The sequence below is a fragment of the Bradyrhizobium sp. GW821-FHT12B03 genome (assembly GCF_058807535.1).
Map to the genome: position 1 here is coordinate 1 of NZ_JBXAQU010000008.1, position 55,028 is coordinate 55,028.

The following is a 55,028-nucleotide window of genomic DNA, read 5'->3' on the forward strand; positions in this document are numbered from 1 at the left end:
TCAGTCCTGCCAATTAGACAGACTGAATCACTGATCCCTCTGCGTCGCAACCGCCGCCTTTTTCAACAGAATCGGCCCAAGCCGGACTCAGGGCGAGTGGTGCCAACGCGCTGCAATCAGGGGCGGAGCAGACCTCGGACGAAGAGCAGCGTGAGCGAGACAGTCGGAGGCGTTCTCGTCGCGTTCGGCTCTCGCGCTCGACGAGGTATCAGTTCAACTCAAGCTCACACCGCACTAGATCCCCAGCAGCTTCCTAGCGTTCGCCTTCAGCACCTTCGGCCGGATTTCGTCGCGAATGTCGATCTTGGCGAAATCCGCAAGCCAGCGGTCCGGCGTGATCACCGGCCAGTCCGAGCCGAACAGCATCTTGTCCTGCAGGATCGAGTTGATGTAGCGCACCAGGATCGGCGGGAAGTACTTTGGCGACCAGCCCGAGAGGTCGATATAGACGTTCGGCTTGTGGGTCGCGACCGACAGCGCCTCTTCCTGCCAGGGGAAGGAGGGATGGGCGAGGATGATCTTGAGGTCGGGGAAGTCCGCCGCGACGTCGTCCATGTACATCGGGTTGGAATATTTCAGCCGCATGCCCATGCCGCCGGGCATGCCCGAGCCGACGCCGGTCTGGCCGGTGTGGAACAGCGCGATCGCGCCGCCATTGTTGATCTCTTCGTAGAGCGGGTAGGCCATCCGGTCGTTGGCGTAGAAGCCCTGCATGGTCGGATGGAATTTGAAGCCGCGGACGCCGTATTCCTCGATCAGCTTGCGGGCCTCGCGGGCCCCCAGCTTGCCCTTGTGCGGGTCGATCGAGACGAAGGGGATGAGGACGTCGAGATGGTCGGAGGCGGCCTCGATCATCTCGTAATTGTTGTAGCGGCGGAAGCCGGTCTCGCGCTCGGCGTCAACAGGGAAGATCACGGCGGCGATGTTCTTGGAGCGATAATAGGCTGCGGTCTCCGGCACGGTCGGCGGATGCTTGTTCGGCGACTTGAAGTACTCCGCCATCTGCGCCTGGAAATCGTCATAGCCGTCGTCGGCGTGGCAGCCGCAGGGCTCCTCGGCATGGGTGTGGATGTCGATGGCGACGACATCGTCGATATTGGGCAGCTTCAGCTTCGGCATTGGTTTCCTCCCGACCGGTTGCCAAATTGATTATATGATATAACGAATTTGGCAAGGCATTGCATGGGCTTGGCCTGGGCTTACGGAACGACAGATCGGGCCGATCCGGCCGCTTCTACTGTGCATGGGGTTGTTTTCGCGAATTTGCCGGTTCGGAACCGGGCAGTTAACATTGACATGACCTCCCGCCATGCCTTAAGAACCGCCCCGTCCCGGGCGGTCGTCCGCCAGCGGGAAAAATCTCATTTTGCCACATTCGCGCGTGCCGAAACGGTAGTGCCGAACACGGCCTTTCGAACGTTCAGGATTCTGCCATGAAGGTCCGTAACTCGCTGAAATCGCTGCGCGGTCGCCATCGCGCCAACCGCCTGGTCCGCCGCAAGGGCCGGGTCTATGTGATCAACAAGGTGCAGCGTCGCTTCAAGGCTCGCCAGGGCTGATTTCTGCCCTGCCGGTCGCCTCGCGCGCACCCCGCAAGACCACGGTCTCACACGAGTTTGACGCCGCCTTTGCTTTGCAAGGGCGGCTTTGCGCGTTTACACTTCTGCCATGGCAGTGAGATTCCTGGCAGTGAGATTCCTTTTCGCGCGCACCCGCTTCATGGTTCTTGGTCTGGCCCTCGTTCTGGGAGCAGCCGGCCTCGCTCCGGCACTGGCGCAGCAGCTCGAGCCGCCGCCCGCACCCGGCAAGCAGAAGAAGCTGCCGGAAGCGCCGGCCAAGCTGCCCAAGGTCGATCGCAGCAAGAACCTCGACTTCCTGTTCGGCGCGCTGAAGGCGGCGCCCGACGAGGCCAGCGCCAAGCATGTCGAGGCGCGGATCTGGGCGATCTGGCTCCAGACCCCGAGCGACACCGCCTCGCTGCTGATGACGCGGGCCAAGACCGCGGTCGACGCGCAGAAGATCGACGTCGCGATCAAGCTGCTGGATTCGGTCATCAAGCTCCGGCCCGACTACATCGAGGCCTGGAACCGGCGCGCCACGCTCTACTACATGCAGAATGACTACGGCCGCTCGCTCGCCGACATTCGCGAAGTGCTGATCCGCGAACCCCGCCATTTCGGGGCGCTCGCGGGGCTCGGCATGATCATGCAGGAGGTCGGCGACGAGAAGCGCGCGCTCGACGCCTACCGCAAGGCGCTCGCCGTCAATCCGCATCTCGAGAAGATCCCCGATCAGGTCAAGGCGCTGACCGAGAAGGTCGAAGGCCGCGACATCTAGCCGACAGTTTGATCATTTCCCGAGCGATTGCGGCGCGGCCGGATTAACCACGATCATTCGCGCCATGTCGCAAGGGGTATCGTCAATGCGGCCGCAGGCCTACCTGCATGGCAGGAGCAAAGCCATGAAGCGTTTGATTTTTGCGGGTAGCTTGCTGCTCGCGTCGGGGACGATGAGTCTCGCCGACGGACTGTTCTGGGTGGTCGGCGATCGCGCCACCGGCAAATGCAATATCGTGACCAGCAATCCGGTCATCATCGGCGACATCTGGTTCGGCGATGGTCCCTACAAGTCCAGGGCCGACGCCAAGCTTGCCCGCTCGACCATCCGCGCCTGTCCCGCGGCCAATCCCGACGACGAAAAGGACGAGGACAAGACGGACTAGGTCCGGCTCGCACCTAGTGCAGCGCGCTGCCGCCGCGCTCGGCCAGGCCACGATCGGCGGCTGCGGCGTAAGCCTTGGCAAGCTCGGCCTCGAGATGCTCGTTGATCAGGAGCAGCGCCCGCACGGCACCGCGCAGGTCACCGTTGCAGCTCGCGACGATCTCGTCGATTGCAGTGTCGTTCGATCTGAATCTCATCGAAATTCTCCGGTTCAAACCAGGACAAATCCTGCCGGTCTGTCCCGCATCCGCTGAGGTTGCGAGGAGGATCGGCACCCACCCGCGCCTAAATGGCGGAACCGACCGTGGCGATTATAAGGAAGCCGCGATGACGACCGCATGAAGCTGGTCCGAAGCTTGTGTGCCATCAGGAAGGCCTTTGATTTTATTGAGTTTTTCAAGCCTGCAATTATGCACATATCCACAGCCCCTCATTTCTGGTGGAAGTGCTGAAGCGGCTGAGGCGAAACTGCCGCATGCAACGCCCGTAATTAGCAAGTGCCCTGGATCGTCCGGATTCTCTCCATGATCGTGCTGACAGTCGTGACGGCGCTGGTCCTGCTGGCGCTGGTCACGCAGGCCGGGATCGTCGCCGTGCAACGCGCCTTTCCTCCTCAGGGCCAGATGATCGAGGTCGATGGCGCGACGCTGCACGTCGTCGACATCGGTCCGCGCGCCGCCGGCCTGCCGATCGTGATGCTGCACGGCGCGAGCTCCAATCTCGAAGCGATGCGGCGCCCGCTCGGCGATCTCCTGGCAAAAGACCATCGCGTCATTCTGATCGACCGTCCCGGCCATGGCTGGAGCACGCGCGCACGGCGGCAGGATTCGACGCCGCAGATCCAGGCGCGGATGATCGACGAGGCGCTTGGTCAGCTCGGAATCGATCGTGCGGTCTTCGTCGTGCATTCCTGGAGCGGCGCGCTCGGCGCGCGCCTCGCACTCGATCATCCCGGCCGCGTTGCCGGCCTCGTGATGCTGGCGCCCGTTACCCACCCCTGGCGCGGCGGCGTTGGCCGCTACAACGAGATCATCGCAACGCCGGTGATCGGTCCGCTGCTCGCCTACACCATCACGCTGCCGCTGGGGTATGTCGTCGCCGAGTCCGGGGCGCGCAACGTGTTCCTGCCGCAAACCATGCCGGACGGATTCGTGCAGCACTCCGCGACGCCGCTGCTGCTGCGCCCGCGCGAATTCATCGCCAATGCCTATGATCTGGGGACGTTGAAGGAAGCCGTTGCCGCGCAGGTCGCGCGCTATGGTGAGATCAAGGCGCCGGTCACGATCATCGCCGGTGAGCCCGACAAGACGGTGAGGACCAACATCCACGCGCGCCCGTTCGCGGCGATGGTGCCGAACGCAAAGCTGATCGTGCTGCCAGATCTCGGCCACATGGTGCAGAACGCGGTGCCGGATCTGGTGAAGACGGAGATCGAGACGATGATCGGGAACATCGTCCCGGCGCAGGCGGCGGCCGATTAAAGCGTTTTCGCGCGAAGTGGATACCGGTTCGCGTGACGAAAACGTGTCAAAACAACAATCCGGAGCTTCGGTTCTGAATCAGAACCGAAGCTCCGGCGGCCGCTCCTCGGCGCGCTTACTGCTTGACCTTCCCGTCCTTGTCGAACTGCGAGATGAAGGTCCAGAGATTGTTGATCTCGGTCTCGTTCTTGATGCCGGCGAATGCCATCTTGGTGCCGGGGATCTTGGCCTTCGGATCCTTGATGTACTCCTTGAACGTCGCTTCGTCCCAGGTGATGCCGGAATTCTTGTTTGCGTCCGAATAGCTGTAGTCCGGAGCGCTGCCCGACTTGCGGCCGTTGAGGCCGTTGAGCTCGGGGCCGACCTTGTTCTTGGCGCCTTCGCCGATCGCGTGGCAGGCCAGGCATTTGTTGAACGACGTCTTGCCGGCCGCGGCATCCTGCGCCATCGCGGCGGGTGCAGTGGCAGTCACGGTGAGGGCAACCAGCGCGGCGAAAGTCAATTTTGTCATAGGATGCTCTTCGTCTCTTCCCGGGTCAGATTGAGGGTCGTGGTTTTGGCAGGTCCGATGCAAGTGGACAAGTCGCGAAACCTTGACAGGTTTTGTGGTAGCAGACTTGCCCCAGAGAGAACTTGCGCTGCAACAAAGCAATGCGACCTTCGGAGGACCCTACCCAAGAGCGGACAGACATGATTGATTTGCCGGAACAAATTCCAATGCCGGACGAAGGTTTCGTAACATGGCCATCATGATGCCTGCGAGCGACCAGGCGGTCCTTGCGCGCCGCGCGGAGATCATTGCTGCGTTGCGCGCAATCGTATCCGGCGAGGGGGTGATCGACAGCGCTGCCGAGATGCGGGCCTATGAATCCGACGGGCTGACCGCCTATCGACAACCCCCGATGGTCGTGGTGCTGCCCGATACGACCGAGCAGGTCTCGCTCGTCCTGAAATATTGTGCCGCACAGGGTATCAAGGTGGTGCCGCGCGGCTCGGGCACGTCGCTCTCGGGCGGCGCGCTGCCGCTGGAAGACGGCGTGCTGCTCGGGCTCGGCAAGTTCAAGCGCATCCGCGAGATCGATTTCGACAACCGCGTCGTCGTCACCGAGCCCGGCGTCACCAATCTGGCCATCAGCCAGGCGGTGGCGCATGCCGGCTTCTATTACGCGCCCGATCCGTCCTCGCAGATCGCCTGCTCGATCGGCGGCAATGTCGCGGAAAATTCCGGCGGCGTGCACTGCCTGAAATACGGCATGACCACCAACAACGTGCTGGGCTGCGAGATCGTGCTGATGAGCGGGGAGATTTTGCGCATCGGCGGCAAGGGGTGCGAAAATTCCGGCTATGACCTGATGGGCGTCATCACCGGCTCGGAGGGGCTGCTCGGCGTCATCACCGAGATCACGGTGCGCATCCTGCAAAAGCCGGAGACGGCGCGCGCGCTGATGGTCGGCTTTGCGCAAGTCGAGGCGGCCGGCGAATGCGTCGCGCGCATCATCGGCGCCGGCATCATTCCCGGCGGCATGGAGATGATGGACAAGCCGGCGATCCACGCCGCCGAGGCCTTCGTCCATGCCGGCTATCCGCTCGATGTCGAAGCGCTGCTCATCATCGAGCTAGACGGTCCCAAGATCGAGGTCGACGAGTTGATCACGCGCGTCGAGACCATCGCAAGAGGTTGCGGCTCGGTGACGCTGCAGATCTCCAATTCGGAAGCCGAGCGCAACCTGTTCTGGGCCGGCCGCAAGGCGGCGTTTCCGGCCGTGGGCCGTATCTCGCCGGACTATCTCTGCATGGACGGCACCATTCCGCGCGGCGCGCTGCCGAAGGCGCTGGCGCGCATTCGCGAGCTCGGCGAAAAATACCAGCTCGGCTGCGCCAACGTGTTCCATGCCGGCGACGGCAATCTGCACCCGCTGATCCTGTACGATGCCAACAAGCCCGGCGAGATCGAGCGGGCCGAGGCCTTCGGCGCCGACATCCTGCGCGCCTGCGTCGAGTTCGGCGGTGTGCTCACCGGCGAGCACGGCGTCGGCATCGAGAAGCGCGACCTGATGCCGGAGATGTTCACCGAGATCGACCTCAACCAGCAGCAGCGGCTGAAATGCGCCTTCGACTCGCAAGGGCTGCTCAACCCCGGAAAGGTGTTTCCGACCCTGCACCGCTGCGCCGAACTCGGCCGCATGCACGTGCACGCCGGCAAGCTGGCATTCCCGGATATTCCGCGGTTCTAGCCGATCGTGCAGAAGGAAGGCGCTTGCGATGCAGGCGCCTTCCTTCGTGTCTTACAGCAGTCCGTATTGCGCCCGTTCGCGCTTCGCCAGCAGCGGCAGAGCTTCGCCGGCGATGTAGGTCTTGAAATGTGCGCTCTCCTGATGCGCCTTGAACGCCGCCTCGTCGCGGAACAGCTCGTAGAACAGGAACTGCGCCGGATTGTCCTTGGCGCGCGAGATCAGGAACAGCTTGACGCCGTCCTCGCGCTGCGCCTCCGGCAGGAAGCGGTCGAGGATCGCGGCGACCTTGTCGGCCTCGCCCGGCTTGGCCTCCCATTGCGCGACGACGAGCAGGCCGCCGCCGTCGACGGCGTCGCTCAGGGATTTCTGCGTGGCATAGTGGTTCATGGTCCTTCCTCCTTGCTGCTGGGCTTGGGATGACGAATCCGTCCATGGCGAGAGATAGATCGCCAGGACGGCGCCGAAGGCCGAGATGACCGACCTGCGGCTGAACGCTTCGGCGGCGCGCGGCATTGGACGCGCCTGTATCGATCGCTGCATCTTTGTCTCCCTTGGCTGGTTTTCGTCGCGATCGGCGCAGACTTGTAGCGCTGGCCTGCCGGCTTTGGTTCGCCGTGGATCGAAGTGTCGATGTCGTGAACGCTTCGATCGTGACCGAAGCATCGATGCGGCCTCGTGCCGATCCGATCGCACCGGTAGTGCTCGCCTGCGTCACGCTGCATTTGATTTCGGCTGCGAATTTCGCTACCGCCTTGGCCCGTGGATACGCTCAAGGTCAGAGACGCCAGAGACGTCGAAGAGGTGGTGCGTGCGGCGATTGCCAATGAGCAGCCGCTCGAGATCATCGGTCATGGCAGCAAGCGCAGCATTGGCCACGCCATGGTGACCAACGCGGTGCTCGACGTCTCCGCGCTGAACGCCGTCACCTCCTACGAACCCAACGAGCTGATCGTGACGCTCGAGGCCGGCGCGCCGCTGGCCGACGTGCTGTCGCTGATCGATGCCAAGAACCAGCAATTCGCCTTCGAGCCTGTCAACACCGCGCCCCTGCTCGGCACGCCCCCATCGGGCACAATCGGCGGCATGATCGCGGCAGGCCTCGCCGGCCCGCGGCGGATCAAGGCGGGCGGAGCGCGCGACCACCTGCTCGGGGCGCATGCCGTTTCCGGCTTCGGCGACAGCTTCAAGACCGGCGGCAAGGTGGTGAAGAACGTCACCGGCTATGACCTCTGCAAGCTTCTCGCCGGTTCCTGGGGCACGCTGTCGGTCATGACCGAGGTCACGCTGAAGGTGATGCCCAAGCCCGAGGCCGAGCGGACGCTGCTGCTGCTCGGGCTCGACGATGCCACCGCCAACAAGGCGATGACCGCGGCGCTCGGCTCGCCCTTCGACGTCTCCGGCGCCGCGCACCTGCCGAAATCCACATTCCGGGCGAAGACCGACGGGCTCGGCGACATCGCAGGTCAGGGCGAAGCGCTGACCGTGCTGCGGCTCGAAGGCATTACCGCTTCAGCGGCCCACCGCGCCGGCTCGCTGCGCGAATTGCTGGCGCCGTTCGGAGCCGCGACGCTGGTCGAGGACGCCGCGTCCTCGGCACTGTGGGCCACCATCCGCGACGTCCTGCCGTTCGCGGCCAGCGGTGCGCTGGGCGCCTGGCCGGTGTGGCGGATCGTCTGCCCGCCGGCATCAGGCGCGGCGCTCGGGACCCAGCTGGCGCGCGAGACCGGCGGCGACGTGATCTATGATTGGGGCGGCGGATTGATCTGGGCCGCATTGCCGCCGAAGGGCGACGCGCATGAACCCGCCGTGCGCGCGCATGCGAGTGTGGTCGGCGGGCACGCCACGCTGATCCGGGCGGCCGAGGATGTCAGGCGCAACGTCGATGTGTTCCATCCGCAGGCGCCCGGCGTCGCCGCGTTGAGCGAGCGGGTGCGCGCCGGTTTCGATCCGAAGTCCATTCTCAACCGTGGACGGCTGACGCGGGGCGCTTGCTGAATGAAGACCGAATTCTCACTGGCGCAGCTCGCCGACCCCGACATCGCGGAAGCCGACAAGATCCTGCGCGCCTGCGTCCATTGCGGCTTCTGCACCGCAACCTGTCCGACCTATGTGCTGCTCGGTGACGAGCTCGATAGCCCGCGCGGGCGGATCTATCTGATCAAGGAGATGCTGGAGAAGGACCAGGCGCCGACGGCCGAGGTGGTCAAGCATGTCGACCGCTGCCTGTCGTGCCTGTCCTGCATGACGACCTGCCCCTCCGGCGTGAACTACATGCACCTCGTCGACCAGGCCCGGGTCAGGATCGAGCAGCGCTATCAGCGGCCGCTCACGGAGCGATTGCTGCGTCAGGTGCTGGCCTTCGTGCTGCCGGACCCGCGGCGCTTCCGCGCCAGCATGTGGCTGGCGCGGCTGGCCCGTCCGCTGGCCGTATTCCTGCCGACGCCGCGGCCCTCGGCCACGCCCGGGCTGATCCAGCGCATCAAGGCGATGCTGGCGCTGGCCCCGAACCGGCTGCCGTCGCCCGGCCCCCTCCCGGGCAGCGTATTCGCAGCGCTCGGCAAGAAGCGCGGCCGGGTCGCGCTGCTCCAGGGCTGCGCCCAGCAGGTGCTGGCGCCGCGCATCAACCAGGCCGCCATCAGTCTTCTCACCCGCCACGGCATCGAGGTCGTCCTGGTCAGGGACGAGCAATGCTGCGGCGCGCTGACCCATCACCTCGGCAACGACCATGATGCGCTGGCGCGGGCTCGTGCCAACGTCGCGGCATGGCGCGCGGAAGCGGCCGGCGAGGGGCTCGACGCCATCCTGGTGACGGCGTCCGGCTGCGGCACGGTGATCAAGGACTATGGCTATCTGCTGCGCGAGGACACAGCGTTCGCGGCCGATGCGGCGAAGGTGTCCGCGCTTGCCAAGGACATCACCGAATACGTTGCCGGCCTCGGTCTTCCGACCACTGCGGTAGGCGACAACATCGTCGTTGCCTATCACTCCGCGTGTTCGTTGCAGCACGGACAGAAAATCACGGGCCTTCCGAAAGAATTGCTTTCCAAGAATGGATTCGTGGTGAAAGATGTACCCGAGAGCCATTTGTGTTGCGGTTCGGCGGGGACCTACAACATTCTCCAGCCCGAGCTTGCGGGCAGGTTGCGTGATCGCAAGGTCGCCAACATCGCGAGCGTCAAGCCGGACATGATTGCCGCGGGCAATATCGGCTGCATGGTGCAGATTGCCAGTGGCACGTCAGTTCCGGTCGTACACACGATTGAGCTTCTCGATTGGGCTACGGGCGGGTCGCGGCCGGCATTGAACGCGTCGAGCTGAACTTTCCTCCCGAGGTGACGGCTGAAGACGCCCGATCGACCATTGTTCGGCGGCAACAGGAGGACCACGATGGCGAAAGCGAAGAAGAAGAAAAGCAAGAAGGCCAAAAAGGCCAAGAAGGCTGTAGCGGCGAAGAAGACCGCGAAGAAGGCAGCCAAGAAGTCCGCGAAGAAATCTGCCAAGAAGGCTGCGAAGAAGGCCGCGAAGAAGGCCGCGCCGAAGAAGGCTGTGAAGAAGTCGGCCAAGAAAGCCGCGAAGAAGGCTGCACCGAAGAAGGCCGCCAAGAAGGCTGCGAAGAAAGCGGCACCGAAGAAGGCGAAGGCAGCTCCCGCGCCGAAGCCGTCAGCGCCTGTGGCAGCTCCGGCTCCCGAGCCTGCCGCCGAGACAAGCTGGGCGATGCCTTCGTCTTCTGCGGAACCGACGCCGGCCGAGGGGCAAGGTTAAGCCCCAAGTCAGGCCGAGGGCCGGCTCCAATCTAATGGCCACGATCGATAGCAGGAGGGCTGCGGCGGCGACGCTGCGGCCCTTTTGCATCGCGCCTCCCGCTCCCGGATGCGGTCATCCATGTGCGTCCGCCTTGATTCGTGGCGCGCGGAGCACGGTCCCGCGGGTCACCGTGCTAACCCGGCCCTTCAGTGCACTTTTGCGTGCAAATAATGTGATCGAGAAGCAACACAGGCTGACAACCTTTCGTGGAATCGCTGGAATGCCTAAAAAGTCGGCAGATGCCCGCGTTTTTTGCTTCACGGTTCACGTCCCCCGATCCAGATTGCCGCAGTCATGAATTTTTGATGTCAGGTCGCACACCCCGGGGGGCTTCCGGGAAACTGACTGGGTAAGAACTGGTGATGGGGATCGAAATGAAAAAAGTGGCTTTGTTGGCAACGGCGCTGGCAATGGTGACGACGGGCTCGGCTTTCGCAGCGGACATGCCGCTCAAGGCCAAGAAGGCCCCGCCGGTTGCTGCCTTCGATCCCTGGGATATCGCCTTCGGCGGCGCGATCATGAGCGACTACATTTTCCGCGGCGTGACCCAGTCGAACCACAAGCCGTCGGTCGCGGCCTATTTCGAGCCGCGCTACAACGTCACCAAGGACCTCCAGCTCTACGTCGGCGTGTCCGCCGAGAGCATTTCCTTCGCCAACCGGGCTGCGGCTGAAGTCGACATCTACGGCGGTATCCGCCCGACCTTCGGCGCCTTCGCCTTCGACATCGGCGTCTGGGGTTACCTGTATCCGGGCGGAAGCTGCTACTACGGCGGCGGCGCTACTGTGGATACCGCCGGTGTCCCGCTCAGCGCGGATTGCCAGGCCAACACCCTGGCGAATCTCAACGTCATGAAGAAGGATGTCAGCTTCTTCGAAGTCTATGGCAAGGTAAACTACACCATCAACGACAACTGGTCGGTCGGCCTGAACGAGTACTACTCGCCGAACTTCCTCAACACCGGTGCGTGGGGCAACTACACCTCGATCACCGCGAAGTGGACCGCCCCCAGCACGACCTTCGGCGCCAGCGGCGTCGGCATGTACGTGTCGGGTGAATTCGGCCGTCAGTGGTTCGGCACCAGCGACTCGTTCTACGGCGTTGTCCAGCTTCCCGGCTTCCCGAACTACACGGGCGGCATCAAATATGCCGACTACAATACCTGGAACATCGGCGTCGGCTTCACCTACAAGGTGTTTACGCTGGATCTGCGCTACTCCGACACCAACCTCAGCAAGGGCGATTGCAACGCCTTTACCAGCGACTTCACCGCCAGCGGAACGACCAGCGTGACGGCGATCAACCCGGGTGGTGCCGGCTCGAACTGGTGCGGCGCGGCCGGTATCGCCAAGCTGTCGTTCGACCTGACGGCGATGACCAACCTGAAGTAAGTTTCTTCCCGAGACGACTCAAAGGGGCGGCAGAGCGATCTGCCGCCTCTTTTGCTTTTTGTGCGCGACAGGTGGGACTTGGCTGGAAGTCGTCAGGCTTGTTGACGATTCCTTCCCTCTTGCTGGCAGGGCTATCGCAAACACCGCGAGTCCGGCCTCTCAGGCATCGCAGGTCTCTCCGCAAACTCGTCATGCCGGGGCAAGCCCAGGCATGACGATGTCGGAGGACCTCTGAGCCCAGAGCCCGCCTCTCAGCGCGCCACGGTCGGCTCCACCCGGGCCGGCTCGCCGCCCTTGCCGAGGACGTGGATCTGGCCGTCCTTCACCATCGTGACCTTGCGGGTATGGAAGGCTTCGAGGGTCGAGCGGTGGCCGATCGAGACGATGGTGGCTTCAGGCAGCTTCTCCATCAGCAGCCGGTACAGCCGCGCCTCGGACGGTTCGTCCAGCGAGGCGGTGGCCTCGTCGAGGAACAGATAGTCCGGCGCATGCAGCAGCGCGCGGGCGAGCCCCAGGCGCTGCTGCTCGCCGAGCGACAGCATCCGGTTCCAGTGCCCGTCCTCGTCGAGCCGTTTTGCGAGGTCGGGCAGCCCGACCGCGATCAGCGCGTCCCTGACACGCGCGGCCTCGAATGTATCGGGCGCCGCCGGATAGACCACGGCGTCGCGCAGCACGCCGACCGGGAAATAGGGGCGTTGCGGCAGCATCATCAGCTTCGCCTCTTCCGGGACGAAGATGGTGCCGGTGCCGAACGGCCAGATACCGGCGATGGCCCGGAACAGCGTCGACTTGCCGGATCCGGACGGACCGGTCACCAGCACGCGCTCCGGCGTCTGGATGGCGAAGGCATCGGCGGCGACCAGCGGCGTGCCGTTGGGCAGATACACGCAGAGCTTATCGAGGGCGATATTGCGGCTACCGCCTGCCGACTTGAGTTCGATCGTCGCCTCATGCGCCGGCAGGTTTGCCGCCGTATCGACCGACATCTCGAAGCCATCGAGACGCGCGACGATCGAACGCCATTCCGCGATTGATCGATAGGCTGTGACGAAGAAAGACAGAGCATCCTGCACCTGGCCAAAGGCCGAGCCGGTCTGCATCATATCGCCGAGTTGGATTCGCTTGGCGAAGTAGGCGGGCGCCACCACGACATAGGGGAAGATCACTGCAGCCTGGCTGTAGCTTGCCGTGAAAGCGGTCAGGCGCTTGGTCCGGCTCATGATCGCGTACCAGTTGCCGATGACGTGACCGAAGCGCTGCAGGAGATGACCTCGCTCCGCGCTCTCTCCCTTCAAGAGTGCGATCTGCTCGGAGTTTTCGCGGACGCGGAGCAGGTTGAAGCGGAAGTCGGCCTCGAAGCGCTGCTTTTCGAAATAAAGATTGATGAGCGGAGCACCGATCCAGTGCGTGAGCCCCGTACCCAGGATCGCGTAGGCCAGCGCGCACCAGACCAGAAAACCCGGGATGACGATGTCAGTGCCGTAAATGTGCAGGGGCGCCTTGTCGGACAGACCCCAGAGGATGACGATGAAAGACGCCAGCGTCACGATCGACGACAGCAGGCCGAGGCCGAGGACGAGCGTTTGTTCGACGAAGTTCGTGACGTCCTCGGTGAGACGCTGGTCCGGGTTGTCAGCCGCATCGCCCTTGAGCTGCATGCGATAGTGCGTGGCGCCGTCCAGCCATTCGCCGAGATAGTGTTGCGTCAGCCATCGCCGCCAGCGGATCTGGAGCCACTGGTTCAGGTAGAGTTTGTAGACGGCGAGCGCGATGAAGACGGAAGCGAGACCGAGGAAGATCCAGATTTCCCTGACGAATCGATCCAGATCGTATTCCTGGATGGCAGTGAAAAATCGGTTCTGCCACTGACTGACGAGCACGTTGATCGCAACCAGGGCCAGCTCCATTGCGATCACGGCGGCGAGCAGGCCGCGGCCGGCCCATTTGTCCTCCGACCGGAAATACGGGACGGCGATTCGCCAGACGATCGCGAGCGTGGCGCTGATGTTCTTCACAGAGCTCTGTCTCCTGAGGGGATATGCACAAATGCCCGGCGCCAAATGGCTGTGGCAATGGCCGAAATGGGCGCGCTTAGACTAAAGTCGCAAGTTGCGCAATTTGCGTTGGCTTGGGCGGGCTTGCAACCCTAGCATGGGCATAACGGCGCGGGGTGGGGACCTCCAGGATTTCGCGAGCTTGTGAGCAGGCGGGAACCGCCGCTTTGGCGAGGAATTCGCGTTCAACTCGGGGGTTATCGTTTCCAGCGTCAAGCAGGTTCGGCCGTCCACGCAAGGCCGCCTGCCGCAACACATGCGTGGGGGAGGAAGACCATGTGGAATCAAGTCTATGATCCGCTGAACAGCCCGGTGCTGTCGACCATTGCGGCAGCAGTCCCCGTCATTACGCTGCTGGTCCTGATCGCGAGCGGCCGCGTCCAGGCTCATCTCGCGGCGATCATCGCCATGATCGTGGCCAATCTGGTCACGATCCTGATTTTCCACATGCCAACGAACATGTCGATCCGGGCCTCGATCCTCGGCATCGTGACCGGCTTCTTTCCCATCGGCTGGATCGTCCTCAACGTCATCTTCCTCTACCAGGTGACCGTCACCACCGGACGCTTCGAATTGCTCAAGCGTGCGGTCGGCGGCGTCACCGAAGACCGGCGGCTGCAATTGCTGCTGATCGCGTTCTCGTTCGGCGCCTTCTTCGAGGGCGCGTCCGGCTTCGGCACGCCGGTCGCGATCACCGGCGCCGTGCTGATCGGCCTCGGCTTCTCGCCGCTTGCCGCTTCCGGCCTGTCGCTGATCGCCAACACCGCGCCGGTCGCCTATGGCGCGCTGGGCACGCCGATCCAGGGCCTCGCCTCTGTGACCGGGCTCGATCCCTACATCCTCGGCGCGATGGTCGGACGGCAATTGCCGGTGTTCTCGCTGATCGTTCCGTTCTGGGTGGTGTGGGCGTTCGCGGGCTGGAAGGGCATGAAGGACGTCTGGCCGGCGATCCTCGTCACCGGCGTGTCGTTCGCGATCCCGCAATTCGTGATCTCGAACTACGTCAATCCCTGGATCGTCGACATCGGGGCGTCGCTGATCTCGATGGGCGCGCTGATCCTGTTCCTGAAGGTGTGGCAGCCCAGGCAGCTCTGGCTGTCGCCGGCGCTGCGCGGCCGCGACGAATCGGCCGCCACCATGGCCGCGGCGAAACCGCTGGACAAGACGCCGCTGACGCAGAGCGAACTCTTCAGCGCATTGCTGCCGTGGATCATCGTCTGCATCGTGATGCTGATCTGGGGCAATGGTGGCTTCAAGACCTGGGCGAACTCGATCTTCACCTGGAACTATCCCGTTCCCGAACTGCATCAGATGATCAACAAGATGCCGCCGGTCGCACCCGGGCCGACGAAAGAGAGCGCGGTGTTCGGCTTCACCTACCTGTCCTTCACCGGTACGGGCATGCTGATCGCGGCGATCATCTCCGGCTTCCTGATGGGCGTCGGTCCCGGCAAGCTCGTGACCGAGTATGGCCGCACCATCCGGCTGTGCGCGATCTCGCTGATCACGATCTCGGCGATGCTCGCGATCGGCACGCTGACGCGGCTCTCCGGCGTCGACGCGACGCTCGGCCTCGCCTTCGCCGCGACCGGCGTGCTCTATCCCTTCTTCGGCACGCTGCTCGGCTGGCTCGGCGTGGCGCTGACGGGATCGGACACCGCCTCCAACGTGCTGTTCGGCAATCTGCAGAAGATCACCTCCGAGCAGCTCGGCCTGTCGCCGATCCTGATGGGCGCGGCGAACTCCTCCGGCGGCGTGATGGGCAAGATGATCGACGCGCAATCGATCGTCGTCGCATCCACTGCCACCAATTGGTACGGCCATGAAGGCACCATCCTGCGCTTCGTGTTCTGGCACTCGATCGTGCTCGCCTGCCTCGTCGGCGTGCTCGTGACGTTGCAGGCCTATGTCTGGCCGTTCACGGCGATGGTGCTGAAGTAGCAGCCCGCTTCGACGCAAATCCCCGCGGGGTTCAGCCCCGCGGGGATTTTTGCGTTCGCGTTGAGCGAACCTTCTCAATCGCGCCGCCGTCTTATAGAAGGTGCGGCAAATCAGGTCGGTCGAGAGGTTTCATGGTTTCGCTCAGGCAGATGGTGTGTGCGACGGTTGCAGTGCTTGCGATGTCCAGCGTCGCGCGTGCGGAGGAGGGTTTTCCCTTCGGCACCGAGATGACTCTGGAGGCGCTGCCGCAGCAGGGCTCGAAGCGGATTCCGAACATCGAGATCGGCGACAATGGCGAGGTCGTGCTGGAGCTCTGGTGCAAGGGCGGCAAGGGCCAGTTTTCGGTTGCCGGCAACACCGTGATCTTCGTTCCCGGCCAGATTCAGGACAGGTCCTGCCCGCCGGCACGAGCGCAGGCGGATGACGAACTCGTCGCGGCGCTCGGCAGCGTCGAGACCTGGAAGCGCCAGGGCGACGTGCTGACGCTGTTCGGGCCGAAGCCACTGCGTTTTCGCGTGAACGGGAACTAGACTAGCCACCGCTGTCATTCCCCGCGAAGGCGGGGAATCCAGTACGCCGAGGCCTATCGATTCAACCACAGCCGTCTCGGAGTACTGGATCGCCCGCCTTCGCGGGCGATGACTGAGAGCGGGTGTCTTCGTCTACTTCCACACCGACTTGTCGGCGTCCCAGCGCTGGCCTTTCAGCTCCTTTACCAGGGCCTCGACCGAGCCGTTGTCGTCGGGCTGGTCGCCTTCCTCGTCGGCCGAAGCTTCGTCCGAGAGATTGAGCTTGGCGCCGCTGCCCTCGTCGGCGGTCGTGGTCGCGGGGCTGCCGATCCAGAGCATGAGCTTGTCGGTCGTGCCGGGCTTGTCGGGCGAGATGAGCCCTGCGACCTCGATCGTGTCGGTGAGATCGAGCGCCGGGAAATCCTGGTTCGGCCGCTTGAAGACCAGCTTGAGCTTGCCGGTGGCCGGGTTGAAGCCTTGCGAGACCGGCTTTGCCGCGAGCGTCCGGCTCAGCACGCCCGCCACCGCGGCCGCGAGCTTGTCGCGGCTGATCTTGTCGCCGTCGCGCCAGTCGGCCGCGGCGAAGCGGATGGTGCGGTCCATCTCGGTCATTCCAGCGGTCCAGCCCGCGGCGGTGACGCCGGGCATTGCCTTGAATTTTGCCAGCAGCGCACCCGCGCGCTCCGGGTCGACCGACATGTTGATGGTCTGCTCGCCCGCGCGCAGCGCGTCGCAGCCGACGCTGAGGCTCGCCAGCGTCACCTCGACCTCCTGGCCTTTCAGGCTCTTGAGGAACTCGGTCGCCGCATCCAGCTTGACCTTGACCGCGATCGCCTCCGGCGAGACGTCGGTGAAATCCTTCGGCTGCGGCGTGATGCCGTCGTCGGAGATCTGATTGTCGAGAAACTCCTTCTCGCTGAGATCGGAATTGTCGGGCGAGGCGACCTCGGTCACGGTCTGGCCGATTCCAATCTGGCCGCGGAATTCGAAGGTGTCTCCGGCCTGTTTGCGCAGCAGCTTGACGGTGACGGGCGCCTTCGCGCCGAGGCTCTGCGTCGTGCCGGTCAGCGTCTGGCCGGCGACCTGGAGATTGACGACGAAGCGGTCCTTGCGGTCGGAATTCTTCGCGACGGGATAGCAGACGTCGAGCACTGCCGCCGTGACCGTCTTGCCCTGGCGTGTTTCCTTCAGGATCACGTCGGCATTGCCGTCCATCAGCCCGTCGATCGAGGTGAAATAGCGCGTCTCCGCACCGCCGGGCGCCGTGGCCTTCGGCGACAGCTTCATCTGGGCGGATGCGACCTCGGGCGCAATTGCGAGCAGAGTCGCCACAAGGGCCGTGGAGCAAATCAGGAGCGCGCGCATCGACGAAATCCTCGAGCAAACGAGCATGATCCGGAAAAGTGTGAAGCGGTTTTCCGAAAAGATCATGCTCAAACAATAACCTAAAGCGCGATGACGACTCATTCCGAACTCATCGCGCTTTAGAATCGGCGCCACCGTAGTGGGTTTTGGCCGCGGGTTGAATCGGAAAGCAGCGGGGGCAGGGTCGGCAAAAAAGAAGGCCGCCCGGAGGCGGCCTTCGCAGCATTGTCATGGAACGGACGGATCAGAAGCCGCCCATGCCGCCGCCGGCCGGCATCGCGGGCGGAGCTTCCTTCTTCGGCGTCTCGGCGACCATCGCCTCGGTGGTCACCAGCAGGCCAGCCACGGAGGAGGCGTCCTGGAGCGCGGTGCGCACCACCTTGGCGGGATCGATGATGCCCTTCTCGATCATGTCGACATAGTCCTCGGTCTGGGCGTCGAAGCCGAAGGTCTCGGACTTGTTCTCCAGGATCCTGCCGACCACGATCGAGCCCTCGACGCCGGCATTCTCCGAGATCTGGCGGATCGGAGCTTCCAGCGCCTTCAGCACGATGTTGATGCCGGCCTGAACGTCGGCATTGGCGTTGGTGAGACGGCCCACGGCCTTCTTGGCGCGGAGCAGCGTGACGCCGCCGCCGGGGACGATGCCTTCCTGCACCGCGGCGCGGGTGGCGTTGAGCGCGTCCTCGACGCGGTCCTTCTTCTCCTTGACCTCGATCTCGGTGGCGCCGCCGACGCGGATCACCGCGACGCCGCCGGCGAGCTTGGCGAGGCGCTCCTGGAGCTTCTCACGGTCGTAGTCCGAGGTGGTTTCCTCGATCTGGGCCTTGATCTGGCCGACGCGGGCCTCGATCTCCGGCTTCTTGCCGGCGCCCTTGACGATCGTGGTGTTCTCCTTGTCGATCACGACCTTGCCGGCACGTCCGAGCATCTTCACCGTGACGTTCTCGAGCTTCATGCCGAGGTCTTCGGAGATGAGCTGGCCGCCGGTCAGGATCGCGAGGTCCTCCAGCATGGCCTTGCGGCGGTCGCCGAAGCCCGGCGCCTTGACGGCGGCGACCTTGAGGCCGCCACGCAGGCGGTTGACGACCAGGGTGGCCAGCGCCTCGCCCTCGACGTCCTCGGCGATGATGACGAGCGGCTTGCCCGACTGCACCACGGCTTCGAGCACCGGCAGCATGGCCTGGAGGCCCGAGAGCTTCTTCTCGTGCAGGAGGATGTAGGCGTCCTCGAGCTCGGCGGTCATCTTCTCGGCATTGGTGACGAAGTAGGGCGACAGATAGCCGCGGTCGAACTTCATGCCCTCGACGATGTCGACCTCGGTGTCGAGCGACTTGTTCTCCTCGACGGTGATGACGCCCTCGTTGCCGACCTTCTGCATCGCCTGCGCGATCATCTTGCCGATGGCGGCGTCGCCGTTGGCCGAGATGGTGCCGACCTGGGCGACCTCGGATGAGGCGGCGACCGGCTTGGCGCGCTTCTCGATGTCCTTGACGACGGCGGCAACCGCGATGTCGATGCCGCGCTTGAGGTCCATCGGGTTCATGCCGGCGGCAACCGCCTTGGCGCCTTCGCGCACGATGGCCTGGGCCAGCACGGTCGCGGTGGTGGTGCCGTCGCCGGCGAGGTCGTTGGTCTTGGAGGCGACCTCACGCAGCATCTGGGCGCCCATGTTCTCGAACTTGTCCTCGAGCTCGATCTCCTTGGCGACGGTGACGCCGTCCTTGGTGATGCGGGGCGCGCCGAAGCTCTTCTCGATGAGGACGTTGCGGCCCTTCGGGCCGAGCGTCACCTTGACGGCGTTGGCGAGAATGTCGACGCCGCGCAGCATGCGATCGCGCGCGTCTCCGGAGAATTTGACGTCTTTGGCAGCCATGGTCTGCAATCCCTCGTGTTTCGTGATGTGTCTTGTTTCGTGATGTGTCCGGAATGATGGATGCCCGGATCGCGCGATCCGGGCATGACATTCAGCGGCCGTTCAGGCGGATGGCCTTAGGCCAGAACGCCCATGATGTCCGACTCCTTCATGATCAGGAGATCTTCGTTGTCGATCTTGACCTCGGTGCCCGACCATTTGCCGAACAGCACGCGGTCGCCGACCTTGAGGTCGATCGGGATCAGCTTGCCGGCCTCGTCACGGCCGCCGGGACCGACGGCGACGACCTCGCCCTGGGACGGCTTTTCCTTGGCGGTGTCCGGAATGATGATGCCGCCCTTGGTCTTTTCCTCGGCGTCGATACGTTTGACCACGACACGGTCATGCAGCGGACGAAATTTGGATTTAGCCATGACGTTTCCCTTTGGAGGCTCGCTTCGGAAGTAGCGGAAAGTGGGTGGGGCGGCGCTACCGTCCATCCTCTTCCCGAGGATCGAACGGCGCGCTTAGCAATCGGGCTTTCCGAGTGCTAATAGTGCGCCCGGAAATATGGCTTGGCCGCGATCCTGTCAAGCAAAGGTGGTTAAGCGATTGGTGAGGCGGATATAGGATGGTGGCATTGGAAACGTGTTCGGGGTACCGGCGTACAAAAGGACGTCATTGCTCCGGCGGCGGTTTTGCGCTTGGCTGCAGGAGGGGTGCGGCCATGGTCTTGTTCGGGGGAATGCCATGATCAGTTCAGCTCGCGCGCGCACGGTTGCCAATCTGGCGGCCGCGTCTTCTCTGGCGCTGTTGCTGGGCGCCTGCGGCGGCGGTTTCAGCCTGCCGTCGTTCCAATCCTCCTCGCCGCCGCCCGAGGCCGAGCCCGGCACCGGTCCGGAAATGCCGGCGAGCATCCGCGCCGACGAGATCGTCGGCCGCTGGGGTCTCGCCTCGTTCCAGAACCCGGCCGACCGTGCCCGCACCGAGGCTGCTGCGCGGGCCCAGTGCAAAAATCCTTACGTGATCGGCGCCGGCACCTCCGGCGGCGTGGTCATGCATCTGGCCGACCAGGCAACGCCGCAGGAATTGCGGCTGAAGGGGTCGCCCAGCGGCAAGAACTATATCGGGCCGGCCGGTCCGACCCCCGGCGAGCAGGACCGCGAGATCGTGTCCTTCGACGGCCGCGTTCTGATCACGCGCTTCATCGACAAGGACGCCGCCACCCGCTACGGCAACATGGTCTACGTCCGCTGCGCGCCGCGGGCGTGATGTTTTGATTGTCGTTCCGGGGCGGTCCGCAGGACCGAACCCGGAACCTCGAAATTCCGGGTTCGATGCTGACGCATCGCCCCGGAATGACAGCGTGAGATGAATCCCCAAAAACAAAAACGCCGGCTCTCGCCGGCGTTCTGTGTTTCGGGATGTCGCGTCCGCTCAGTCGAACAGCGCGTCGATGTCGTCCTGCGAGGCGTGGCCGACGTCGCCGGCGAGCTTCGGGCCGTTGAGGAGCTTGTCGTCCTCGCTGCGGGTGTCGACATGCGCGGGCACGTGGGCCTTGATCGCGTCGACGCCGCCCCAGATCTCCATCATCGCATTGATGTGCTGCTCGATGAACTTCATCGTGCCCATCACCTTGCTGATGCGCTGGCCGGTCAGGTCCTGGAAGTTGCAGGCTTCGAAGATCGAGATGACGCGTTCCTGGATATCGTCGGCGAGCCGCTTCTGCTGGTCGGCCGATTGCACCTTGGACATCGCGCTGGCCGCCTGGTCGATCGACTCGGCGGCTTCGAGGATCTGCTGCGTCGCCTGCTCGGTGCCGCCGACGACCGCGCCCAGCTCGCCATTGACCTTGGCCATCTCGCCGCCGTCGAAGCTCTTGCCGTGCAGCGTCGCGATCTCGCGCTTGGTGCGGTCGATGGCGTCGTGGATGAGGTCGAGCTCGACCTTCAGCTTCTCGCACTGCTCGATCTGCGCCCGGTAGGTCTCGAGCATGGTGCGTGCTTCGGAGAGCTCCTGGGCCGTCGAGGCATCGATCGCCGCGAGTGCGGCGCTGCCGGACAGCGGGGCGGCAACGACACCCTTCGCCATCTGTGCGCGGATCGCGCGCAACTCCGCCATGATCTCGCTGTGCATCGGCGCAGCCTCCTCAATCATTTCGGGGCTGGGCATTTCGCCAACAATAGCCTCTTCGACACGAAAACGTTTGCGGTGAATAGCCATCAGGAACTCCCCCCACCTCACTCACGCGTCTTTGTAGGCCGAAGCGATTTAACACGAAGTTCACGGCAGGAACTGTTGTGCGGCCGCGCGCGACGCGGCGAAAACCGGCAGTTAACCATGCGCTTGCGGCGTTCATCGAAAATAAACGCTGATCGCCAAATTGCAGCTCGCTCGCGACGTGGTGAATCGAAACGCCCGATACGTTTACCAAACAAAACGGCTTTTGCTTTTTATTGACCACGTCGCGGATCGCCGATCAGTCAGGCGGCTTGTGCGACGCATGTGATCTAGACGAAACAGTACAGAGTACGTCGATGTTCAAGAAAATGTCTGTCGCGCTGCTCGGCGGCGCTTGCACCTTCATTGCCGGCACAGGCAGCGCCGGCGCCTTCGACAATACGGTGCCGAACGATCCGCCGGCGGTGGTCTATGCGCCGCAAGTGCCGCCAGCGCCGGTGCGCGTCGCCTCCAATGCGAACATGGGTGGCGGCTTCATCGAGTTCCTGTTCGGTGACGGACCCGGCCGCGGTCCGGCCTATGCGCCGCAGCAGCCGATCTATCAGCAGCAGCCGGGCTATTACGACCAGCGTCGCCTGCCGCCGATCGGCGAGCCGCAGATGCAGGGTGGATATCAGCAGGGCGCAGGTCTCCAGCAGGAGGCGGTCGACCCGCGGCAGCGCCAATTCGATCCGAAATTCGAGAAACAATCTGTTGACTATAGCGGCAAGGAAAGTGCCGGCACGATCGTGGTCGATACGCCGAACAAGTTCCTCTATCTCGTCGAGGGCAACGGCCGTGCGATGCGCTACGGCATCGGCGTCGGCCGTCCCGGTTTCACCTGGTCCGGCGTGAAGTCGATCACGGCCAAGCGCGAATGGCCGGACTGGACCCCGCCGGCGGAAATGATCGCGCGCCGTCCCGACTTGCCGAGGCACATGGAAGGCGGCCCGGAAAACCCGCTCGGTGCCCGCGCGATGTATCTCGGCTCGACGCTCTATCGCATCCACGGCTCCAACGAGCCCTGGACCATCGGCACCAACGTCTCGTCCGGCTGCATCCGCATGCGCAACGAGGACGTCATCGACCTCTACGGCCGCGTCAATGTCGGCACCAAAGTCGTGGTGATGTGAGGTTCCGGGTTTCGAAATGAAAACGGCCGCCCATGGGGCGGCCGTTTTTGTTTGCGCCGCTATCGAGCAGCCTCACGCGTAATCGCTGCCGCCGTCGTCTCCGCCGCCGAAATCGCTGTCGTCGGCAACGTCCACATTGCCGTTGTCGTGATCGTAGTCGTCGTTCTGATCGTCGTTGTTGCGATCGTCGTTCGACGCCTGGTCGAGGAAGCCCTGACGGGAATCGCGGCTGGAGCCGATGTCGTTGAGGCCGGCATCGCGCGCGAGCGATCCGCCGGACTGGTCGCTGCCGCCCCACGGGCTTCCACCAGCGCTGCGATCACCCAGCGCGTTGGTGTCGCCGAAAGCCTGCTGGTGCCCTCCGCCCATCATGCCGCGGATGCTGGAGAGCAGCAGCGAGCCGCCGACGACGCCGGCCGCGGCGGCCGCCGCCGTGCCGAGGAACGAGCCGCCGCCACCGCCGACCGGCGGGGCGCCATACCCCGGAGCTTGGCCCTGACCCGGACCTTGGCCGTAAGCCTGTCCGTACGGCGGCGCGCCGTAACCCGGCTGGGACTGCTGCATCGCCTGGCCGCTGTTCCAGACCGGCCGCGCGTCACGCGGCGGCACGTTCGGAACCGAGCCGCGCGACGAGCTTCCGCCGAACAGCGTGTCGCGCATGGTATCGAGGAAGCCGCCGGACTGCGCCTGCTCGGGCGCATGGGCCGCCTCCAGCTCCTGGATGCGGTTATGGGCGCGCTTGAGCGCTTCGTCCTGCAACAGCGTGGTCTGCACCAGCGCATAGACTGCGCCGGGCGCCTTGCGCAGCCCGTCGGAGATCGCGGCGATCGCGTCGGGATCGCGCGGTGCGTTTTCCAGTTTCGAAAGCCGGTCGAAAAGCTCGTCGACGAGTTGGCGTTCCTGCGGCGTCATGATCAATCTCCCTCGCGCAAACCAAGCGCGAGGCAGATGTAGGGTTCCATTGTGGCCTCAACAGTGCCGGCCGGATTAAATTTCGGTATGCGACAAGCTGCCTCGCGGCTTGCTTTCGCCGGTTTCACTCCAGCGTGACGCCGCTGTCCGCCAGCAGGCGTGCGAAGGCATCGCCCGCGAGATAGGCATGTTCGCGCTCGCGCACCTCCGTCATCGGATCAAGCCCGGCAAGGACGTCGTCGACGAAGCCGGGATGGCACATCACGAGGCCGCCATCCGGCAGGCCTTCCAGGAATTGCCGCATCAGCGCGCCGAAATCGGCCGCGCGCGTGAAGTCATAGGCGCCGGCGAAGCCGGGATTGAAGCCGAGGCCGGCGCTGCCGGCGCGGCGGCGGAATTGCGCGCTGAGGACGTCGAGCACCATGGCTTTGGGCGAGGCCAGCCGCTGCTTCAGCGGCAGGTCGCGGCCGCCCTGGCGCACCCAGGCCTTTGGCGCGCCATCGCCGACCGCGTCGACAAAGCCGTCGCGCACCTGCGGATAGAGCTGCACATGCTGATGACCGTCGACGAAGTCGGGCGCGCGTCCGAATGCTTCCATGAAGGCCGCCAGTTGCGCCTTCACCTCGTTACGAAAGAACTCGCGGTCGAGCCGCCGCAGCAATCCGGCGCGCAGCAGTTTTGGAAACGGCATGAACATGTCGCCGTCGAGCGGGCGGAAATGCATGGTGAGCGGCCGGAACGGCGCCGACAGCGTCACGTGCAATCCGATCGCGCAGCGCGGGCTTGCTTTCACCGACGCCTGCAGCGCCTCAGTCTCGCTGCGCTCGATCGCGGCTCCCACCATCATCACCGAGGTGGCGTTGAGGCGGCCGCGTTCGATCAGGTCGCGGATCGCGCGATTGACGCCCGGACTGATCCCGTAGTCGTCGGCGCAGAGCCAGATTCGCCGCAGGCTCGCGGCCGCGCTCATTCGGCCGCCGTCCTCTTCGAGGCATCGTCGGCCTTGCCGATCTCGAAGTGCTTTTCGCTGTGCTCGGCGACGAAGTAGATCGGGCGCGCCTTCAGCTCGGAGAGGATCTTGCCGATATATTCGCCGACGATGCCGATCATGATGAGCTGCACGCCGCCGATGGTCATCAGGCCGATCACGAGCGAGGGATAGCCGGGCACCTGCTTGCCCGTCGTCCAGACCTCCCACAGGATCGAGAGGCCGAACAGGAACGCGCCGCCGGCGAGAGTCACGCCGAGCAGGCTGGCAAAGCGCAGCGGCGCCACCGAGAACGAGGTCACCCCTTCGATCGAAAGGCCGAGCAGGCGCGCGGCGCTGAAGGTCGTCACGCCATGGGTGCGCGGCGCGGGCTCGTAGTCGACGCGGATCTGGCGGAAGCCGATCCAGCTCGCCAGCCCCTTGAAGAAGCGATTGCGCTCCGGCAACTGCCTGAGTGCAGCGACCGCGCGCGGCGACAGCAGGCGGAAATCGCCGGCATCTTCCGGAATCTTCTGGCGGGCGCCCCAATTGATCAGCGCGTAGAAGCCGTGCACGGCAACCCGGCGCAGGAAGGGCTCGTTGTCGCGATGCGCCTTGGCGGTATAGACGACGTCGTAGCCGTCCTCGATCCAGTGCCGCACCAATTGCTCGATGAGGACGGGCGGATGCTGGCCATCGCCGTCCATGAACATCACGGCGCCGAGCCGGGCATGGTCGAGGCCGGCCATCAGCGCCGCCTCCTTGCCGAAATTGCGCGACAGCGAGACCACCTGGACGTCGAGCGCGTCGGCCGGCAGCGACCGGGCGATCGAGAGCGTCGCATCCGCGCTGCCGTCGTCGACATAGACGACCTCGCAGGCGAGCCGATAGCGCTGCTGCAGGGTTTTTGCGAGATCGCAGATGCGCTGGTGCAGCGCGGCAAGGCCCGCCGCCTCGTTATAGACGGGGACGACAATCGACAGCCCCTTCGCGGCAGCACTCACCGCGTCGGTCGTCATGCCGGATACGTCAGAGCCCAGCGTCATCGATCAAGGTTCCAGAGGCGATCAGGTCTTCTTGCAAGGTCATCTCAACAGCATAAGGTAGCCGCCGTTTGCTGTCGCTACGCTGAACGGACCTGAGGCTCACCGCCGCAGGAACGCCTCGAGCCTGGCGAACAGCGGGTTCTCCCGGTCGAACACGTAGTCGAGCGAGACCACGGAGACGGTCTCGGCGCCATGCTCGCGCAGGAAGCTCGCCAGGGCATAGAGCTGCCCCGGCGGGCAGTGCAGGGTCAGCATGCCCGACGAGGTCGGACCGCCGAACGGGGCCTCGACGCCGTACCGGCTGTGGGCCTCGCCGAGCAGGGCGGCGTCGCACTGCCGGAAGCGGGTCCGGACCTCGCGGTACTTGTTGGCCCGTGCCCTTGCCGCGATGTGGTCGAGGATGATTCGCGCGGTCTCCAGCGCCTGCGGCGACCAGTCGGCCTCCCTGGAGGCGACCAGATTGGCCTGGCTGCGCAGGATCACGCCGTCATCGAGCACCCGCAAGCCGTTTGCGGCCAGCGTCGCACCGGTCGTGGTGATGTCCACGATCAGCTCGGCGCTACCGGCGGCAGGCGCGCCTTCGGTCGCGCCTGCGCTTTCGACGATGCGGTAATCGGTGATGCCGTGGCTCTGGAAGAACGCACGGGTGAGATTGACGAACTTGGTCGCGACCCGCATCCGCGTGTGATGCTGCTCGCGGAAGCCGGTGGTGACGTCGTCGAGATCGGCCATGGTGCGGACGTCGATCCACGCCTGCGGCACCGCGACGACGACGTCGGCATAGCCGAAGCCGAGGCCGTCGATCAGCGACACGCGCTTGTCGGCGTCCGCGATGTTCTCGCGCACCAGGTCCTCGCCGGTGACGCCGAGATGCGCGAAGCCGCGCGACAATTGCGAGGCGATCTCGCTCGCCGAGAGATAGGCGACCTCGACATTGTCGAGGCCTGCGATGGTGCCGCGGTAGTCGCGGGCGCCGCCGGCCTTCGAGAGCTTGAGGCCCGCGCGGGCGAAAAAGGCCTCGGTGTTTTCCTGCAGGCGGCCCTTGGAGGGAACGGCCAGAACGAATGGCGCGCTCATGGCTTAAGCTCCCACCTTGCGGCCGATCCGGGTCAGCGCGTCGACCCAGACCGAGAAACCGACCGCGGCGATCGGCTCGACCGAACCGAGCTGGGTCATCAGCCCGTCATAGCGTCCGCCGGCGACCAGCGGCTCGGCGCCGTTGCCGCGGTGATGCAGCTCGAATTCGAAGCCGGTGTAATAATCGAGCCCGCGTCCGAACGCGGTGGAAAAACGCGTCTGCTTCACATCGATGCCGCGCGCCGCCATGAAGCCGACCCGGCTCTCGAACTGGTCGATCGCAGCGGTGAGATCGAGCTTCGCATCGGCGGTCAGTGCGCGGAGCTCGGCGATGGCGTCGTCGGGATTGCCTGCGATCGACAGGAAGCGCTTCAGCACGGTGATCGCCTCGCGCGGCAGCGCGCCGCCCTTCAGCGTCGATTGCTCGAGGAAGCGGTCGGCGATCTCGGCCGTCGTGCGGCCGCCGACATTGGTGGTGCCGGCGATCGACATCAGATCGGTGACGAAGGCGAGGGCCGCCTTGCGGTCGGAGCCGGCAAGCGCAGCCAGCACGCCCTCATATTCGCTGCGGGTCGCGGTGGTCGCGGCCGCCAGCCGCTCCAGATCCTGCTCCAGGCTGATCTTGCGGTTGAAATCCTTGACCAGGCGGCGGCGCCAGACCGGATAGAGGTTGAGCGCGTCGAGCAGCGCGTTGAACAGCGCGACGTCACCGGTGCGGATCTCGACGTCGCGGACGCCGAAGGCGGCAGTCGCCTCCAGCGCCAGCGCCAGCATCTCGGCATCGGCTGCGGCGCGGTCCTGGCGGCCGAACGATTCGATACCGGCCTGGAGGAATTCGCTGGCCTGGCCGCTGCGGTAACGGAACACCGGGCCCAAATAGCTGAACCCGGCCGGTTGGCCGGCGCGGCCAGAGGCGAGGTAATCGCGCGCCACCGGAATGGTCAGGTCCGGCCGCAGGCAGAGCTCCTCGCCGGAGAGGTCCGTGGTCAGGTACAGGCTCTTGCGGATGTCCTCGCCGGAAAGATCCAGGAACGGCTCGGCCGGTTGCAGGATGGCCGGCTCGGCCCTGACATAGCCGGCCTGCGCGAACGACAAGAGCAGCGTGTCCGCCCAGGCGGCGGAGCCGGCAGCATTTGAGGTGGCAGTCGCGGTCATTACAGGGTCCATCGTCCCGGTGGAACCGGGCAGGGCAAGGGAGGCCAAGGGAGGCCAAGGGAGGCCAGGGGGAGGCAAGCCAGTTGGCGCAGCCCTTAGCATGGCCGGAAAGCGGTTTCGACCTCCAAAGGATCAATCGCTTAATGGGCGGCCAATGCGCAGGATCAGGCTGTCCGGCCGCCCCAATCGCCCAGCACCGCCTGCACCAGCGCCAGCGCGGCCACCGCGGCGGTGTCGGCCCGCATGATCCGGGGACCCAGGGCGAGCCGCAGGATGCTCGGCTGCCGCAGCAGCAGCGCCCGCTCCTCCTCGGCAAAGCCGCCCTCGGGGCCGATCAGCAGGTCGATACCTTGGCCTGCCTCGCTCGCGCCTTGCAGGCTCTGCACGGGATTTTCGACCTCCGCCGCCTCATCGCAGAAGATCAGCAGGCGGCCCGCGGCGCGCTGGCTGAGGAAACGCTCCAGCGGCACCGGCTCGGCCACGCTGGCGATGCTCAGGATGCCGCATTGCTCGGCGGCCTCGACCACGTTGGCGCGCATCCGCTCGGTGTTGACCCGGGAGGCCTGGGTGAAGCGGGTCAGGACCGGATGCAGGCTGGCGGCGCCCATCTCGACGGCCTTCTGGACCATGTAGTCGAGCCGGGCATGCTTGAGCGGGGCGAAGACGTAAGCAAGGTCGGCCAGCCGGTCCTGGGGCCGGATCGGCTGGAGGATGACCAGCCCGTCCGGCCGTTTGCGGCCTTCGATGGCGGCCTGCCACTCGCCGTCGCGGCCGTTGAACGCCAAAACCTCGGCCCCGGCGGCAAGCCGCAGCACATTGCCGAGATAATTGCTCTGGTCGCGGTCGAGCGGAACCCTGGCGTCCTGGGCGAGGGGGGCATCGACGAACAGGCGGGGGCCGCGAAAATCGTGGGAGGGCATCGTTCAGGTCCGATTTGCCGCCGTTATTAACCGAAAGCCGCCAATTCGGGGGTAAAAATTGCCAAACCGGTGCGTCGGCGCGCCGCGCTCTTGCCCTATTCGACGGGTTGTTAAGGGCCGGCGGGAATCGTAAAAACGCGAACACGCTGGTTGCGCTTCAATTGGGAAGACGCCGAACCCCGTAAGCTCCTGCCGGAGAGACTGCCTTGATGATCCGTCATTTGATGGTTCCGATCACCGCCGCCATGGTCACCATGGGGGCCGCGGGCGCCTATGCGCAAAGCGCCTTCCCGGCGCCACTGCCGAGCCAGGCCACGAGCAGCTCGGCATTTCCGCCCGTGAACGGCGCGGCGCCAACCGCCTCCGTCGGCACGGCGCCGCAATCCTCTTTCCCCGTGAACGGTGCTGCGCCGATCGGCGGCGCCGGCGCCTTCAGCGCGGCCCCGCCGACGCAAGCGCCGGGCGAGGACTGCATGAAGGCGTTCGTCCCGTTGCGCGAGGACGCCGAGAAGCGCGGCAAGCTGATCAAGGCCGCGAGCGATCGTCACGCGCCGCCGGACGAGGCCTGCAAGCTGATCCGCAACTTCAGCCAGGCTGAAGTCAAGATGATCAAGTACATCGAGTCCAATGCCGCCAAATGCGGAATCCCGCCGCAAATCGGCGCGCAGATGAAGGACGGTCACAAGAACACCGAGGCCATGCAGACGAAGGTCTGCAACGTCGCGCAGCAGATGCAGAACCAGCCGCGCGGTCCGGCCGGTCCGTCGCTGAGCGAGGTGTTGGGGTCGGGCTCGGCGCCTGAGGCCAATGCCGGCAAGAAGGGCGGCAGCACCTTCGATACGCTCAACGGCAACGTCCTCACCCGATGAGCGACACGAGCGCCCGCGTTGCCGACTCCACCGGCAACTGGGTCGATACGCTCGCGCCGTCATGGGCGCGGCCCTATTTGCGACTGTCCCGCTTCGATCGCCCGATCGGCTCCTGGCTTCTCCTGATGCCGTGCTGGTGGTCGGCGGCGCTTGCCGCCGGCATTGCGCATGACGCGAGCCGCCTCCCGTTCATCATCGTCCTGTTCTTCATCGGCGCCTTCGTGATGCGCGGGGCGGGCTGCACCTGGAACGATATCACCGATCGCGACCTCGACGACAAGGTCGAGCGCACCCGCTCGCGGCCGTTGCCGTCGGGGCAGGTGACCGCGAAGCAGGCGCTGGCCTTCATGGTCGCGCAGGCCGTGATCGGTCTTGCGGTGCTGTTGCAGTTCAATCGCTTCGCGGTCCTGACCGGCATCGCCTCGCTTCTGATCGTCGCGATCTACCCCTTCATGAAGCGCATCACCTGGTGGCCGCAGATCGTGCTCGGGCTCGCCTTTTCCTGGGGCGCGCTGATGGGCTTTGCCGTCACCTTCGGCCGCGTCGACGCCACCGCGCTCGTGCTTTACGGCGGATCGATCGCCTGGGTGATCGGCTATGACACCATCTACGCGCATCAGGATGCCGAGGACGACGCGCTGATCGGCATCAAGTCCACCGCGCGCCTGTTCGGCGCGCACACGCACCAGGCGCTGATCCTGTTCTATGGGCTCGCGGTGATGCTGATCGGCGTCGCGCTGGCGTCGAGCGACGTGCGCTGGCCGGCCTGGCTCGGGCTCGCGGCCTTTGCCCTGCATCTGGCGTGGCAGATCGTGCGGCTCAGGATCGAGGATCCCGAACTCTGCAAGCGCCTGTTCTATTCGAACAGGGATGCGGGGCTGCTATTGTTTGCGGGATTGCTGGCCGACGCGGTGATGCGGTCGGCGTAAATTCGTAGGGTGGGCAAAGGCGCCCTTGCGCCGTGCCCACCATCTTTCCAGGATTTCGAGAGAAGAGGTGGGCACGCTTTCGCTTTGCCCACCCTGCGGCAATGTGATTGCCGTTTAATTCCTCGCAATGATCTCGCGCTCTTCGCGATGCACCGGCAGCTCGCGCGTCATGGCGGTGCGACGGCGCATCAAGAATTTCGGACGGCGGGCGCGGATCGCGTTGGCGCGGCGGCGGCGCGGCGCGGGCTTGCGAGCGCCCTCGTCGAGCTGCGGAAGCGCGAAAATCTCGCTCCAGACCGCCCAGGCTTCGGTGAGCTCGTCGCCGTCGGCGCCGACCAGCAGCGGTACGGAGAGCGAGGGATCGCGATGCACGAGGACGAGGGCCGGCGCCGCGTCGTTGCCGCGCAGCGCGACGCCGGTGAAGTCGCTGACGCGGACGTTGATCGCCATCTGCATGCCGCGGACGGCACGACGCAGCACGACGCGTTCGCGATGAAGCTCAATCTGTCTGGTGTAGCCGTCGGCGCGCGGATCATGCGCATCGAAGCGGACCGGAAGGGAAAGAGGGTCGAGCCGCAGGGAGCGGCTCGACCCGGCGGGAGCGATCCCGCTTGTTGCTGTTTGACGCCTCACGGCTTAGTTCTCCCCGCCAGGATTATGTTCCCGGTCGATGCGAAGACCCTAGCGCAGCCATTTCCGAAACCGCTTAAAAAGGCTGGTTAACCCACCGTCACCGGCGGTCATGATTGACAAGAGCTTGGCGCGCATGATTGACGAGACGTTGCGCCGAAGTCGCGAATCTGAGCTTTTGGCGGACTGAAAATGCTTGAAGTCCGCGCAATCAGGGCACATCTGTGGGTTCCGGTCCCGAACCCCGCCCCAACAGGATTTCGTTTGTGAACCCTTCACCAAGCTCGACGCTTTCATCCAAGGCCAATCGCGACCTGTTCGATCAGTCCGCGCTGTCCGATCTCGCGCAGCGGCTGGTCGAGGCGGCCAGGCGCGCCGGCGCGGATGCGGCCGATGCGGTCGCGGTGCGCGGCGTCTCGCAAGGCGTCGAGGTCCGCGACGGCCGCGTCGAGGAATCCGAGCGCTCCGAGGGCGACGATGTCGGCCTGCGCGTGCTGGTCGGCCAGCGCCAGGCGGTGGTCTCGACCAACGACGTCAGCGGCGATGCCGTGACCAAGCTTGCCGAACGCGCGGTCGCGATGGCCAGGGTCGCGCCGGACGACAAATATGTCGGCCTCGCCGATCCCGCGCTGCTCGCGCGCGACTTTCCCGATCTCGATCTGCTCGATCCGAATATTCCTGCGACCTCAGAGCTCGAGCGCCGCGCGCTCGAAGCCGAAGCCGCGGCGCTCGCGGTGAAGGGCGTGACCAAGTCCGGCGGCGCCTCGGCCTCATCAGGCATGGGCGGCATGGTGCTCGTCACCTCCACCGGCTTCCACGGTTCTTACTTGCGTTCCAGCCAGGGCATCTCGGCCACCGCCATCTCAGGCGAAGGCACCGGCATGGAGCGCGACTACGATTTCACCTCCGCGCCGCATGGTGCGGATCTGTTGTCACCTGAAGTGGTCGGCCGTTCCGCTGGCGAGCGCACCGTGGCGCGCTACAATCCGCGCAAGGTCGAGACCTGCAAGGTGCCGGTCGTGTTCGATCCGCGCGTTGCCGGCTCGCTGGTCGGCCACGTCGTCGGCGCCATCAACGGCGCCTCGATCGCGCGCAAGACCAGCTTCCTGAAGGACAAGCTCGGCCAGCAGCTGTTTGCCAAGAACATCCGCATCATCGACGATCCCCTGCGCAAGCGCGGCCTGCGCTCGCAGACCTTCGATGCCGAAGGCGTCGCGGTGAAGAAGATCGCGCTGATCGACGAGGGCGTGTTGACGACCTGGCTGCTCGACTGCGCCACCGCGCGCGAGCTCGGCCTTGCCACCACCGGCCACGCCCATCGCGGCGTGTCGTCCTCGCCGTCGCCCGGCCCCTATAATCTGCATCTCGAGGCCGGCACGCCGACGCCGGCCGAGCTGATCGCCGACATCAAGCAGGGTTTTTACGTCACCGATTTGATCGGCTCCGGCGTCAACGGCGTCACCGGCGACTACAGCCGCGGCGCTTCCGGCTTCTGGATCGAGAACGGCGAGATCACCTATCCCGTCAGCGAGGTGACGATCGCAGGGCACCTGTTCGAGATCTTCAAGTCGATGCAGCCCGCCAACAATCTCGAGTTCCGCTACGGCATCAATGCGCCGACGGTACGCATCGAGGGTTTGACGCTTGGCGGACGCTGATCGAGCACATGCTGTTTGGCTCACCTCTCCCATAGGGAGAGGTCGCGCCGCAGGCGCGGGTGAGGGGACCGCTCTCTCGTGGGACCTGCGCCCCCTCCCCCGATTTGCTGTGCAAATCGACCTCTCCCCGATGGGGAGAGATGGTCCCCGCACGCGTCTCGGTTGACCTGGATGACGCCTGTTCTCGACGAAACCATCCTGACGCGCGACGCCGCGCTGCTGCGAGACGCGGTGCAGGACGCGGGCGCGCTGGCGCAGTCGATGTTCCGCACCGAGCTGAAGAAGTGGACCAAGGGCGCGTCCTCGCCGGTCTCGGAAGCCGACATCGCCGTCAACGATTTGCTCGAGGCGCGGCTGCGCGGTGCCACGCCCGACTATGGCTGGCTGTCGGAGGAGAGCGCCGATGATTCCACCCGGCTGTCGCGGCGGCTCACATGGGTGGTCGACCCGATCGACGGCACGCGCAACTATCTGGGCGGCCATGACGAATGGTGCGTCAGCGTCGCGCTGGTCGAGGACGCCACGCCCGTCCTCGCTGCGGTCTTCGCGCCTGTTAGCGACGAGTTCTTCTTTGCGGTCCGGGGGCAAGGCACGACGCTCAATGGTACGGCCGTGCGGGCGACCTCCGGCTCCGAGCTCGACTTCTCGCGCGTCGCCGGGCCAAAGCCCCTGGTCGAGCGCCTGAAGCCTTCGCTCGGCGACATCAAGCTGCATCCGCGAATCGGTTCGCTCGCGCTGCGGCTCTGCCGGGTCGCCCATGGCGCGCTGGATGCGGCTTTTGCGGGGGGCAACAGCCACGATTGGGACCTTGCGGCGGCCGATTTGATCGTGCAGGAAGCGGATGGTAGGATGAGCGACCTCTCCGGAGATCCCATCCTCTATAACCGCCGGGAAGTGGCGCACGGGGTGCTGGTGGCAGCGGGTCGCGATCGTCATGCGAGCATTGTCGCGCATTTTCGAGATCGTCCCTTGCCCTGAGCGCTTTCGCTGTGCTTGTCGAACACTGCTTTGCCGGGCAGCCCGTTAGGAAGAGAACCCATGCCAGATAGTGCCCCGCAACAACTGCTCCATCTCGTCATCGGAGGCGAACTGCTCGACCTCGAGCACAACACCTTCAAGAACCTCGACGACGTCGAGATCGTCGGCCTCTATCCGAACTACGCGTCCGCTCACGTCGCCTGGCGCGCCAAGGCGCAGAGCACGGTCGACAACGCGCAGATGCGCTACTTCATCGTCCATCTCCACCGGCTGCTCGACCCGAATCAAGAAACGAAGGCGCGTTGAAAAAACTGCTTCGCAATACGCTGCGAAGCAGCTGGTTTCAGCGTGCCGTCGGGGTCCTGGCGGCCGAATATCTGCGTCTGGTCTGGCGGACCAACACATTCACGTTCGATCCGCCCGATGTCTATGACATCGTCGAGCCGCAGATCCCGGCGATCTTCGCCTTCTGGCACGGCCAGCATTTTCTCACCCCGTTCATCAAGAACAAGGATTCCTACCGGGCCAAGGTCCTGATCTCGCGGCACCGCGACGGCGAGTTCAACGCCATCGCGGTGGAACGGCTCGGCATCGGCCTCATCCGCGGTTCCGGCGACCATGGCAGCGCCTTCCACCGTAAAGGCGGCGTCGGCGCCTTCAAGGAGATGGTGCGGACGCTGCAGGACGGTTGTAATGTCGCGCTGACCGCCGATGTCCCCAAGCGCGCGCGCGTGGCCGGGCTCGGCATCATCATGCTGGCACGGGAATCGGGGCGGCCGATCATGCCTTTCGCGATGGCGACCAGCCGCTTCATCCGGCTCAGGAACTGGGACCGCACCACCATCAATTTGCCATTCGGGCGGGGCGCATTGGTCGGCATCAAGGAAATCCACGTTCCGCCGGACGCCGACGCCGCCATGATGGAAGCGCTGCGGCAGGAGTTGGAGCAGACGTTGAACGAGGCGACAAGGCGCGCCTATGCGCAGCTCGGCCGCCCGGGGCCGGAAGATGCCTAACACGCTCCCGATGACGCTGCGGATGTATCAACGCCTGGCTTCCGGCCTGGTGCCGCTCGCGCCTGCGCTGATCAAGCGGCGGCTGAAGCAGGGCAAGGAAGATCCCGCGCGCGTCGGCGAGCGGCGCGGCCTGTCGCGGGACGTGCGGCCGCATGGTCCGCTGGTCTGGATCCACGGCGCCAGCGTCGGCGAGGTGCTGGCCGCCGCCGCGCTGATCGAGCGGCTGCGCGATCTGAACCTGCGCATCCTGCTCACGTCAGGCACCGTCACCTCGGCGGCCGTGGTCGCGAAACGCTTTCCGCCCGACGTCATCCATCAATACGTGCCGTATGATTCCCCGCGCTATGTCGCGCGCTTCCTCGACCACTGGAAGCCGTCGCTGGCGCTGTTCATCGAATCCGATCTGTGGCCGAACCTGATCCTGGCGGGCGCGGCGCGGCGGGTGCCGATGGTGCTGATCAACGGGCGGATGTCGCCGCGTTCCTTCCCGCGCTGGCAGCGTATGTACGGAACGATTTCGGCGCTGCTGTCGCGGTTCGACATTTGTCTGGCGCAGTCCAAAACCGATGCCGAACGCTTCTCCGCGCTCGGCGGCCGTGACGTCCTCACCACGGGCAATCTCAAGCTCGACGTGCCGGCGCCGCCGTCCGATCCCGCCAAGCTCGAACGGCTGATGGCGATGACGCGCGGCCGTCCGATCATCGTCGCGGCCTCGACCCATCCGGGCGAGGACGAGATGCTGGTGGCGGCGCATCGCAGCCTCGTCGGCTTCTTCCCGCAGCTTCTGACCGTGATCGTGCCGCGGCATCCGGACCGCGGCTCCCAGATATCAGGCCTGATCACCGCGTCGGGCCTGAAGCCGTCGCTGCGCTCGCGCGAGGAGCTGCCGACGGCCGCCACCGACATCTATGTCGCCGACACCATGGGCGAGCTCGGCCTGTTCTACCGCCTCTCGCCGATCGTGTTCATGGGCGGGTCGCTGATCCGCCATGGCGGCCAGAATCCGATCGAGGCGATCAAGCTCGGTGCGGCCATCGTTCATGGCCCGCACGTCTTCAATTTCGCCGACGTCTACGAAGCGCTCGATCAAAGCGGCGGGGCGCGCCAGGCCGACACGCAGGAGATCCTGGTCAAGCAGCTCGGCCAGCTCCTGGCCGATCCCGCCATGCGCGACAAGATGCAGCGCGCCGGCAGCGGCGTGGTCGAGCAGCTCGGCGGCGCGCTGGAGCGCACCATGACCGCGCTCGAGCCGTATCTGCTGCAATTGCGGATCGAGATGGGAGCCGCCAATGCGTGAGCCGGCCTTCTGGTACCGGCCGCGTTCCCCGAAATCCCTTGCCTTGAGCCCGTTGGGCGCGCTCTACGGCGCCATCACGGCGCGTCGCATGGCGCGCCCCGGCTTCGACGCCGGCATTCCCGTGATCTGCGTCGGCAACTACCATGTCGGCGGCGCCGGCAAGACGCCGACCGTGCTGGCGCTGACGAAGCTGCTGCGCGAGCTCGGCGAGACCCCGGTCGTGCTCAGCCGCGGCTATGGCGGACGCCTGAAGGGCCCGGTCATGGTCGACCGCGCGCGTCACATTGCAGCTGATGTCGGCGACGAGCCGCTGATGATGGCGCGCGACGTGCCCGTCGCGGTCGCGCGCGACCGCCTCGAAGGCGTCGCGCTCGCCAAATCGCAAGGCGCCACCGTGATCCTGATGGACGACGGCTTCCAGAATCCGCGTCTGTTGAAGGATGCCTCGCTGATCGTGATCGACGGCGAGCGCGGCCTCGGCAACGGCCGGGTGTTTCCCGCCGGCCCCCTGCGCGCGCCGCTGAAGCCGCAGCTCGCGCGCACCGACGCGCTGGTGCTGATCGGCGACGGCCACGCCGCGGACGGCGTCGTGGCGGAGATGACCAATCGCGACAAGCCGGTACTGCGTGCGCGGCTGAAGCCGGATGCAGGCTCGGTTGCGCAACTCCTTGGCAAGCAGGTCTTGGCCTTTGCCGGCATCGGCGATCCCGAGCGCTTCTTCCGGACATTGCGGATGAGCGGGATCGAGATTGCCGGGAGCCGCGCCTTTGCCGACCACTATCCGTATTCCGAGCGCGACATCGAGGACCTGTGGGCCGATGCCCGGCGCAGCGGGCTGACGCTGGTGACGACGGAGAAGGACCTTGCCCGAATCCATGGCGGCGATGGCATGTTGCCCCACGTGCAAGGAATCGTGCCGTTCGCGGTCCAGCTCGAATTCGACGATCCGGCAAAGCTCAAGCAGCTGATCAGCGATCATCTCTACAAGGCGCGCGAGCGGCGGTTCAGCAAGCGATAGTCTCGTAGGGGGCAAAGCGACTTGACCGCCGAAGCTCGGCGAGCGAAGGCGGAAGCGTGCCCACGTTCTTCGTTGCTATCATGACGAGATGGTGGGCACGGCGCGCGAAGAGCGCGCCTTTGCTCACCCTACGGCACTGCTAGCGCGGCTTGAGCATGGAATTGGCGATCGCCCGCGTCGGGCAGCCAAGACATTGCACGCATCGCCCGAACTAGAGAACCGAATTGTCCTCTGGCCCGCCTAGAGTTGCGGGAGCACGAAAGGGGCAGGCGATGAACAATGTTCGAGCAGGATTCCTCGACTCCATCGGCAATACGCCGTTGATCAGGCTGCAAAGGGCGTCGGAGGCCACGGGCTGCGAGATCTACGGCAAGGCTGAATTTCTCAATCCCGGCGGCTCGATCAAGGATCGCGCGGCGCTTGCCATGATCGACGATGCCGAGCGGCGCGGAAAACTGAAGCCGGGCGGGGTCATCGTCGAAGGCACCGCCGGCAATGTCGGCATCGGCATCGCGCTGGTGGCGAATGCGCGCGGTTATCGCAGCGTGATCGTGATGCCTGACACGCAAAGTCAGGAAAAGAAGGACATGTTGCGGCTCTGTGGCGCTGATTTGCGCCTGGTGCCCGCCGTGCCCTATTCCAATCCCGGTCATTAAGCGCGTTATTCCGGTCAGCTTGCCGAGGAGCTCGGCGCCTTCTGGGCCAATCAGTTCGACAATGTCGCCAATCGCGAGGGTCATTATCGCACCACCGGTCCGGAGATCTGGGCGCAGACGGAGGGACGGATCGACGGCTTTACCTGTGCCGTCGGCAGCGGGGGCACCCTGGGCGGGGTCGCGCGGGCTCTGAAAGAGCGAAATCCCGACATCAAGATCGCGCTCAGCGATCCCATGGGCGCCGCTCTCTACAATTGGTTCATCAAAGGCGAGCTGACGAGCGAAGGCGACTCCATCACGGAAGGCATCGGGCAGATCCGTGTGACCAAGAATCTGGAAGGCACGCCGATCGACATGGCCTATCAGATCACGGATCAGGAAGCCTTGCCCGTTCTGTTCGACCTGATCGCGCAGGAAGGGCTGGTGCTGGGCGGCTCGAGCGCCATCAATATCGTCGGCGCCATGCGGCTTGCGCGCGATCTTGGCCCTGGCAAAACCATTGTGACCATCCTCGCGGACGGCGGGCAGCGCTACCAGTCAAAATTGTTCAACCCGGAGTTCTTGCGTACGAAGAATCTGCCCGTACCACGCTGGTTGGAATAGCGAGCCGCCGCCTTGCCCAGCCTGTGCCGGTTCGCCATTCAGGCGACATTCATCGCAAGATGCCTATCGGTTCCGGACCGATCAGGAGAATGCGATGAAATTGCCGTCCGCGACTGTCGCCGCCAGCCTTGTGTGTCTGATTGTTGCGCCCGTATTTGCGCAAACGACGCCGCCGGCGGCTTCGACCGGCACGGTGCCGGTTCCCGCGACCAAGCGCGTGACGTGTCTTTCCACGACGGCAAGCCTGAAGGGGCAGGACAAGCGCGACCAGCTCCAGCTCTGCATGGCGCAGGCGCGGGTGGATTGCCTGAAGCAGGCGATCGATCAGAAGGTCGTCGGCGAGCCCCGCAAGAGCTTCATCAAGACCTGCGTGGGCGGCGATGGCACGGAGCAGCAATAGACGCGTGCCGGAGGCCTTACGGCTGCGGCTTCGGCGCGCCCGGAAAGTGCCGCTGCAGCACGGCGGCCGGCGTGGCGTAGGCTTCCTGCAAATCCACGCTCCAGTATTTCAATTCGTCGAGCGGGATCCGCGTGTCGGTGATCGCGCAGCGCACATAGGTCCCCGGCGAGATCACGCGGAAATCGCCGTCGAGATATTGCACCTGCGCTTCGCCATGGCCGGAAGAGCCGAACTTGTTCAGCACGGTCGAAAGTCTCCGTGGAAGGCCCATAAGGGCACGATGTGTTGGACGGGATGTAGCATAGATAGGGTGGCTTGTCCGCCCAGTAAACCCACCGGTTTGTGATGTTTTGCCGCCGTTTTCGCGTGATAGTGCTCCGATCAGGATCGCGGGTCCCGGCATGCGCGCGGCCCGGCACCTGATACGGCAGAGTCCGATGCGCCTTCGACTGACCGCCTTGTTCCTGATGCTGTTGATGTCGGCCGCTCATGCGGCAGCGGCACCCGCGCCGCAGCAGGTCGAGATTCCGCTCGCCTCCGGCGTCCTGCATGCGCAGCTCTACAAGCCCGAGGGCGAGGGGCCGTTCCCGACGGTGATCGCGCTGCATGGCTGCGGCGGCCTTGGCGGCCATGCTGATCCCGTATTGCCGCGCTATCGCGACTGGGCGGAGCGGTTTCTCAAGGCCGGTCACGCGGTGTTGCTGCCCGACAGCTACGGCTCGCGCGAGCTCGGACCGCAATGCCGGGTCAAGGAGAGCCACGTCAAGGCGCGGCGCGAGCGTGTCGCCGACGTCGCGGCCGCGCGCGCCTGGCTGATGAAGCAGGCCTGGGTCGCGCGCGACCGCGTCAGCCTGATCGGCTGGGCCAATGGCGCCAGCGCGCTGCTGTGGGCGGTGCGCCCGCAGAACGCAGCGCGCGACAAGGGTCCGGATTTCCGCGCCGCGATCGCGTTCTATCCGGACTGCCGGATTTCCGCCGGCCTCGGCTGGAGCACGCGGGTGCCGACGCTGGTCCTGATCGGCGCCGATGACGACGTGTCGTCGCCGCTGGCCTGCCGCCAGATGGTCGAGGGCGCACATGGCCGCAGCGCGCTCGCGCGTATTACCGTCTATCCCGGCGCCTATCACGATTTCGACCGCGCCAACACGCCGCTGCGCGCAGCGGCCGGCAGCAGCGACGCCGCCGCGCCCGAGCACGGCCATCTCGGCACGGATGCGGTCGCGCGCGCGGAGTCGCAGAAGGACGTCGCGGAGTGGCTGGCGCGATAACGCGGATGAGCGGGCTCGCCGCGCCGTAGCTCGATAGAGCGGAAGCGGGGCCGCCCGAGGAACAACATGAGGCGGACAGCCCCGCATCGACCACCGCCCTGCACGGAGCATGGCCGACCGTGAATCTACGGATCGCGCATGGCTGCGGTTTCAGCATGTGGCGGTGCCATCATTCGACCACGATGTCGGTTAAACGCATCTCACATGCGCAACCGCCTCATTCTCTTCTCCTCCGCACTGGTCGTCTTCACCGTCGCGATCTTCCTGTATGAGGCCCACGCCGGCGCGCCACAGCTGGCGCCGGAACATTGCGGCTTCTGGACCACGATCGACGCGGGATTGTCGTGTAGGTAGGCGGGCTGCATCCACATCGTCATTGCGAGCGCAGCGAAGCAATCCAGAGTCCCTCCGCGGAAAGATTCTGGATTGCTTCGCTGCGCTCGCAATGACGAGTTCGTGGAATCACCTTCCCTCGCGCCTCAGAACAAGCTGCCCTGATCCACCGGCTTGCCGACGCGCTTCGGCGCAGGCTTTGTCTCCTGCGCGGCCGGTTTCGCTTGCTGCGCACGCTTCGCCGCCGGTGCCGGGCGATCCGCATCCGCGGTCGCCGCAACACGTCCATCCGCGAACTCGATCTCGACGCGCGCGCCGGGCCCGATCGCGTCAGCCGCATGCACCGGATGGCCCGCTTCATCGCGCACCAGGGCAAAACCGCGCGCGAGCACGCCGCGATAGGACAGCGCCGAGAGCAGCTTGCCGCTGTTCTCGACGCGGGCATCGAGCCGCTGCAGCAGCGTTGCGAGCGCACGGCCTGCGCGTTCGCCAAGCCGCTGCGTGCGCTCGCGCTGACGGGCAATCGCGTTGCGCTGCGCCTGCGCGTTGGCGAGCTTCGAGGCGCGCAGGCGAACTTCCAGTCCGGCAAAGCGGTCGCGCCGCCGCCGCAGCAGCGAGCGCGCGGACAGGCCGAGCCGCTCGCCGCACACGGTGAGGCGATGATCGGCCTGCGAAATCTGGCCGTGCAGCACGCGCAGCGTCAGCTTCGAGCTTGCTGCCGTGAACCTGCGGAAATGCGCATGCGTGTTGGCCTTGAGACCGCGGGGCAGGGACGCGCCCGCCGAATCCAGCCGCTGCCGCGGGATCGCCAGGAGATCGCCGGCCGTCGGCAGCGCGCGTGCGGCGGCGCGCAGCTCGCTGCGGCGGCTCTCCTGGGCGCGCTGCCAATAGGCGTGGGTGCGGCGACCGAGGTCGGCGACCTCGACGAACAGATCGCTGCGCACCGGCACCGCCATTTCGGCCGCCGCGGTCGGCGTCGGCGCGCGCTTGTCGGCGACGAAGTCGATCAGCGTGATGTCGGTCTCGTGGCCCACCGCAGAGATCAGCGGGATCATGCTCTCGGCTGCTGCCCGGACCACGATCTCCTCGTTGAACGACCAGAGATCCTCCAGCGAGCCGCCGCCGCGCGCGACGATCAGCACGTCGGGCCGCGGAATCTTGCCGCCCGGGGCAATCGCATTGAAGCCGCGGATCGCAGCCGCGACCTGCTCGGCGGAGCCTTCGCCCTGCACCTTCACCGGCCACACCAGCACGTGGCGCGGAAAGCGGTCCTCGAGCCGGTGCAGGATGTCGCGGATGACGGCGCCGGTCGGCGAGGTCACGACGCCGATCACGTCCGGCAGCCACGGCAGCAGCTGCTTGCGCGCCTCGTCGAACAGGCCTTCGGCGGCGAGCTTCTTCTTGCGCTCCTCCATCAGCGCCATCAGCGCGCCGATGCCGGCCGGCTCCAGCGCCTCGATCACGATCTGGTACTTGGATGAGCCCGGATAGGTCGTGAGCTTGCCGGTGGCGATGACCTCCAGCCCCTCCTGGGGCTTGAAGCGCATCCGGCCATGCACGCCCTTCCAGATCACCGCCTCGATCTTGGCGCTCTCGTCCTTGAGCGCGAAATAGCAGTGGCCGGAGGAATGGGCGCCGCGAAAGCCGGAGATCTCGCCGCGGACCCGGACATGGCCAAAGGCATCCTCCACCGTCCGCTTCAGGGACTGCGAGAGCTCGGAAACGGTGAATTCGGGGGCGTTGAGCAGGGGTTCCGCAGACGGCATCGGCAAACGATTCGGCATGTTGGGGTCGGACCCGCTGTTTAAGGATTTTCGCAGCGCGGCGCCAATCCTGGGATTGATTAGAAGAGTACTCTGTATTATAGAGTTCTCTATATTTGATGTGTTTGAGGGAGACGATCCATGGCGATCCGGCTGCTGCGCGGCGTTTTGAACGGGCTGAAATGGGTCCTGTGTGCGGTCGGCGGCGTGACGCTGATCCTGGCCGCGATGATCGCGACGCCGCTGCAACGGCCGCCCGAGATGCGCTCCGTCTCGGACTCCGCCAAGGGCATCGACTGGTCGACACTGCCGCCGCTCGAGCGCTTTCAGGCCCGCGACGGCACCTGGATCGGCTATCGCCACTACGCGGCGAACGGCCCGGGGAGCGGGCGCGGCGCGATCTTCATCCATGGCTCCTCCGGCTCCAGCGGCACCGTCAACCACGCGCTGACCCATGCGATCGCCGCGCGCGGGGTGGAGACCTGGGCGCTGGACATCCGCGGCCATGGCGGCTCCGGCACCCGCGGCGACATCGGCTATGTCGGCCAGCTCGAGGACGACCTCGTCGATTTCGTCGCCGAGATCCGCAAGACCGCGCCGGACCTGCCGCTCACTTTAGTGGGCCATTCCGCCGGCGCCGGCTTCTCGCTGCGCGTTGCCGCGACACCGATCATGCAGGACATGTTCGTGCGCACCGTGCTGCTCGCGCCCTATCTCGGCTACGACGCGCCGACCAACCGCCCGAACTCCGGCGGCTGGGCCAACGCCGACATCCCGCGCCTCCTGGGGCTTGCCGCGCTGCGCAAGCTCGGCATCGACTGCTGCGCGCAGCTCCCGGTGCTGGCCCTGGCGGTGCGCCCGAACATGGAGAAGATCCTCGTCGCCACCTATTCCGATCGCCTGATGCGCAATTACGCGACGCGCGGCTATCGTCTCGATTTTCCCGCCACGACCCGCCCCATCACGATCTTCGGCGGCGCCGAGGACGAGATGATGATCTCCGACAAATACGCGGAGACCGTGCAGGCGATCAAACCGTCGGTCGACGTTAGGGTGATCGACGGCATCAACCACATGGGCATCGTCACGAGCCCGAAGGCGGTCAACGCGATCGCCGAGGACGTGGCGACGCGGGGCGCGGCGGGGAGCTGACGATGATTGCGCATTCGACAGTCGCGGGCATCATTCATGTGGCGTTGGCGACACTGTGCCTCGTTGTCGGCCTCGTCCAGTTCCTGCGCCCCAAGCGCGGCGCGGGCCATCGCGCGCGCGGCTATCTCTACGTCTACGCCATGCTGGCTGCCGATGCCGCGTCCCTGCTGGTCTATCGCTTCACCGGCCATTTCAACGCGTTCCATGTCGCAGCGATCATCAACTTCAGCCTGATCGTACTGGCGATCGTGCCGCTGCTGCGCACGCCGAAACCGCCGAACTGGCGCAGGACTCACTATTATTTCATCGCCTGGTCCTATGCGGCGCCGGTATCGGCTGGGCTCACGAACATCGCGGCGCGGCTATTGCCGGTCACCACGCGGGAGCAGGTTGGATTGATTGCCCTTGCCGCCTCACTCGTGACCATGGTGATCGCGTCCATCCTGATCCGGAAGCACCGGCCGTCAGCGGATGCGCCAACGCCGCCGACCGGGCTGGTCGAGCAGAGCGGAGCGCCATCGTGATCGACAGCAAGCAGGCTTCCGAAGCGCTGAGCGATATCGAGGACACGGTTCGCCGCGTGCGGCAGTCACAAATCTATCAGGTCTCCAGCATCGTTCTGCTGATGTGGGGCGTGCTGGCGTTCGTCGGCAACATCTCGGGCTGGCTCTGGCCGCGCTACGGCCTCTATCTCTGGTTCGCGGTATACGCGGTGTCGGCCGTGGGGCTGGTCATCATCGGCGCTTATCATCGTTCCAAGGACCGCATTCGCGTGTTCGACGGCCGTTATTTTTTGACGTTTGCGCTGATCGCCGCCTTCGGCATCTTCTGCTGCTATTTCGGTCACTTCACGCCGCGCCAGCAGACGGCGTTCTGGCCGATCTACATCATGCTGTTCTACATGATGGCGGGCGTCTGGTTCGGCCGCGCCTTCCTCGTCATCGGCGCCAGCATCGTCGCGCTGACGCTGATGGGCTACTACTTCATTCCCGGCATATCGCTCCTCTTGTGGATGGCCGCCGTCAACGGCGGCGGCCTGACTCTGGGCGGCCTCTGGATGCGGCGGACCTGATGGCCGAGCTCGACGACATCATCCACCAGCCGCTGCGGCTGAAGATCATGGCGGCGCTGAACGCGCTGCCTCAGCAGGTGGGCCTCGAATTCGCCCGGCTGAAGAAGCTCACCGGCGCCACCGACGGCAATCTCGGCGCGCATATCGAGACGCTGGCGAAGGCCGGCTACGTCCAGGTCGACAAAGCGTTCGTCGGCAAGAAGCCGCAGACCACGGTGACCGCCACCGCAACCGGCAGGGGCGCGTTCGCGCGGCATGTGGCGACGTTGCAGGAGATCATTGCGGGGAAGCAGGTTTAGACCCATCGGCAGGACTGGTACAGTTGGGTGGGTACTGTCGGCGCCCGGCTTTGGGCAATGCTGCGCCAGCGCCTTTTGCGGAGGATCATTTGACGCGCAATCGCTACGACGAGACATGGCATCGGTTGATCGAATGGACCAAAGGCCAAGCGCCTTCTGAACGGTTGGCGGCACAGATTCTGATCCATGAAGGCTTCTCCTCTTTGGACCCCAGTCATCCTCTAGGAGGCCCCGATGGGGGGAAGGACGCGATGGCAACCAAGAACGGCGTTCGCTTCGCGATGGCGGTTTACTTCCCGCGAGGCGCCCAGCGGTTCTCGGACATTCTGTCGAAGTTTGAGACTGATCTCGCAGGCGCGAGGCGAGCTGCGGCCGACGGAATCGCCTTTGTCACCAACCAGGAACTCACCCTTGGCGAGCGTGAAAAGCTAAGGGCAGCCGCAGGATCAACTCCCGTGGACCTCTTTCACTTGGAGCGAGTTACGACAATCCTTGATTCACCGGTCATGGGGAGCGTTCGCGAGCAATTTCTGGACATTGAGCCGGAGGGGGCGCGAATCCATCACCTCGGCGGTCTCGGAGGCTCGGCTCCGGGCGCCGGTGGAGGTGGTGGCGGCGCAATCGGCGGCAATGCGTCGGGGGGACATGGCGGTCCCGGCGGGGACATATTCGTTCTGGACGGCAGTCCGGGAGAAGCCCCCGGCGCCGGTGGAGGCGGAGCTGGTGTCATCGGCGAAGACGCAATCGGGGGCGAAGGCGGGGGCGGAGGCGAACACGTTAGCGCAACGTTTGGTCCCGAAGAACTCGCAGGGGTCCACCACCTTCAGTTTCACGTTGGAGAGGGAGGCAAAGGGGGGCCGGGCGAAGACACCATCGTCAACCTTTGCACAGAGGACGGCACCGTTCTTCGCCAAATTAAGGCCAAGGGCGGCAAGACAGGAGCGCCTCCCTACTGCCCCCCTCCTCGTCGCGTACCAACGCAGGCGGATTTGAACGCGGGCTTGAGAGTTACAACCATGCTGGCCGCTGAGTTTATTCGGATGCGGGACGGGCTATGGACAATTGTCGAAGGTGGTTGGGACTGGGTGCAGGTCACCACGGTCCCCTTTCGACAATCGCTCCCGCTCTATGTCGAAATCGACACGGGGACTATTTCACCGGCCGGGAGCAACCTCGAACTAACTCTGGTCATCTTGCGCCCGGATGGCTTCCTTTCGGGTCAACAGAGCCAAATCATCACGGTTGAAGGCGGTCCGATAAGGCGGTCGCGTTTCGTTGTGGGGTTGGAGCTAGTAGGCTCTCTAGGCGGAATTTGGCACGTCCAGGTAAGAGCAGGCGCGAAGGTGATCGCCGATTTCCCAATCGAGATACGCCTTCCTGCACCAAACCCCTGAGCTCGTAGGATGGGTTGAGCCCTTGCGAAACCCATCGCTTCTCTATCCCCGTTCTCCGTAATCGCGGCCGTCATCCGACTGGTCGCCGGCCCAATCGGCCGGGTAATTGCCGAGCTTCACGTGGCGATGAAAAGAGGAGGGCGCCCAGTCACGTACTCTGTTGACGAGCCCGTGTTTGACCGGATTGATGTGAACGTAGTCGACATGCCGCGCGAAATCGGCTTCGTCGCGAATGGTATGCTCCCAATATCTGCGTTGCCAGATGCCCCGTTCACCTTTGGCCGCGCGGCTTGGGGATATCCTCTCGTTGCGCGCCAGACCGCGCGAAAAGGTGGATTTGATCAACTGCCAGCGCATTGCAAAATCGGCATCACCTTCCGGCAACGTCCACACCGTGTGAAGGTGATCAGGCAGCACCACGATGGCATCGATCGTGAATGGATGGCGTCGGTGCGTTTCGCGAAACGCCGTCCGCAACAACCCGATATGATCCGTCAGCAACGCCAGCTTCCGCTCCGCCAGGTTGACGGTGAAGAAGAAGCACCCACCCGAAACGAAGTTGCGGCGGTACGCGGTCATGACGCGACATTATCACGAAACAAGTGCGATGGGTTTCGCAAGGGCTCAACCCATCCTACGGGCTGCTGAAAAAGCTGACCGGCGCCACCGACGGCAATCTCGGCGCGCATATCGAGACGCTGGCCAAGGCGGGGTACGTTTCGGTGGACAAGGCCTTCGTCGGCAAGAAGCCGCAGACGACGGTCACCGCGACCGCGGCCGGCCGAGGGGCGTTCGCGCGGCATGTGGCGACGTTGCAGGAGATCATTGCGGGGAGGCAGGTTTAGTCTTTCCGCAATTCCGGGGATCGTCGTTCCGCTTCAGCCAAAAACAGGATTGTCGAAGCTGTCATATGGAGAACGTATGCGACCAGCTCATCTGGAGGTTCCGGCCTGGCTTGCGTGCCTGAGCCGTGGCCCGCTTGCCGATTCCGCGCAGTGGGAATACCCGACTGAAGCACGGACCGCAGAGCAGCAAAGTGGCTTTGCCAGAACGAAGGTATCAACCCTTGCGACAGGCAAATATTGACTAGATCAGAGGCGGTCGCCCTATTCTTATCGTAAGCCCATCCCCGTTTGTCGCAGATTGCTTTCATCGCGCTCTCAAACGACTTGCAGGCGTCTACTAGCGCTTCCTCATTGTTTCCGTGTCGATAGTGCTCGAACGCACTCAAAAATTCTTCCTGCGCACCAGCGAAGTGCTTTTCACGCAAAACGGCGAGCGCCGGGATAACGACCTCACTGTGAACGAGCTGTGAGTCGACTCTGAGGAGTTTGCCTTCTGCAAATTGATAGCCCACTCCATGCTCTTTGAATCTAGTATTCAGCTCCAAAGCGACGCCGTCGGCAATCTCTCGATTCTTTCTGCCATAAAGGTAGTCTTGCCGCCCGCAATAAACGTCGATTATTTGGAAGGTCAATTCGATTGCATCGAGGACGCGATCATTGTCTTGTTCATTCAGGAACCAGCTCACAAGGTCGTCCCTGGCGTCCCTCCTGTCTGTAGGATCACGAGCATTAGACAATTTGAACACGCCGTATTCTCGACGCAGGATCTGAGCTATCTCGAGATAAGTGTCCTGAATCGTCTCGGTGTCGTCTGAGCGGTATTCCACACCAATCGCTTCGTCCCACATGTGAACGACCTGAGTTCGCAGGGCGTCCGGGATGTTGTCGTATGTGAATACATCGGCCAACGGACCGAGTTCTTTTTTTCGCCGTTTCGAATAGAGTTCCCAAACTGCCATCTAGCGATCCTGCCGGTATCATCCCCATACAGTATCTCAGTGTCTCAAATTCCTGACACTCAGAGGAGCGGCGGTCTTCCAGTCGGCGAGACCGCCGCCCTCTTGGATTAAGCGGCCGCTGACGATGCCGAGGCCGCTTCGTTCGAGTGGCGGGACGGGAAGCCCAACTTCCATCGGATCATGTCGCCGAGTATGGGATAGATGTCGTTGTGCTTGGCACCGAACCTCATATAGCCGCCCTGGTAGCTACCGAGGTCGCGGTTGCCAGTCTCCTCCGCTGGCAGGTAGGCGGCCAACGTGGTCAATCCGTATCTGCTACGCTCCGCAACCGACAGCTCGTAATATCGCCACATCGGATTTTCATGGCTGAAGTCGATATCGGTCAGATTAGACAGCAGCTTTTCGGTCAAATCATCTCCGTCGTCAGGACGGCGATTGCTAAAGCTAAAATCGAACACCAGCTTCGCGATTGCCTTCAAGACAACTGGCTGAGCTGCAACCGTCTTCTGGCGAGCGTGCTCCTCACCAAAACCATCAATGGCATGTACGGCCGTCCAGAAGCGATAGGCCGTATCTTCTTTACCTTCCACAAGAGCCGGTGTGGCGCTGCTGATGTTGGTCTTGTTGAGGAACAGAATGGCATTGACGGCCACCATATCCTTCCGCGGCAACGCCCCCTTGTCGTCTGACCAATCCTTAACGTCCATCTCCGACACGGCAATTCCGATAGCGTCAGCGTTGATGAGCTTATCCTTAATGAACAAGTTGATCGGATTTGAGTTGTCAAACTGCAGGGCGAGGTTGGTATCGACCTTCTTTCCCAGCCTGTTCAGATCGTGGAAAAGCTGACGTTCTTCATCGGCGTTCAATCCGAGATGCACCTCCAGCAACAAGGTGCAGTAACTGCGGGCCACTTCGAAACACTCTTCCCAAACCGCAAGTTCATCCCCCGTCGCAGGTTCGCCATCTTTGAAGCCCGCCAGGTTACCCTTCTTCGGATATGCGCGAGTGGTGCGAACACTCTCAAGGAAATCGAACACCAACTGCATTCCTTTCCGACGATGCTGACCATCAACGACCCAAAGAACGTGTCGCTGTGACAAGAAAACTCGGAAGGCAGCAGTCTCCTCAGTTCGCTTGTCGAGCATCCGGTCACCTCGGATGTCCGCTCCCCGTGGATTGCAATCTCGAATGTTCACGACGAGAGGCTGAAGCGCCATGTATGGCTGACGGCCCAAGTGCTCCATCACGCTCTTAAGCGCGTCGGGAACGGGCTTCCCTGCGATCTGGCGTCGTTCGATAGCTGCTGAGACCAATCCCTTCAAAATGTACAATGCGAGCTTCTGTGCGTGGGCAGGATCAAGCTTTCGCTGGGCAACCGTATCTCCATCGCGGCCGGGATCGTTCGCCACCTCAGACATGCTGTAAAATTCGTGCATTGGCATCTGCATGAGGAACGTGCGGCTACCAAGGTTGTGACCGATGAAAACCTTCATCGGCTTTTCGGATGTGTCCCCGGTGTCGAGGACTTCATCGAGGGTGGCGAGCGGTTTGGGCAATCCGTTGTCAGAGGGAATCATGAAAGCTCCTTTGGTGTGATCAATGTGAAGTCAAGTAGCGGGCCTGGATATGATAGTCAAGTATCCAGGATGGTTTTTTTGAAATTCCTGGACACATTTATGTACCATCCAGGTGATATATCTCAAGTATCCAGGACTAGGGAGGTTACTTGGTAGCCCCCATCCGGAAGCTACTGAATTTAATGGAAGAATTCGAATGCTCGCATTCGCCACATGCGCGGTGTTCGAGGCTTTGCCGGAAGCGCAACACCGTCAAGCAGAAGACCGTCGAGGCGAATGTCTCGGCGGCGACCGTCATGGGTTAAAGGGGGCGGCGTTGCAGGAGATCATCGTGGGGAAACCAAGTTTAGCACCCGCCGTCCTTCCGGGGCGCCGCGCCGGCACGAGCCTGGAATGGCGGGGAGTTTGAGGCAACATCCCTTGAGCCCCACCCCGATTCGTGCGACCTCCGCCCCCAGCAAAACCCCTCATTTCGAGCCTTCGATGCACATTCTCCTGCTCGGTTCCGGCGGCCGCGAACATGCTCTGGCATGGAAAATCGCAGCCTCTCCCCTGGTGACCAAATTCTGGTGCGCGCCCGGCAATGCCGGCATCGCGCGCGAGGCGGAGTGCGTGGCGCTCGATGTGGCCGACCATGCCGCGGTGATCGCCTTCTGCAAGACCAACGCGGTCGAGCTCGTGGTGGTCGGCCCGGAGACGCCGCTGGCGGCCGGCATCGTCGATGATCTCACCGCCGCCGGCATCAAGGCGTTCGGCCCGAACAGGATCCCCGCCCAGCTCGAAAGCTCCAAGGGTTTTACCAAGGCGCTCTGCACCGAATTCGGCATTCCGACCGGCGCCTACCAGCGCTTCACCAACGCGAAGGACGCCAGCGACTACGTCCACAGCCAGGGCGCGCCGATCGTGGTGAAGGCCGATGGCCTTGCCGCAGGCAAGGGCGTGGTGGTGGCCAAGACGGTGCGCGAAGCCGACGACGCCATCGCCATGATGTTCGAGGGCGCGTTTGGCGAGGCCGGCGCCGAGGTCGTGATCGAGGAGTTTCTGCCGGGCCGCGAGATCAGCTTCTTCGCGCTGTGCGACGGCGAGACCGCTATCCCGCTCGCCTCCGCGCAGGACCACAAGCGCGTGTTCGACCACGACGTCGGCCCGAACACCGGCGGCATGGGCGCCTATTCGCCGACGCCGCTGGTGACGCCTCAGATCCACGACGCGATCATGGCCAAGATCATTTTGCCGACGGTCGCTGGCATGAAGCAGCGCGGCACGCCGTTCCGCGGCATCCTCTATGCCGGGATCATGCTGACGACGCAGGGCCCAAAACTGTTCGAGTTCAACGTCCGTTTCGGCGACCCCGAGTGCCAGGTCTTGATGCTGCGCATGATGTCGGACATCGTGCCGGCGTTCCTCGCCGCCTGCGACGGCCAGCTGAAGAATTTTGATTTACGCTGGCATCCGGAAAGCGCGCTCACGGTGGTGATGGCGGCGAAGGGCTATCCCGGCGATTACCAGAAGGGCACGCGCATCGAGGGGCTCGATGACGCGGCGAAGGTGGACACCGTCGAGATCTTCCACGCCGGCACGGTCGAGAAAGACGGCGCGATCCTCGCCAATGGCGGCCGCGTGCTCAATGTCTGCGCGCTCGGTGCGACCGTGACGGAGGCGCAGAGCCGCGCCTATCAGGCCGTCGACCGCATTCACTGGCCGGAGGGTTTTTGCCGCCGCGACATCGGCTGGCAGGCGGTGGAAGCCGAGAAGGCGCGGGGCTGACAGGCTTTTTTCCGGAATGGGCGCAACGAGCCCTGCGCCATCGCGCCGCCACATCGTCAATCCAAGAATGCGTAGTCGGCTGTTGGGCTTAGCGTCCTTCGCCGAGGACGCGCGCTACTGTGCATGGGGTTGTTTTCGACATTTTTGTTGGGAGCAGCTCCCGGACTGACCCGACAAGGATGCAACAAGATGTCCGATCTCGCCGACCTCTATCCCGGCTTCGCCTCCGAATGGATCAACACCTCCTTCGGCCGCATCTTCGCCCGCGTCGGCGGCAGCGGCCCGCCGCTGCTGCTGCTGCACGGCTTCTCCGAGACCCACGTGATGTGGCACCGCGTCGCGCCTGAGCTGGCCGACGCCTTCACGCTGATCATCGCCGATCTGCCGGGCTATGGCTGGTCCGACATGCCCGAGAGCGACGCGCTGCACATGCCCTACAGCAAGCGCGCGATGGCCAAGGCCATGGTCGAGGTGATGGAGCGCCTCGGCCACGTGCACTTCGCGCTCGCCGGCCACGACCGCGGCGGCCGCGTCTCCTACCGCCTCGCGCTCGACCATCCCGGCCGGCTGTCGAAGCTCGCCGTGCTCGATATCCTGCCGACCTATAATTACTGGGAGCGGATGAACCGCGCCTATGCCCTGAAGATCTATCACTGGACTTTCCTGGCCCAGCCCGCGCCGCTGCCGGAGACGCTGATCTCGAGCCAGGGCGAGTTCTTCCTGCGCTTCAAGATGGCGAGCCAGACCAAGTCCAGGACGCTCGATGCGATCGACGAACGCGCGCTGGAGCACTACATCGCCCCGTTCCGCGATCCGGCCCGCGTGCACGCGATGTGCGAGGACTACCGCGCCGGCGCCTATTTCGACTACGACCTCGACAAGGCCGATTTCGAAGCCGGCAAGAAGATCACCATTCCCATGCTGGTGCTGTGGGGCAATGCCGGCGTGGCCCAGGCCGCCGCGACCCCGCTCGATACCTGGAAGCAATGGGCCACCAACGTGGACGGCATGCCGGTGGATTCCGGCCACTTCCTCACCGAGGAGAACCCGGAGGTGACGGCCAAGGCGCTGCGCGAGTTCTTCGCAGGCAGCTAGCGCCGCTCGCGAAAGAACTCCTTGAGCAGCCGCGCCGCCTCGCTCTCGCCGACGCCGGAATAGACGTCCGGCGCGTGATGGCAGGTTGGGGATGCAAAGAACCGCACGCCGGACTCGATCGCGCCGCCCTTGGGGTCGGCCGCGCCGTAATAGAGCCGCCTGACCCTTGCAAACGAGATCGCGCCAGCACACATGGTGCAGGGCTCCAGCGTCACGTAGAGGTCGCAGTCGACCAGGCGCTCGCTGCCGATCTTTTTGGCCGCCTCGCGCAGCGCAACGATCTCGGCATGGGCGGTCGGGTCGTAATCCGTCAGCGTCCGGTTCGCCGCGGTGGCAATGACCTCGTAATTGCGGACCACCACGCATCCGATCGGAACTTCGCCCGCCTTTCCGGCATTTTCGGCCGTTTTGAGCGCCAAATCCATGAAAGAGGGGGCTTTCAAGCCTCGTATCATCGCCAGAAACCTGCTAGTAGCTCCGCCTTCAGCAAGAGTGAATACCGGATTTGCCTGAGCATGCGGCTCGAAGCGAGCACGCACAATGCTCATCGCGCCACCCCCTAAGTGAGAATATTCATGCCTCGCGACAGCGACAAAGACAACGATTCCCGCGGCCGGCGAGGCCCCCCCAAGGGACCACACAGGGGACCGCCCAAGGGCCGGTCCGGCAAGCCGCGTGGCCCCGAGAAGAAGTTCGCCAAGCGCGGCCCCGAGGGCAGGAGCGACGCCCGCCCGCCCCGTGGCGACCGCGACAGCCGTCCGCCTCGCACCGACCGCGGCGATCGTCCGTTCCGCCCTCGCGCGGACGGCGATGCCCCGCGCCGCGACTTCGGCGACCGGCCGAAATTCAACCGCGACGATCGCGGTGGTGAGGGACGCGGCGAGCGCAGCTTCAAGCCGCGCGGCGACCGCCCGTTCTCCGATCGTCCCTCGCGCGATGGCGAGAAGCGGCCGTTCAAGCCGCGCGGTGATCGTCCCTCCTATGGCCGCGACGATCGTCCGCCGCGCAGGGATCGCGACGAGTCCCGTCCCGCCGGCCGGACCGGTGACAGAAAGTTTGGCGACAAGAAGCCCTACGCGCCGCGTGGCGACCGCCCGGAACGCAAATTCGACGGCGAGCGGAAGTTTTCGCGGGGCGCACCGGACCGTAGCGATCGTCCGCGCGATCGCGGCGAGCGCTCCGATTCAAAGCCTTGGCAGAAGCGCGATGCGGCGCCGCGCGGCGACCGGCCGCCGCGGAAAGACTTTGGCAAAGGCCCGCGCAAGGATTTTGGCGGCCGTGATCGCGGCGAAGACAAGCCCTGGCAAAAGCGCGACGAACGGCAAGGCAGCGGTGATGACCGTCCCCGTTTCTCGCGCTCGCGCGACGATCGCGCGTCAGGTGATCGTCCGTTCCGCGAGCGGCCCAAGTTTGATCGTCCCAAGTTCGATCGGCCCAAGTTCGACCGGCCGCGCGATGATCGTCCCAAATTCGATCGCCCCCGTCGCGACGGCGATGGCGACCGCAGCGGCGACCGTCCGAAATTCAATCGCCCGCGCGAGCGCTCCGAGGGCCGCTCCGACTGGCACGAGCATCCGCGCAGCGAAGGCCGCTTCGGTGATCGTCCGCGCCGTGAAAACGAGAACGAGAGCAGGATCTTCGAGAAGCGCCCGGCGTTCGGCGGCCGCGGCGCCTATCGCGAGCGCGATCGTGATTTCGATCGCCGGCCGCGGCGGGAGGAAGAGCCGAAGCCGAAGAAGGCCGGCGAGCGCATCGCCAAGGTGCTGTCGCGTGCGGGCCTCGCCTCGCGCCGCGACGCCGAGGAGATGGTCACGCAGGGCCGCGTCACCGTCAACGGCCGCGTCATCAACTCGCCGGCGCTCGACATCACGCAGAACGACGTCGTTACCGTCGACGGCAAGCCGTTGCCGGAGCGCGAGCGCACCCGGCTGTTCCTCTATCACAAGCCGCGCGGCCTGATGACCACGCATGACGACCCCGAGGGCCGTCCGACCGTGTTCGACAATCTGCCCGAAGGCCTGCCGCGGCTGATCTCGATCGGCCGGCTCGACTTCAACACCGAAGGGCTGCTGCTGCTCACCAATGACGGCGGCCTCGCGCGCACGCTCGAATTGCCCGATACCGGCTGGCTGCGCCGCTACCGCGTCCGCGCCCATGGCGAAATCACCCAGGCCCAGCTCGATCAGCTGAAGGAAGGCATCGAGGTCGAGGGCGTCAAATACGGTCCGATCGACGCGACGCTGGAACGTGACCAGGGCGCCAATGTCTGGCTGGTGTTCGCGATCCGCGAAGGCAAGAACCGCGAGGTGCGCAACGTCTGCGCTCATCTCGGGCTCGAGGTGAACCGGCTGATCCGCGTGTCCTACGGCCCGTTCCAGCTCGGCGAGGTCCCCGAAGGCCAGGTCGAGGAGATCAAGTCGCGCGTGCTGCGCGACCAGCTCGGCGAGAAGATCATCGAGAAGTCGGGCGCGCAGTTCGACGTGCCGAAGAAATCATCGTCGGGCGACGATGATGCGTCGCGCGAAACCAAGCCCGTCAGCAAGCGCGCGGTGATCAACGACCGCAAGGGCCGCCGCGTGCTGGTGCAGCGCACCGGCAGCGAGGAAGCGCGCGAGCGCAAGGAGGCGGAGGCGAGCGGCTACGGCCCGCCGCGCCGTCCGAA

Annotated in this window: 55 protein-coding genes and 1 pseudogene (1 of these 56 running past the window's edge); 34 read left to right on the top strand and 22 right to left on the bottom strand. The window is 64.7% G+C overall.

All coding sequences use genetic code 11. The features are described 5' to 3' along the window. Positions 1 to 234: 234 nt before the first annotated feature. On the bottom strand, positions 235 to 1,119 hold the full coding sequence (locus tag AC1RUR_RS16990) for an amidohydrolase family protein (RefSeq protein WP_492845960.1): 885 nt from the start codon (positions 1,117 to 1,119) through the stop codon (positions 235 to 237). Positions 1,120 to 1,433: 314 nt separating this feature from the next. Between AC1RUR_RS16990 and ykgO the strand changes: the two genes are divergently transcribed. The 3 genes from ykgO to AC1RUR_RS17005 all read left to right on the top strand — a co-directional run bounded on the left by ykgO (position 1,434) and on the right by AC1RUR_RS17005 (position 2,722). Further along, complete coding sequence (gene ykgO / locus AC1RUR_RS16995; RefSeq protein WP_006611362.1) at positions 1,434 to 1,559, top strand: type B 50S ribosomal protein L36; 126 nt, start codon at positions 1,434 to 1,436, stop codon at positions 1,557 to 1,559. 160 nt (positions 1,560 to 1,719) lie between these two features. After that, positions 1,720 to 2,337, top strand: a complete 618-nt coding sequence (locus tag AC1RUR_RS17000) for a tetratricopeptide repeat protein (RefSeq protein ID WP_492846476.1) — start codon at positions 1,720 to 1,722, stop codon at positions 2,335 to 2,337. Between the two features lie 124 nt (positions 2,338 to 2,461). Continuing rightward, positions 2,462 to 2,722, top strand: coding sequence for a hypothetical protein (locus tag AC1RUR_RS17005; protein WP_492845962.1), 261 nt, complete (start codon positions 2,462 to 2,464; stop codon positions 2,720 to 2,722). Between the two features lie 13 nt (positions 2,723 to 2,735). On the opposite strand, the gene AC1RUR_RS17010 is transcribed toward AC1RUR_RS17005, so the two are convergent. Continuing rightward, positions 2,736 to 2,918 (bottom strand): hypothetical protein, encoded by a 183-nt coding sequence (locus tag AC1RUR_RS17010; protein ID WP_492845964.1) that lies wholly within the window; start codon positions 2,916 to 2,918, stop codon positions 2,736 to 2,738. A gap of 327 nt (positions 2,919 to 3,245) precedes the next feature. Here AC1RUR_RS17010 and AC1RUR_RS17015 point away from each other — a divergent pair, with 327 nt between their 5' ends. Continuing rightward, positions 3,246 to 4,202, top strand: coding sequence for an alpha/beta fold hydrolase (locus tag AC1RUR_RS17015; protein ID WP_492845966.1), 957 nt, complete (start codon positions 3,246 to 3,248; stop codon positions 4,200 to 4,202). A gap of 115 nt (positions 4,203 to 4,317) precedes the next feature. Here AC1RUR_RS17015 and cycA read toward each other — a convergent pair whose 3' ends face one another. Continuing rightward, a complete protein-coding gene (gene cycA / locus AC1RUR_RS17020; RefSeq protein ID WP_492845968.1) occupies positions 4,318 to 4,713 on the bottom strand; it encodes a cytochrome c-550 CycA in 396 nt (131 codons plus the stop codon). 229 nt (positions 4,714 to 4,942) lie between these two features. On the opposite strand from cycA, the gene AC1RUR_RS17025 reads away from it, so the two are divergent. Next, positions 4,943 to 6,436 (top strand): FAD-linked oxidase C-terminal domain-containing protein, encoded by a 1,494-nt coding sequence (locus tag AC1RUR_RS17025; RefSeq protein ID WP_492845970.1) that lies wholly within the window; start codon positions 4,943 to 4,945, stop codon positions 6,434 to 6,436. Positions 6,437 to 6,487: 51 nt separating this feature from the next. Here the strand turns inward: AC1RUR_RS17025 and AC1RUR_RS17030 are convergent, their stop codons facing one another. Beyond that, entirely contained in the window at positions 6,488 to 6,823 is a 336-nt protein-coding gene (locus tag AC1RUR_RS17030) for an antibiotic biosynthesis monooxygenase family protein (RefSeq protein ID WP_167771160.1), read from the bottom strand. 372 nt (positions 6,824 to 7,195) lie between these two features. Between AC1RUR_RS17030 and AC1RUR_RS17035 the strand changes: the two genes are divergently transcribed. From AC1RUR_RS17035 to AC1RUR_RS17050, 4 genes are all read left to right on the top strand, one after another. Continuing rightward, positions 7,196 to 8,431: an FAD-binding protein gene (locus tag AC1RUR_RS17035; protein WP_492845972.1), complete on the top strand. Its 1,236-nt coding sequence runs from the start codon at positions 7,196 to 7,198 to the stop codon at positions 8,429 to 8,431. Then, complete coding sequence (glcF, locus tag AC1RUR_RS17040) at positions 8,432 to 9,754, top strand: glycolate oxidase subunit GlcF (RefSeq protein WP_492845974.1); 1,323 nt, start codon at positions 8,432 to 8,434, stop codon at positions 9,752 to 9,754. A 69-nt stretch (positions 9,755 to 9,823) separates the two neighbouring features. Then, positions 9,824 to 10,198, top strand: coding sequence for a histone (locus tag AC1RUR_RS17045; protein ID WP_492845976.1), 375 nt, complete (start codon positions 9,824 to 9,826; stop codon positions 10,196 to 10,198). Positions 10,199 to 10,614: 416 nt separating this feature from the next. Beyond that, positions 10,615 to 11,631, top strand: coding sequence for a TorF family putative porin (locus tag AC1RUR_RS17050; protein ID WP_492845978.1), 1,017 nt, complete (start codon positions 10,615 to 10,617; stop codon positions 11,629 to 11,631). A 251-nt stretch (positions 11,632 to 11,882) separates the two neighbouring features. On the opposite strand, the gene AC1RUR_RS17055 is transcribed toward AC1RUR_RS17050, so the two are convergent. Then, positions 11,883 to 13,646, bottom strand: coding sequence for an ABC transporter ATP-binding protein/permease (locus AC1RUR_RS17055; RefSeq protein WP_492845980.1), 1,764 nt, complete (start codon positions 13,644 to 13,646; stop codon positions 11,883 to 11,885). Between the two features lie 315 nt (positions 13,647 to 13,961). Here AC1RUR_RS17055 and AC1RUR_RS17060 point away from each other — a divergent pair, with 315 nt between their 5' ends. Then, positions 13,962 to 15,626 (top strand): L-lactate permease, encoded by a 1,665-nt coding sequence (locus tag AC1RUR_RS17060; RefSeq protein WP_492845982.1) that lies wholly within the window; start codon positions 13,962 to 13,964, stop codon positions 15,624 to 15,626. Between the two features lie 131 nt (positions 15,627 to 15,757). Continuing rightward, complete coding sequence (locus tag AC1RUR_RS17065) at positions 15,758 to 16,156, top strand: META domain-containing protein (RefSeq protein ID WP_492845984.1); 399 nt, start codon at positions 15,758 to 15,760, stop codon at positions 16,154 to 16,156. 132 nt (positions 16,157 to 16,288) lie between these two features. Here AC1RUR_RS17065 and AC1RUR_RS17070 read toward each other — a convergent pair whose 3' ends face one another. From AC1RUR_RS17070 to AC1RUR_RS17080, 3 genes are all read right to left on the bottom strand, one after another. Beyond that, positions 16,289 to 17,500 (bottom strand): hypothetical protein, encoded by a 1,212-nt coding sequence (locus tag AC1RUR_RS17070; protein WP_492845986.1) that lies wholly within the window; start codon positions 17,498 to 17,500, stop codon positions 16,289 to 16,291. A 244-nt stretch (positions 17,501 to 17,744) separates the two neighbouring features. Then, positions 17,745 to 19,376: a chaperonin GroEL gene (groL, locus tag AC1RUR_RS17075; RefSeq protein WP_492845988.1), complete on the bottom strand. Its 1,632-nt coding sequence runs from the start codon at positions 19,374 to 19,376 to the stop codon at positions 17,745 to 17,747. Positions 19,377 to 19,492: 116 nt separating this feature from the next. Further along, entirely contained in the window at positions 19,493 to 19,789 is a 297-nt protein-coding gene (locus tag AC1RUR_RS17080) for a co-chaperone GroES (protein WP_008130129.1), read from the bottom strand. Between the two features lie 316 nt (positions 19,790 to 20,105). Between AC1RUR_RS17080 and AC1RUR_RS17085 the strand changes: the two genes are divergently transcribed. Continuing rightward, a complete protein-coding gene (locus tag AC1RUR_RS17085; RefSeq protein ID WP_492845991.1) occupies positions 20,106 to 20,627 on the top strand; it encodes a hypothetical protein in 522 nt (173 codons plus the stop codon). A 165-nt stretch (positions 20,628 to 20,792) separates the two neighbouring features. Here the strand turns inward: AC1RUR_RS17085 and AC1RUR_RS17090 are convergent, their stop codons facing one another. After that, positions 20,793 to 21,578, bottom strand: coding sequence for a protein phosphatase CheZ (locus tag AC1RUR_RS17090; RefSeq protein WP_492845993.1), 786 nt, complete (start codon positions 21,576 to 21,578; stop codon positions 20,793 to 20,795). Positions 21,579 to 21,892: 314 nt separating this feature from the next. Here AC1RUR_RS17090 and AC1RUR_RS17095 point away from each other — a divergent pair, with 314 nt between their 5' ends. Then, complete coding sequence (locus tag AC1RUR_RS17095; RefSeq protein WP_492845995.1) at positions 21,893 to 22,708, top strand: L,D-transpeptidase; 816 nt, start codon at positions 21,893 to 21,895, stop codon at positions 22,706 to 22,708. Positions 22,709 to 22,780: 72 nt separating this feature from the next. Here the strand turns inward: AC1RUR_RS17095 and AC1RUR_RS17100 are convergent, their stop codons facing one another. The 6 genes from AC1RUR_RS17100 to AC1RUR_RS17125 form a co-directional block, all read right to left on the bottom strand. Then, positions 22,781 to 23,620, bottom strand: coding sequence for a DUF2076 domain-containing protein (locus AC1RUR_RS17100; protein ID WP_492845997.1), 840 nt, complete (start codon positions 23,618 to 23,620; stop codon positions 22,781 to 22,783). Positions 23,621 to 23,744: 124 nt separating this feature from the next. After that, entirely contained in the window at positions 23,745 to 24,590 is an 846-nt protein-coding gene (locus tag AC1RUR_RS17105) for a ChbG/HpnK family deacetylase (RefSeq protein WP_492845999.1), read from the bottom strand. Continuing rightward, a complete protein-coding gene (locus AC1RUR_RS17110; protein WP_492846001.1) occupies positions 24,587 to 25,633 on the bottom strand; it encodes a glycosyltransferase family 2 protein in 1,047 nt (348 codons plus the stop codon). Before AC1RUR_RS17110 ends, AC1RUR_RS17105 begins: the two co-directional genes overlap by 4 nt. 99 nt (positions 25,634 to 25,732) lie before the next feature. After that, positions 25,733 to 26,710 carry an ATP phosphoribosyltransferase gene (gene hisG / locus AC1RUR_RS17115; protein WP_492846003.1) on the bottom strand — a complete coding sequence of 326 codons (978 nt, stop codon included), beginning with the start codon at positions 26,708 to 26,710 and terminating at the stop codon, positions 25,733 to 25,735. A 3-nt stretch (positions 26,711 to 26,713) separates the two neighbouring features. Next, positions 26,714 to 27,865 (bottom strand): ATP phosphoribosyltransferase regulatory subunit, encoded by a 1,152-nt coding sequence (locus AC1RUR_RS17120; protein ID WP_492846005.1) that lies wholly within the window; start codon positions 27,863 to 27,865, stop codon positions 26,714 to 26,716. A 164-nt stretch (positions 27,866 to 28,029) separates the two neighbouring features. Beyond that, complete coding sequence (locus AC1RUR_RS17125; protein WP_492846007.1) at positions 28,030 to 28,785, bottom strand: 16S rRNA (uracil(1498)-N(3))-methyltransferase; 756 nt, start codon at positions 28,783 to 28,785, stop codon at positions 28,030 to 28,032. A 209-nt stretch (positions 28,786 to 28,994) separates the two neighbouring features. On the opposite strand from AC1RUR_RS17125, the gene AC1RUR_RS17130 reads away from it, so the two are divergent. Together AC1RUR_RS17130 and ubiA are read left to right on the top strand one after the other, a co-directional pair. Beyond that, positions 28,995 to 29,654, top strand: a complete 660-nt coding sequence (locus AC1RUR_RS17130; protein WP_492846009.1) for a hypothetical protein — start codon at positions 28,995 to 28,997, stop codon at positions 29,652 to 29,654. Next, complete coding sequence (gene ubiA, locus AC1RUR_RS17135) at positions 29,651 to 30,583, top strand: 4-hydroxybenzoate octaprenyltransferase (RefSeq protein ID WP_492846011.1); 933 nt, start codon at positions 29,651 to 29,653, stop codon at positions 30,581 to 30,583. Before AC1RUR_RS17130 ends, ubiA begins: the two co-directional genes overlap by 4 nt. Before the next feature lie 114 nt (positions 30,584 to 30,697). Here the strand turns inward: ubiA and AC1RUR_RS17140 are convergent, their stop codons facing one another. Then, positions 30,698 to 31,216, bottom strand: coding sequence for a DUF6101 family protein (locus AC1RUR_RS17140; RefSeq protein WP_492846013.1), 519 nt, complete (start codon positions 31,214 to 31,216; stop codon positions 30,698 to 30,700). Between the two features lie 263 nt (positions 31,217 to 31,479). On the opposite strand from AC1RUR_RS17140, the gene AC1RUR_RS17145 reads away from it, so the two are divergent. The 8 genes and pseudogenes from AC1RUR_RS17145 to AC1RUR_RS17180 all read left to right on the top strand — a co-directional run bounded on the left by AC1RUR_RS17145 (position 31,480) and on the right by AC1RUR_RS17180 (position 38,839). Further along, positions 31,480 to 32,871, top strand: a complete 1,392-nt coding sequence (locus AC1RUR_RS17145) for a TldD/PmbA family protein (protein WP_492846015.1) — start codon at positions 31,480 to 31,482, stop codon at positions 32,869 to 32,871. Positions 32,872 to 33,042: 171 nt separating this feature from the next. After that, the gene (locus tag AC1RUR_RS17150) at positions 33,043 to 33,849 is read left to right on the top strand and encodes an inositol monophosphatase family protein (RefSeq protein WP_492846017.1); all 807 of its coding nucleotides are present in this window, start codon (positions 33,043 to 33,045) and stop codon (positions 33,847 to 33,849) included. A 60-nt stretch (positions 33,850 to 33,909) separates the two neighbouring features. Next, positions 33,910 to 34,155 carry a DUF4170 domain-containing protein gene (locus AC1RUR_RS17155; RefSeq protein WP_011090249.1) on the top strand — a complete coding sequence of 82 codons (246 nt, stop codon included), beginning with the start codon at positions 33,910 to 33,912 and terminating at the stop codon, positions 34,153 to 34,155. Then, a complete protein-coding gene (locus AC1RUR_RS17160) occupies positions 34,152 to 34,865 on the top strand; it encodes a lysophospholipid acyltransferase family protein (RefSeq protein WP_492846020.1) in 714 nt (237 codons plus the stop codon). Before AC1RUR_RS17155 ends, AC1RUR_RS17160 begins: the two co-directional genes overlap by 4 nt. After that, positions 34,828 to 36,162: a 3-deoxy-D-manno-octulosonic acid transferase gene (locus AC1RUR_RS17165; protein ID WP_492846022.1), complete on the top strand. Its 1,335-nt coding sequence runs from the start codon at positions 34,828 to 34,830 to the stop codon at positions 36,160 to 36,162. The genes AC1RUR_RS17160 and AC1RUR_RS17165 overlap by 38 nt, the downstream gene beginning before the upstream one ends. Next, a complete protein-coding gene (lpxK, locus tag AC1RUR_RS17170) occupies positions 36,155 to 37,180 on the top strand; it encodes a tetraacyldisaccharide 4'-kinase (RefSeq protein WP_492846024.1) in 1,026 nt (341 codons plus the stop codon). Before AC1RUR_RS17165 ends, lpxK begins: the two co-directional genes overlap by 8 nt. A gap of 272 nt (positions 37,181 to 37,452) precedes the next feature. Continuing rightward, positions 37,453 to 38,439: pseudogene (locus AC1RUR_RS17175) on the top strand (cysteine synthase A). 94 nt (positions 38,440 to 38,533) lie between these two features. Next, positions 38,534 to 38,839, top strand: a complete 306-nt coding sequence (locus tag AC1RUR_RS17180; RefSeq protein WP_492846026.1) for a hypothetical protein — start codon at positions 38,534 to 38,536, stop codon at positions 38,837 to 38,839. A gap of 16 nt (positions 38,840 to 38,855) precedes the next feature. Here the strand turns inward: AC1RUR_RS17180 and AC1RUR_RS17185 are convergent, their stop codons facing one another. Then, positions 38,856 to 39,083 (bottom strand): DUF2093 domain-containing protein, encoded by a 228-nt coding sequence (locus AC1RUR_RS17185; protein ID WP_271571184.1) that lies wholly within the window; start codon positions 39,081 to 39,083, stop codon positions 38,856 to 38,858. Between the two features lie 193 nt (positions 39,084 to 39,276). Between AC1RUR_RS17185 and AC1RUR_RS17190 the strand changes: the two genes are divergently transcribed. Both AC1RUR_RS17190 and AC1RUR_RS17195 read left to right on the top strand, forming a co-directional pair. Then, positions 39,277 to 40,107 carry a dienelactone hydrolase family protein gene (locus AC1RUR_RS17190; protein WP_492846029.1) on the top strand — a complete coding sequence of 277 codons (831 nt, stop codon included), beginning with the start codon at positions 39,277 to 39,279 and terminating at the stop codon, positions 40,105 to 40,107. Positions 40,108 to 40,311: 204 nt separating this feature from the next. Beyond that, positions 40,312 to 40,461 (top strand): hypothetical protein, encoded by a 150-nt coding sequence (locus tag AC1RUR_RS17195; protein ID WP_492846031.1) that lies wholly within the window; start codon positions 40,312 to 40,314, stop codon positions 40,459 to 40,461. Between the two features lie 125 nt (positions 40,462 to 40,586). On the opposite strand, the gene xseA is transcribed toward AC1RUR_RS17195, so the two are convergent. Continuing rightward, on the bottom strand, positions 40,587 to 42,224 hold the full coding sequence (gene xseA, locus AC1RUR_RS17200) for an exodeoxyribonuclease VII large subunit (RefSeq protein WP_492846033.1): 1,638 nt from the start codon (positions 42,222 to 42,224) through the stop codon (positions 40,587 to 40,589). 120 nt (positions 42,225 to 42,344) lie between these two features. Between xseA and AC1RUR_RS17205 the strand changes: the two genes are divergently transcribed. From AC1RUR_RS17205 to AC1RUR_RS17225, 5 genes are all read left to right on the top strand, one after another. Continuing rightward, positions 42,345 to 43,355, top strand: coding sequence for an alpha/beta hydrolase (locus tag AC1RUR_RS17205; RefSeq protein ID WP_492846035.1), 1,011 nt, complete (start codon positions 42,345 to 42,347; stop codon positions 43,353 to 43,355). 2 nt (positions 43,356 to 43,357) lie between these two features. Next, complete coding sequence (locus tag AC1RUR_RS17210; protein ID WP_492846037.1) at positions 43,358 to 43,879, top strand: DUF2306 domain-containing protein; 522 nt, start codon at positions 43,358 to 43,360, stop codon at positions 43,877 to 43,879. Further along, positions 43,876 to 44,427, top strand: a complete 552-nt coding sequence (locus tag AC1RUR_RS17215; RefSeq protein WP_492846039.1) for a hypothetical protein — start codon at positions 43,876 to 43,878, stop codon at positions 44,425 to 44,427. Before AC1RUR_RS17210 ends, AC1RUR_RS17215 begins: the two co-directional genes overlap by 4 nt. Then, positions 44,427 to 44,726 carry a winged helix-turn-helix domain-containing protein gene (locus AC1RUR_RS17220; RefSeq protein ID WP_492846041.1) on the top strand — a complete coding sequence of 100 codons (300 nt, stop codon included), beginning with the start codon at positions 44,427 to 44,429 and terminating at the stop codon, positions 44,724 to 44,726. The genes AC1RUR_RS17215 and AC1RUR_RS17220 overlap by 1 nt, the downstream gene beginning before the upstream one ends. A gap of 251 nt (positions 44,727 to 44,977) precedes the next feature. Continuing rightward, positions 44,978 to 46,120, top strand: coding sequence for a hypothetical protein (locus tag AC1RUR_RS17225; protein ID WP_492846043.1), 1,143 nt, complete (start codon positions 44,978 to 44,980; stop codon positions 46,118 to 46,120). Positions 46,121 to 46,162: 42 nt separating this feature from the next. On the opposite strand, the gene AC1RUR_RS17230 is transcribed toward AC1RUR_RS17225, so the two are convergent. Continuing rightward, on the bottom strand, positions 46,163 to 46,699 hold the full coding sequence (locus tag AC1RUR_RS17230; RefSeq protein WP_492846045.1) for an REP-associated tyrosine transposase: 537 nt from the start codon (positions 46,697 to 46,699) through the stop codon (positions 46,163 to 46,165). A gap of 23 nt (positions 46,700 to 46,722) precedes the next feature. On the opposite strand from AC1RUR_RS17230, the gene AC1RUR_RS17235 reads away from it, so the two are divergent. Continuing rightward, positions 46,723 to 46,965 (top strand): winged helix-turn-helix domain-containing protein, encoded by a 243-nt coding sequence (locus AC1RUR_RS17235; RefSeq protein ID WP_492846047.1) that lies wholly within the window; start codon positions 46,723 to 46,725, stop codon positions 46,963 to 46,965. Here the strand turns inward: AC1RUR_RS17235 and AC1RUR_RS17240 are convergent. Both AC1RUR_RS17240 and AC1RUR_RS17245 read right to left on the bottom strand, forming a co-directional pair. Then, the gene (locus tag AC1RUR_RS17240) at positions 46,962 to 47,924 is read right to left on the bottom strand and encodes an abortive infection family protein (protein ID WP_492846049.1); all 963 of its coding nucleotides are present in this window, start codon (positions 47,922 to 47,924) and stop codon (positions 46,962 to 46,964) included. The two genes, AC1RUR_RS17235 and AC1RUR_RS17240, sit on opposite strands and share 4 nt — an antisense overlap. Before the next feature lie 107 nt (positions 47,925 to 48,031). After that, the gene (locus tag AC1RUR_RS17245; RefSeq protein ID WP_492846051.1) at positions 48,032 to 49,504 is read right to left on the bottom strand and encodes a DNA sulfur modification protein DndB; all 1,473 of its coding nucleotides are present in this window, start codon (positions 49,502 to 49,504) and stop codon (positions 48,032 to 48,034) included. Between the two features lie 483 nt (positions 49,505 to 49,987). Between AC1RUR_RS17245 and purD the strand changes: the two genes are divergently transcribed. Then, positions 49,988 to 51,271, top strand: coding sequence for a phosphoribosylamine--glycine ligase (purD, locus tag AC1RUR_RS17250; RefSeq protein WP_492846053.1), 1,284 nt, complete (start codon positions 49,988 to 49,990; stop codon positions 51,269 to 51,271). A gap of 189 nt (positions 51,272 to 51,460) precedes the next feature. Then, positions 51,461 to 52,366, top strand: a complete 906-nt coding sequence (locus AC1RUR_RS17255; RefSeq protein ID WP_492846055.1) for an alpha/beta fold hydrolase — start codon at positions 51,461 to 51,463, stop codon at positions 52,364 to 52,366. Here the strand turns inward: AC1RUR_RS17255 and AC1RUR_RS17260 are convergent. Next, entirely contained in the window at positions 52,363 to 52,821 is a 459-nt protein-coding gene (locus AC1RUR_RS17260; RefSeq protein ID WP_492846057.1) for a nucleoside deaminase, read from the bottom strand. The genes AC1RUR_RS17255 and AC1RUR_RS17260 overlap by 4 nt on opposite strands. Positions 52,822 to 52,941: 120 nt before the next feature. Between AC1RUR_RS17260 and AC1RUR_RS17265 the strand changes: the two genes are divergently transcribed. Next, on the top strand, positions 52,942 to 55,028 hold the 5' portion of the coding sequence (locus tag AC1RUR_RS17265; protein ID WP_492846059.1) for a pseudouridine synthase. The gene runs 46 nt beyond the window's last position; only the first 2,087 of its 2,133 coding nucleotides appear in the window; its start codon is at positions 52,942 to 52,944; its stop codon lies off the right edge, out of view.

Bases quoted from the DNA above. Each gene is read 5' to 3' on its own strand.
- AC1RUR_RS17210 (WP_492846037.1), top strand. From the start codon at position 43,358: ATGATTGCGCATTCGACAGTCGCGGGCATCATTCATGTGGCGTTGGCG.
- AC1RUR_RS17030 (WP_167771160.1), bottom strand. From the start codon at position 6,823: ATGAACCACTATGCCACGCAGAAATCCCTGAGCGACGCCGTCGACGGC.
- AC1RUR_RS17120 (WP_492846005.1), bottom strand. From the start codon at position 27,865: ATGACCGCGACTGCCACCTCAAATGCTGCCGGCTCCGCCGCCTGGGCG.
- AC1RUR_RS17180 (WP_492846026.1), top strand. From the start codon at position 38,534: ATGAAATTGCCGTCCGCGACTGTCGCCGCCAGCCTTGTGTGTCTGATT.
- AC1RUR_RS17125 (WP_492846007.1), bottom strand. From the start codon at position 28,785: ATGCCCTCCCACGATTTTCGCGGCCCCCGCCTGTTCGTCGATGCCCCC.
- cycA (WP_492845968.1), bottom strand. From the start codon at position 4,713: ATGACAAAATTGACTTTCGCCGCGCTGGTTGCCCTCACCGTGACTGCC.
- AC1RUR_RS17065 (WP_492845984.1), top strand. From the start codon at position 15,758: ATGGTTTCGCTCAGGCAGATGGTGTGTGCGACGGTTGCAGTGCTTGCG.
- glcF (WP_492845974.1), top strand. From the start codon at position 8,432: ATGAAGACCGAATTCTCACTGGCGCAGCTCGCCGACCCCGACATCGCG.
- AC1RUR_RS17010 (WP_492845964.1), bottom strand. From the start codon at position 2,918: ATGAGATTCAGATCGAACGACACTGCAATCGACGAGATCGTCGCGAGC.
- AC1RUR_RS17085 (WP_492845991.1), top strand. From the start codon at position 20,106: ATGATCAGTTCAGCTCGCGCGCGCACGGTTGCCAATCTGGCGGCCGCG.
- purD (WP_492846053.1), top strand. From the start codon at position 49,988: ATGCACATTCTCCTGCTCGGTTCCGGCGGCCGCGAACATGCTCTGGCA.
- AC1RUR_RS17255 (WP_492846055.1), top strand. From the start codon at position 51,461: ATGTCCGATCTCGCCGACCTCTATCCCGGCTTCGCCTCCGAATGGATC.
- AC1RUR_RS17005 (WP_492845962.1), top strand. From the start codon at position 2,462: ATGAAGCGTTTGATTTTTGCGGGTAGCTTGCTGCTCGCGTCGGGGACG.
- lpxK (WP_492846024.1), top strand. From the start codon at position 36,155: ATGCGTGAGCCGGCCTTCTGGTACCGGCCGCGTTCCCCGAAATCCCTT.
- ubiA (WP_492846011.1), top strand. From the start codon at position 29,651: ATGAGCGACACGAGCGCCCGCGTTGCCGACTCCACCGGCAACTGGGTC.
- ykgO (WP_006611362.1), top strand. From the start codon at position 1,434: ATGAAGGTCCGTAACTCGCTGAAATCGCTGCGCGGTCGCCATCGCGCC.
- AC1RUR_RS17080 (WP_008130129.1), bottom strand. From the start codon at position 19,789: ATGGCTAAATCCAAATTTCGTCCGCTGCATGACCGTGTCGTGGTCAAA.
- AC1RUR_RS17025 (WP_492845970.1), top strand. From the start codon at position 4,943: ATGGCCATCATGATGCCTGCGAGCGACCAGGCGGTCCTTGCGCGCCGC.
- xseA (WP_492846033.1), bottom strand. From the start codon at position 42,224: ATGCCGAATCGTTTGCCGATGCCGTCTGCGGAACCCCTGCTCAACGCC.
- AC1RUR_RS17100 (WP_492845997.1), bottom strand. From the start codon at position 23,620: ATGACGCCGCAGGAACGCCAACTCGTCGACGAGCTTTTCGACCGGCTT.
- AC1RUR_RS17060 (WP_492845982.1), top strand. From the start codon at position 13,962: ATGTGGAATCAAGTCTATGATCCGCTGAACAGCCCGGTGCTGTCGACC.
- AC1RUR_RS17240 (WP_492846049.1), bottom strand. From the start codon at position 47,924: ATGGCAGTTTGGGAACTCTATTCGAAACGGCGAAAAAAAGAACTCGGT.
- AC1RUR_RS17090 (WP_492845993.1), bottom strand. From the start codon at position 21,578: ATGGCTATTCACCGCAAACGTTTTCGTGTCGAAGAGGCTATTGTTGGC.
- AC1RUR_RS17110 (WP_492846001.1), bottom strand. From the start codon at position 25,633: ATGACGCTGGGCTCTGACGTATCCGGCATGACGACCGACGCGGTGAGT.
- AC1RUR_RS17000 (WP_492846476.1), top strand. From the start codon at position 1,720: ATGGTTCTTGGTCTGGCCCTCGTTCTGGGAGCAGCCGGCCTCGCTCCG.
- AC1RUR_RS17205 (WP_492846035.1), top strand. From the start codon at position 42,345: ATGGCGATCCGGCTGCTGCGCGGCGTTTTGAACGGGCTGAAATGGGTC.
- AC1RUR_RS16990 (WP_492845960.1), bottom strand. From the start codon at position 1,119: ATGCCGAAGCTGAAGCTGCCCAATATCGACGATGTCGTCGCCATCGAC.
- hisG (WP_492846003.1), bottom strand. From the start codon at position 26,710: ATGAGCGCGCCATTCGTTCTGGCCGTTCCCTCCAAGGGCCGCCTGCAG.
- AC1RUR_RS17260 (WP_492846057.1), bottom strand. From the start codon at position 52,821: ATGATACGAGGCTTGAAAGCCCCCTCTTTCATGGATTTGGCGCTCAAA.
- AC1RUR_RS17015 (WP_492845966.1), top strand. From the start codon at position 3,246: ATGATCGTGCTGACAGTCGTGACGGCGCTGGTCCTGCTGGCGCTGGTC.
- AC1RUR_RS17245 (WP_492846051.1), bottom strand. From the start codon at position 49,504: ATGATTCCCTCTGACAACGGATTGCCCAAACCGCTCGCCACCCTCGAT.
- AC1RUR_RS17195 (WP_492846031.1), top strand. From the start codon at position 40,312: ATGCGCAACCGCCTCATTCTCTTCTCCTCCGCACTGGTCGTCTTCACC.
- AC1RUR_RS17190 (WP_492846029.1), top strand. From the start codon at position 39,277: ATGCGCCTTCGACTGACCGCCTTGTTCCTGATGCTGTTGATGTCGGCC.
- AC1RUR_RS17220 (WP_492846041.1), top strand. From the start codon at position 44,427: ATGGCCGAGCTCGACGACATCATCCACCAGCCGCTGCGGCTGAAGATC.
- AC1RUR_RS17105 (WP_492845999.1), bottom strand. From the start codon at position 24,590: ATGAGCGCGGCCGCGAGCCTGCGGCGAATCTGGCTCTGCGCCGACGAC.
- AC1RUR_RS17095 (WP_492845995.1), top strand. From the start codon at position 21,893: ATGTTCAAGAAAATGTCTGTCGCGCTGCTCGGCGGCGCTTGCACCTTC.
- AC1RUR_RS17165 (WP_492846022.1), top strand. From the start codon at position 34,828: ATGCGCAGCTCGGCCGCCCGGGGCCGGAAGATGCCTAACACGCTCCCG.
- AC1RUR_RS17155 (WP_011090249.1), top strand. From the start codon at position 33,910: ATGCCAGATAGTGCCCCGCAACAACTGCTCCATCTCGTCATCGGAGGC.
- AC1RUR_RS17130 (WP_492846009.1), top strand. From the start codon at position 28,995: ATGATCCGTCATTTGATGGTTCCGATCACCGCCGCCATGGTCACCATG.
- AC1RUR_RS17225 (WP_492846043.1), top strand. From the start codon at position 44,978: ATGGCAACCAAGAACGGCGTTCGCTTCGCGATGGCGGTTTACTTCCCG.
- AC1RUR_RS17045 (WP_492845976.1), top strand. From the start codon at position 9,824: ATGGCGAAAGCGAAGAAGAAGAAAAGCAAGAAGGCCAAAAAGGCCAAG.
- AC1RUR_RS17050 (WP_492845978.1), top strand. From the start codon at position 10,615: ATGAAAAAAGTGGCTTTGTTGGCAACGGCGCTGGCAATGGTGACGACG.
- AC1RUR_RS17070 (WP_492845986.1), bottom strand. From the start codon at position 17,500: ATGCGCGCGCTCCTGATTTGCTCCACGGCCCTTGTGGCGACTCTGCTC.
- AC1RUR_RS17230 (WP_492846045.1), bottom strand. From the start codon at position 46,699: ATGACCGCGTACCGCCGCAACTTCGTTTCGGGTGGGTGCTTCTTCTTC.
- groL (WP_492845988.1), bottom strand. From the start codon at position 19,376: ATGGCTGCCAAAGACGTCAAATTCTCCGGAGACGCGCGCGATCGCATG.
- AC1RUR_RS17150 (WP_492846017.1), top strand. From the start codon at position 33,043: ATGACGCCTGTTCTCGACGAAACCATCCTGACGCGCGACGCCGCGCTG.